The organism is Frigoribacterium sp. VKM Ac-2836 (assembly GCF_013248995.1).
Classification (GTDB): Bacteria; Actinomycetota; Actinomycetes; order Actinomycetales; family Microbacteriaceae; genus Frigoribacterium.
On record NZ_JABRPK010000001.1, the window covers coordinates 111,639 to 167,258 of the forward strand.

Sequence of the window (55,620 nt, forward strand, 5' to 3'; positions counted from 1 at the left end):
GACGGGCAGGCTCGACGTCGCGCCGGTCAGTTCGGACGTGTAGGTGTCGTCGCCGACGGCCACCACCCGGTAGTGGAAGTGGACGCTTCCCTTGGGCGAGGCGACGTCGCCCTCGGCGACCACCGTCCCGGCCGCGACCGGCGTGATGAACGGTGCCGGCACGGCGGCGTCCTGCGGTGGAGGGGTCGCCGCCCGGGGCGACGGCGACGGGGTGGTCGTCGGCGTGGGCGACGGGGTCGCGCTCGGGGTGGGCGTCGCGGTGCGGGCGACCGTCGTCGGGCGCGCCGACTCGGTCGGGGCACCGGCCGCGAACGGGGCCGAGCCGCCCGTGACGAGGACGGCGCCCACGACGACCGACACGAGTGCCACGCCCGCGACGACACCCCCGACGATCGCGAGACGGCGACGGCCGGACCGGGGTGCGGAGTCTGTGTCTGTGTCGCTGTCGGAGACGCGGGGTGCGAAGAGTTCGTGACCGGGCGTGACGTCGTCGTCCGCCCCCGGAGTGTGTCGTGCCATGGTGCCCCCTCGGCGATGATCCTAGGGGACGGGGTGGGCCGGGTCGAGACCGATCGCTCCGGTACCGGGTCGGGTACGAACCTGGAACAGCCTGTGAACCCCGGCGGCCGGTGGGCACCCGGCCTACGGTCACGGGAGTACCGGGTCAGTCCGGTCGACCGACAACCAGGAGGTACGTCATGTCCGTTGGCGACAAGGCAAAAGATTTCGTCCAGAAGACCGCCGGCAAGGCCGAAGAGGCCGTCGGCAAGCGCACGGACGACGAAGAGCTCACGAAGCAGGGCCACAAGGACCAGCACATGGGCGAAGAGCGTCTCGAGACCGAGAAGGCCAAGGACGACCTCGGCCAGAGCTGATCGTCCTGCCGGCCTCGGCCGGCTCCACGAAGGGCCCGACATCCACGGATGTCGGGCCCTTCGTTGTCGACCCGGGAAGCCCGGTCGCACGATCGACGATGCAGTGTGTGCACGAAAAGGCCGTCCGTGCTTCGGTGAGAGGATGAACCGTTCGTCGCGTGCCCTGATCCCCGCCGCCACCCTCGCGGCCTCCCTCGCCCTCGTTCTGTCGGCCTGCTCGTCGGGCGGCACGGAGACGACGGCGGCTCCCACCGTGACCGTCTCGGCCTCACCGTCGACCGGCACGTCGACGCCCACGTCGACGCCCACGTCGACTGCGACCGCGACGCCCGGCCCCGACGGCGCGTCCGGTGGCGGCGGGGACCTGGGTGACGGTGTCGGCGGGGACGCGTCCTCACGCTGCACGGTGGGCGAGCTCACCGCGGGGATCGCCGACGGAGGCGGGGGTGCGGCCGGCAGCTACGGCGTCGCCATCGTCCTGACGAACAGTGGTCAGCGCTCCTGCACGCTGCAGGGCTGGCCGGGCGTCTCGTTCGTGGGCGACGGGAACGGCACCCAGATAGGCGCCTCGGCCGTGCTCGACCGCTCGACCGCGCACGAGACCCACACCCTCGCCCCCGGCGGAGAGGTACAGACCATCGTGCGGATCACCCAGACGGGCAACTACGACGCGGACGAGTGCCGGCCCCAGGCCACCGACGGTTTCCGGATCTACCCGCCCGGCTCGCTCGAGTCGATCTTCGTGCCCGCGTCGGGGGCGAGCTACGAGGCGTGCGCGAACGCGCAGGTGCAGCAGTTGACGGTCGGCGCCCTCGCCACCTTCTGACGTTCTCCCGGCCCCTCCGGCATCCCCTCGGAGCAGAGCCGCCCGCGACCGTCGGGTGCTCTCCGCCGGCCTCGACTCCGACCCCGGTGTCGGCAATTCCGGGCTGCTGCTGCGGTGGGGTGACGGGATCGGCGTGGGACCGGCGCGCCGGCGCCCGGAGCCAGGACTTGCCGACAGGCGGTCGGGTGGGGGTGAGCTCGGGACCACCCGACGGGCCGGGGCCGTCCTGTCGACGCGACCCGTGCCTCCTGACGTCTAGAGACGGGCTTCGGTCCGCCTCGGCTTCAGCCGTGAAGGGGCGTCCGAGGCCGCGAGCCACTCGCAGGTGAACGTGCCGCGGTAGCCGAAGAGGAAGCCGAAGCGATGGTTGCGCACCTCGAGGTCGACGTGGAACGACCGGTCGTCCTCGGACCACCACTCGTGCAGCTCGGCCCGGCCGCTGAAGAGCAGCGGGAAGCGGAACGAGACCGGGCCCTCGTGGAAACGCTGTGCCCCGGACCGCAGAACGAGGCCACCACGGTCGTCGACCGCGAGGTCGAGGTCGACCGCGAGGTGCTGGTGGGTGCCGAGGTAGTCGAGCACCCGCCCCTCGTCGAGCACCATGGTCGCGTCGAAGCGGACCGGGCGACGATCGGCGCGGCGGCGCGGCACCGTGTACGAGCGGACGAACGTGACGGTCTCGCGACCGAGACCGTCGCGGTACGGGTAGTTCTCGATGACGAAGGGCACGTCACGGCCGACGTCGGGCACCAGGATGTTGCGCAACCTGCCGATCTGCAGGAACGGGACCGTCCACCACGGGCCCCTCCGGATCGACGACATGACGCCCCGGCCCACGCAGGCCTCGCCCGAGTCCAGGCCGACGCCGAAGCGGCGCTGCATCATCGGGTGCAGGCGGGCGAACTCGTCGCCCAGGGCCTGCTCGAAGATCGAGGTCATCGGGGTGACCGCCTCGCGGGGTCGGGCAGGGCGGCCAGGGTGACCGGCGCCTCCTTCAGATGGTCGCTCGTGCGTGAGCCGCCCGCGGGCGCACGACGGGTGCGGGAGGCGCGGGGTCGGTCCGGACGCCAGAACGCGACGGCGCTCGCGAGGGGCCATCTCTCGGGATCGCGACCGGTCTCGAGCCAGAGCCGCAGACGATCGAAGCTGAAGGCCGTGGCCCAGCCGAGCAGTGGGCGGACGACCAGGTCGAGCGGACCCCAACCCGACTCGTAGTCGTAACCGGTCACGAAGCGCGTCCGGCCGTCGGCCGTCGGCAGGTAGCGCCAGTACCCGCGCCCGGCACGGATCGGCGAGAGGACGTCGTCGGTCGCGAAGCGCAGGGCAGAGGTGCGTGAGCCGTCGGGACCGTGGCGCTCGCCGATGCTGACGCCCGTACCCGCGACGGTGTGGAAGGGCGTCCGGCGGACGTAGCGGAACGGGGTCGAGCCGTCGTCGTCCGGCGGCCCGGGGGTGATGCTCGAGAAGCGGACGTCCCAGCGGACGTGCTGTGCCGGGTCCTGCGTGGCCGCCCAGACCCGGTCGAGGTCGGCGTCGATCACGGTCTCGACATAGATCTGACGTTTCCCCACGATCGTGAGGGTAGGGCATGGTGACGGTCCGGGGAACGTCGCGGAACGCGGGTCGCGGCCGGTTCTAGGCTCGCCCCGTGGACGAGAGCTTCGAGACGGACCGCGTCGCGTTCGGGGCGGCGGCCCGATGGTTCGCCGAGACGGTGCACGAGCTCGACCGGGTACCGGCGCGGTGGGACGACCCCGCCCTCGGCGAGTGGAGCCGCAGGGACCTCGTCGGCCACACGTCCAGGGCCGTGCTCACGGTCGAGCAGTACGTGCGGCCGGGGTCGTCGGACTCCGACTCGCGCACCGTCCACTACTACCGGGCGGTCCGGGGCGGACGCGCCGATCCGGACGAGGTCGCGGACAGGGGACGGCGGGCGGGACGAGACCTCGGCGTCGACCTGCCCGCGAGCGTGGACGCCCTCGTGCGACGGGTGACCGGCATGGTGGCCGGACGGGCCGCGGACGCCCGGGTGGAGACCCCGGTGGGCGAGTGGCGGCTCGAGGCGTACCTGCCCACACGTGTCGTCGAGCTCGTCGTCCACACGGGCGACCTCCGGACGGCGGGCGGGCTCGGCGGACAGGCGCCCGAGGTCGCGAGTCGGCGGGCGCTGGTCGTGCTCGGCGCCCTCGTGGCCGATGCTCCGTCGGCTGACGCGCCGCGCCTCCTGGGGGCCCTGACGGGTCGCTCGGCGCTCTCCGCCGGCTACACGGTGCTGTGACGGGGACGCCTCGCCTGTCGTCGGGCGGCGGCCACGTGCCCGGGCCCGCGAGGCGTCGGGGTCGGCGTCGGCAATTCCGGGCTGGTGCTGCGCCGAGGTTCCAGGATCGTGCGGAACGGATGCAGCCGCAGCAGGAACCAGGATTTGCCGACGGCACGACGGCACGACGGCACGACGGCGGCTGCCGCGTAGGGCTCGACCGCGAGAGCAGGAGGCGCGACGACGAGAGACCGCGGAGCGGGTCGGGCCGGTGCCGCCTCAGGCCCGGGGCCGGTCGAAACGGGCGCCCGCGGGCTTGTTTCCGAGCAGCGACAGGATGAAGATGACGAATCCGCCGAGGTAGGGGACGATGTTCAGCAGTAACAACCACCCGCTGAGGTCGATGTCGTGGAGTCGGCGGGCGCCGAGGGACAAGAACGGCACGATCGTGCCGAAGAGCAGGATCGCGAAGACGAAACCGACGGGGATGAAACCCGGTCCGGGCTCCAGGGTGCCGTCGTAGTCCGTCGTGCTACCCGGGAGACCCGCGAGGAGGCCGACGACGCCGAACACGAGGTAGAGGACCGAGTTCGCGAGGACCACCCACCAGTACTCGCTGCGGCTGGCCCGCCCCGTGAAATCGGCGTACTTCTGGAAGAACCGCTTGACCGCCACGACCGGACCGGCACCGTACAGCGGTGCCCAGAGGGGGACGGCCCCACCGGGGCCGGAGGGCGGGCCCTGCGGCTGCCCGTAGGGCGGCTGCCCGTACGCGGGTTGTGCGTACCCGGCCTGCTGCTGCGGGTAACCAGCGGGGGGCTGCCCGTACGGAGGCTGCTGCCCGTATGGAGGCTGCTGCCCGTACGGCGGCACCGCCCCGCCCTGCTGGTCCGCTCCGTCGTTGCGATCGGTCATGAGATCCCCCTCATCCGTGCCGCCCACCGCGACCCCGCCACCCTATCGAGACGCAGCGCCCGCCCGCCCGTCCGCCTGGCGGGGGCGCGGGCGGGCGGGCCCGGGGTCAGCCCCAGCCGCCGAGGTAGGCCGCCACGCTCGGCTCGCCCGTGACGGGCGTCAGCCAGTCCACGGAGGCGCGGTGCGAGACGAACGCGACGCCCGCTCCCCAGCGCCGGGCGCGCAGGGCGGCGCGACGCGACTCGACGGTCGCCAGTACGCGACCCGACGGGTCCGTCAGCTCGATCGTGCCGAGTGCTCCCACGCCGACCGCGTCCGTCGCCGTCCGGAGGTCGCGCGCGACGTCCTCCCCGAGCCCGACGGCTGCGGCCACCGCCCGTGCCCGGGCATCGTCCGGCCCGTGAGCGTCGACGTCGGGCAGCACGCGCACGGGTCCGTCGAGGGTCACGACGACCCGGGCGCTGCCGAGTGCCGCCGCCGCCGCGTCCGACGATCGGCCCAGCACCCGCTGGTCCGCCTCGAACACCGGGGCCACGTCGTCCGGCACCACGACCGTCGCGTCCGGCATGGCCGCCAACACGCTGTCCACCGCCACGAACGCCGCCCCCGCCGAGGTCGGCATCCCGGCGGCGGCGACCAGCTCGACGCACACGTCGACGGTGCGACTGCGCACCCCGAACCCACGGGAGCCGCGCACCGCGATCAGGTCGGCGAGGCGCAGCGTCTCGCCGTTCTTCTCGGCCTGGCGCCGGGCCTGCTCGTCCTCGCGGGCCGCCCGCCCGGCCGCCGAGGTCGCCGAGCTCGCCGCGTCCGTGTCCGTGTCCGAACCCGACCCGCGCCCCGCCCAGTCCGGCCCGTCGTGCCAGGCCACCGCTTCCGGGACGTGCGCGAAGACGCCGCCGGCGAGCCACGCGCGGTGAGCCCACTCCCAGTCCTCGCCGCCGTAGCTCGTGAACGACTCGTCGAAGCCCCCGACCTGGTCGAAGAACCAGCGTGAGCAGCAGGTGACCGCGCCGATCAGGTGGCGGTACGAGCGGTCGTCGGCATGCAACAGGTCGGCCGACCAGCCGTACGCCTGTTGCAGCCACCGCGGCTGTTCGAGCTCGTGGGCCGGCCCGGCCAGCTCGACCGGCTTGGACACCGGCACGACGCCGTCTCCGTCTCCGCCGCCACCGCCGCCGCCGCCACCGCCGACACCGCCGCCGCTCAGCACCCCCGCGAAGTCCGCGTGTTTGCGCTGTCCGACCGTGACGGCCTCGGGTGCGAGCGCTGGCAACCGGGTCAGGCGCAGCACGTAGTCCGGTTCGGGCGACGTGTCGGCGTCGACGAAGCAGAGCACCGATCCCGACGACGCGGCGACCCCGACGTTGCGGGCGGCCGAGAGCCGGAACCCGCGGTCCTCCTGCACGATCAGCCGCACCCCGTCGGGCACCGAGGGGGCGGTGGGCGAGCCGTCGTCGACGACGATCACCTCGAGTCGTTCGGCCGGGTAGCTCTGCCGGGCGAGTGCCGCCAGCGTCCGGTCGAGCTCGGCCTGCTGCCGGTAGTGGACGACCACCACGGACACGAGCGGCGGCAGCTCGGGCCACACCCCGTCGAGGGCGTCCCACACGTTGCCCACGACGAACCGCCCGCCCGCAGGAGGCGCGGTGCCGGTCCCGACCGAGGCCGACGACCCGGCGTCGCGGCTCACCAGCGCACCCCCTCGGCCCACCACGCCGTGTAGGCGTCGGCGACCTCGTCGAGCCCGGGCAGGGTGCGGGCGTCGTCCTCGAGCCAGGTCGACGCCGGGTCGACCAGGGCCGTGGCGATCGCCGCCGCCAGTCCGCCCTCGGGGTAGAGCGTGAGCGTGCCGGGTCGCAGCGTCGCCATCTCGCGTGAGTAGCGCGTGTCGGGTACGAGCGGACGTCGGCCGGCCGCGATCCAGGTCGCGATCGACCCGGACGCCGACACGTGCTGGTGGGCTGCCACGGGCACCGACGCGCGTCGGGCCCGGTCCACCAGCGTCGCGTCGTCGAGGTAGCCGGTCGCGCCGAACGGCACGCCGAGCGCGGCGGCCTCGTCGACCAGCTGCTGCAGTTCGGCGTCGTGACCCGAGGAGGCGCGGCCCAGGGCCACGACGCCCGTCGCGTGCGCGTCCGGTCGTGTCGCCCCGCTGCCGTGCCGCGTGCCGTCGGTGCCGGGCCGGGCGGCCGCGAGTCCGGCCACGGCCGCCACGACCTCGGCGTGCCCCTTGCCCGGGTAGAAGAACCCGATGATTGCCACGTCGCCGTCCGGCTCGGGGCGTCGGTCGGGCAGCGGGTGCCGGTCGACGGGCAGGGGGATCACCGCGACCGGACCGTCGAAGGCGACCCACTCGCGCAAGAGGGAGCGCTCGTGCTCGCTGTTGACGACCACGCCCCGCGCGGCGGCGACCACGCGACCGTAGGCCTCGCCGCGCCTCCTGAGGTTGCGCTCGCCGTCCGAGGGCTGGGGCAGGTCGTGCAGGGTGATCGTGAGCGCCGTCGTGGCGGCCAGGTGTTCGACGACGTCGGCCGCGGCGGACGGCGAGGGGCCCCAGAGCCGGTCGGTGAACTGGAGGTGGGCCCGGGGCACGGTGACGTCGTCGGGTCCGTGGTCCGGGCGGGTGTCGCCGGAGCGGGCCGTGTCGTCCGGCGTGTCGAGGAGGTCGGCGACGTCGAGGGCGAGGCGGCGCCCGGTGCGGGCCTCGACCGTGGCGGAGATCTGGGCCGCGTAGGTCGCGACCCCGTGCTGGGGGTCGTGGTGCGTGACGACCACCGGCAGCTCGGCGAGGGCGGCCGTCGCCGCGGCTCCACCCGCGGCCGCCGACCGGGCCGCGTGGCGGGTCGTCACCGCGGCGACCGTGGCGTCGACCGCGTCCCGGCTCACGCGGCACCCCACAGGGCGAACGTGTCGGCGTGCCGGGCGAGTGCGGCCGTGACGGCGTCCGGGTGCTCGGCGTACCAGGCGAGGTGCGCACGACGGACCTCGTCGACGTCGACGCGCTCGCCGCCGACGACCCAGTGGTCGGTCGACTCGTCGTCGAGGCCCCAGGCGTCGACCACGGCCTGCTCGCGAGGGGCGTGCACGCTCGACAGCACCGGTCGGCCCGGGTCGACCACGTGCTCGCCCAGTCCGGCCCGCTCGCGGACGCGCGACGCGAGCGCCGTCCAGACCGGGTTGCCGGGGTGGTTCAGGGTGCGCATCTGGTCGAAGCGCGGGGTGCCCGACCCGTCCCCGGCCGTCCCGGCCTCGAACAGGTCGGAGGCGACGACGGTGTCGTGGGCGACCTCTCGCCTGCGCAACTCGGCCAGCGAGAGCTCGGCGACCGACCGCACGACGGCGGGCGTCAGGGCGTCGGCCGCGAGGGGACGTCCTGCGGCCTCGGCGATCAGCCGGACGTCGTGGTACTCGACCACGGGTGGCACGAGCGAGGCATCGCTCGGCGGGCGGACGATGACGTGTGCGGGGTAGAGGCCCGCGAACCGCACGACGGGCACCCGGACGACCTGCGCCTCCCGGGGGAGCATCGCGGCCAGCTGGGCCGTGCCGAGCGGCAGGTCGTGGTAGCCGTCGCGCACCGGCTGCGAGACGAGCAGGCGCGTCCGGCCGAGCCACCGCTCCAGCTGCGGCAGGTCGGCGGCCGTGAGCTCGTGCACCGGGGGCATCCGGACGGTCGTGAGGCCCGCACCGTCGAGGAAGATGCGCAACGACTCGGCCTGGCAGTTGCCCACGACGAGGGCTGTCGCGCCGTCGCCCTCGGGCTCGCTCAGGCCGTAGAAATCGCCGTAGTGACGAGTTCGACCGTCGGGTTCAGTTCGCTGTTCGGACATGCTTCCCTCCGGCCCGCACCCGGAACGGACAAAGGGGGGCGTGCGGGCCTATGTTGAGTCAACAGCGACTTCCCCGGTCGCGTCATCCTTTCCCGCCGCCTGCCCCGGCGCATCTCACCCGCATCGTCGCGGGTGCTCGTCGTCCCTCCGGTCCAGGCCTCGCGCGCCCGACCGGTCACGGCGGGCGATCCGATCACGCCGAGGAGGCTCCGATGACCCACGACGCCCCGAGTCCGCCGGCCCCCGCGTCCGCCGGCACCGCCGTCGACGACCTGCGGCGCGTCGACCCGATCCGCGTCGCGTCCGTGCCCGCCGGCCACCCGTACGTCCGTTCGCTGCTCGACCCGCTCGACCGTGCCGGTCGCGTCGTGCACCTCGCGGACCCGCTGCCCGACCCGGCCGAGCCGACGCGTTGGTGGCCCCCGGTGGTGCTCGACGCCGCCTGGTTGCGTGCCCACGTCGACGAGGTCGACGTGGTGCACGTGCACTTCGGCACCGAGTCGTACCCGACCGAGCACCTCGTGGCCGTGGTCGAGGCCCTGCGCGATCTGCGCCTCCCGCTCGTCTACACGGTGCACGACCTGACGAACCCGCAGCTCGTCGACCAGGCGCCCCACCTCGAGCACCTCGACGTGCTGATCCCGGCCGCCGACGAGCTGATCACCCTGACCGACGCGGCGGCCGACGAGGTCGAGACCCGGTGGGGTCGACGCCCGACCGTCATCGCGCACCCCGCCATCGCCGACGCCGACGCCGAGCTGCCCGTCGGCACGCCGGGCGACACGGTGGTCGTGGGGGTCCACCTGCGCGACCTGCGACCGAACGTCGCCGGCCTCGAGACCGTGCGCACCCTGCTCGCCGCGGTCGACGCCCTGCGCGCCGCGGGTGCCGCCGTGGAGGCGCGGGTCGACCTCAACGAGCGCGTGCGCGACCCCGAGCAGGCGGCGCGCATCCGCGAGCTGGTCCGTGCCGCCGGCCCGGGGGCGACCCTGGCCGAGCACCCTCGACTGACGGACGCCGACCTCGAGCGGTCGCTCGCCGACCTGGACGTCTCGGTTCTGCCCTACCGCCACGGCACGCACTCGGGATGGGTCGAGCTGTGCTGGGATCTCGCCGTTCCGGTCGCGGCACCCCGCGTCGGCCACGCGGCCGCGCAACACCCCGACGCCGGCTCGACCGCCTCGTTCGACCTCGACGACCCCGCGTCCCTGGCCGCGGCCCTGATCGCCCTCGTCAGCCCGCACGCGGTCGACGAGACCGCCGACGCCCACGACGACCCGGCCCGTGTGCCGGCCTCGCGGCGTGGCAGCCCCCAGCGCGCCACGCTGCAGCGGCAGCGTCGGTCCCTGCGTCGACGGCAGCGGAGCGACGTGGCCGCCGCGCACCTCGCCGTGTACGAGCGGGCCCTCGCGGCGGTGACGGCGTGACCCGCGCCTCCCGGCCCCTGCGCATCGTCGTGGTGGCGCCGCTGCGCTACCCGATCCGCGAGCCGTTCGCCGGTGGCCTCGAGTCGTCCGTGCACCACCAGGTGCGCACCCTGCGCGAACGCGGTCACCGTGTCTCGCTGATCGCGACCGAGGGGTCGGACCACCTCGACCAGAGCCCACCCGAGTTCGTGCTGCCCGCCGTCGTCTTCGACGACCCGGCCGAGGCCACCGACACGACCTACCCCGCCGGCTATCTCGAGCGGGCGTTGCCGGCGCTCGAACGCGCCCTGCGGTATGTCGCCGACCACTCGGACGACTACGACATCGTCGACAACCACAGCCTGCACGGCGTCCCGCTCGCCCGGGCGGACGACATCGGCGTCCCCATGGTCAGCACCCTGCACACGCCGACCCTGCCCGACATGCTCGCCGCGCATCGTTCGTCGGACGGGCCCCGCAGCCGATTCATCGCCGTCAGCGGTCACACCGCGGCCGCCTGGGCGGCCGAAGGCGTCGAGGCCACCGTGCTGCCGAACGGCGTCGACACCGAACGCTGGTGCTTCGGACCAGGAGGCGAGGACCTCGTCTGGTCCGGCCGCATCGTCCCCGAGAAGGGACTGCACCTCGCCCTCGAGGTTGCGCGTCGCGCCGGTCGTCGCCTCGTCATCGCCGGCCGCATCGGCGACGTCGACTACTTCGAGACCGAGATCGCCCCGCACCTCGGCGTCACCGCCCACTACGTCGGCGAACTGCGCCAGCCCGAGCTCGCCGCGCTCGTCGGCCACAGCGGCTGCGCCCTCGTCACGCCCGTGTGGGAGGAGCCCTTCGGCCTCGTCATCGCGGAGGCGCTGGTCACCGGCACGCCGGTCGTCTCGTTCGCCGTCGGGGGAGTCCCCGAGGTCGTGGCGGGTTCGGTCGGGGCCGCCCTGGTCCCCGCGGGCGACCTGGACGGCATGGCCCGGGCGGCGGAGGACCTGCTCCGTCGCGTCGGGACGAACGCCGACGCGCGCCGCACGGTGCGGGAGGACGCGGTCGACCGGTTCTCGCTGCGGGCCCGGGCCGCCGTGCTCGAGCGGTCCTACGCCGAGGTCGTGGCCTCGGACCGTCGCGGGGCGGTCACCGCGGCGGAGGCGATCGTCGTGGGGGGCCGGCAACGCGCCTCCTCGTCCCTCACCGGCGGCGTGTCCGCCGTCCGCCCGGCCGGCACGGGACGTCGGGTGGTGACGGCGTGAGCTCGTCGTCCGCACGCCCGCTCGTGGGCTGGTACGTGCACCACCACGGTGCCGGGCACCGCACCCGCTTCTCGGCCGTCCGGCCGCACCTCGACGCCGACGTCGTCGTGTTCAGCTCGCTCGCCGCCCCCGCCGACCTGCCGGCCGACACGACCTGGGTCGAGCTCGAGCGTGACGACGCCCCGACCACCGGTGCCGACGGCGTGGTCCGTCATCCCGCCGATGCCTCACCGACCGTGGGCGGCCTGTTGCACTGGGCTCCCGTCGGGCACCCCGGTCACACCGCTCGCCTCGGACGGATCGCCGCGACGATCGCCGGTGCCGCGGCCGAGGGCCGTCCCCTCGCCGCGATGGTCGTCGACGTGTCGGTCGAGGTGACCCTCTTCGCACGACTGCTCGGTGTCGAGGTCGTCGTCGTGTCGCAGCCCGGTGACCGCACCGACGAGCCCCACCGGCTCGCCTACGACGCCGCGTCGCGTGTCATCGCGCCCTGGCCCGCCGGGACGCACGACTCGTCGGCCCTCGACCGCGTCGCCGACACCGTGCGCTGGGTCGGTGGCATCTCACGGCAGGACGGACGCCGGGCGTCCACCCCGGACCCCGTGGTCGTGCCCGGCAGTGTGCTCTTCGTCGGTGGGGCCGGCGGCACCGACCACGACGACCTCTGGGTCTCGGTCGCCCGCGCCGCCCGGGCCACGCCCGGCACGACCTGGTCGACCCTCGGCCTCGACAGCTGGGTGGACGATCCCGGGGCCGCGATGGCCGCGGCCGAGGTCGTCGTGACCTGGGCCGGGCAGAACACGGTCGCCGACCTGGCCGCCCTCGGCGCACGGGCGGTGGTGGTGCCGCAGACCCGACCCTTCGACGAGCAGCTCACGACCGCCCGGGCCCTCGACCGTGCCGGTCTCGCCGTCGTGTCGTCGACCTGGCCCGCCGACGACGAGTGGCCGTCGCTGATCGAGCGGGCACGAGGTCTCCGACCCGACTGGTCCGCGTGGCAGGTCGAGGGGGGCGCTGCTCGCGCGGCGGCGGTGGTCGCCGAGGTGGCCGGTCGCGGCACGCAGGCCGTCGGCCCCCAAGGCGCCACCGCCGTCGTCCGCGACGACCCGGCCGGGGTGCTCTCGTGACCGTCGTCGTCGTGACCCTCGCGTCCGCCGTCCGCATGAAGCACGTCGCGAACCAGCTGCGATTCGTCCGGCAGGTCGCACCCGACGCCGGGCACGTGGTCGTCTGGCTCGACGAGACGCCGGCTCCCGACGTGCCCGCCCTGGCCGGTGTGACGACCCTGCACGTGCCGCCCGGGCCCGACGGTCTGCGCCTCGCCGCCGGACGTAACCGCGGAGCCGACGCGGCCCTCGGCCACGGTGCCACGCTGCTCGTGTTCCTCGACGCGGACTGCGTCCCGGGCACCGACCTGTTCCGGTTCTACGAGCAGGCGGCCCTCGAGCACCCGGGAGCCCTGCTGGGCGGGCCCGTCACCTACCTGCCCGAGGGGTTCGTCCTCGGCACGGGCGAGGGCCTCGACGACGCGACCGCCCCGCACGCGGCGCGACCCGCGCCTCCTGCGGGGTCGACGGTCGTGGCCGGCGCCGAGGACTACCCGCTGTTCTGGTCGCTCTCGTTCGCCGTGACGCCCGCGACCTGGGCCCGGCTCGGCGGTTTCGACGAACGGTTCGAGGGCTACGGCGGCGAGGACACCGACTTCGCCTTCACCGCCCGCTCGCTCGACGTGCCGCTGGTCTGGGTCGGCGGAGCCCACGCGTACCACCAGTACCACGCCACCTCGGCGCCCCCGTGGCGGCACCTGGGCGACGTCGTCCGCAACGGCGGGTTGTTCGCCGAGCGGTGGGGCGAGTGGCCGATGGGTGGTTGGCTCGACGCCTTCGAGCGGGCGGGCGCGGTGCGGCGCACCGCCGGCGGCGGCTGGGCGCTCGTCGAGGGCGCGGCCGTCCCGAGCTGACCTGCTCGCGTCGACGAGCCGTAATCGCACCGCCGACTGAGGGTCGAACCGTCGATGTGGGCGGTGCGATGTTCAGTCGGTGGTGCGACACCGACCCGAGGAAGCGGTCGGAGCCGACGGCTCAGTCGAGCGTGCCCTGGTCAGACGACTTCTTGTGGGCGATGGCGTCGCGTTCGGCGGCGAGCGACGCGACGGTGGCCGGGTCGAGGGCGTCGTAGTCGACGAACGGGTCGGGCTGGCCGGTCTTGCCGGCCACGACCGCCGAGTACGCCGAGACGGCGAGCCGCAGCTTGGCGGTGGCCCGCCCGGCGCGCTTGCTCGACAGCGGTTTCTCTTGCATGACCTTGCTGTGGTGGTCGAGCGCCTCGACGAGGTCGCGGTGGGCCGTCTTGAGCTTTTTCGCCATGTGATGATCATGCCCACCCGGGGCCGATCTGCCAACACGGCCGCGGCAACGGGGACCGGCCGGGGGACAGGCCGAAGCGGCGGGGGAGACGAGGCCCGGGTGCTTTCACAGCGGGCGGCCACACTGCCGTAACCTCCGGGGCGGACCATCAGGCATGATCTCGCTGACCGGAGTCATCCGCCCCACCGACGAGGTGGCCGTGCTGCACGTCGTCGAGCAGAAGCTGCGGCGGCAGTTCCCGTCGCTCAGCGCCGCGTCCGAGGTGCTGGTGCTGCAGGCCTGGGGCCTGCCCGTCCGTGTGACCGAGCAGTTGGCACGGCTGCGGCTGGACGTCGTCGTCGGCGACCGGGACGAGGCGGCGAGCTTCCGCGACACGGTCGGCGCCGAGCTGCGCGGCTGGTCGGGGTCCGGCTCGCTGCGGGTCGACTGGACCGAGGACGTCCTGCCCGTCGTCGCACCCGCCACGCTCGGCGAGGTCGGCTGAGCCGGGCGACCGGGGTCGCGGGCGACGCGACCACCGGGGTTTCCCGGCCCGCGCCTCCTATGCTTCCCCTCGACAGGGGCCGCCCGAGCCCCGCTCGCCGAGGGGGCGCTCATGACCGACGACGGACGCGCGGAGCGAGCACCCGACGGCCCGGACGGCCCGGACGGCACGCCGGGACGAGGAGGCGCGGTGCGCGAGGGCGGGATCGCCCGCCACGGCCGCCTCCGCCGGGGGCACCCCGTGGCGTTCGCCGCGAAGGTGACGGCGGCCGCGCTGGCCGTCCTGCTCGTCAGCACGACGTCGGTCGCGGCGATCGCCACCTGGCAGGTGCTGCAGGGCGCCGCGCCCACCGTCACGCTCTCGGGCCCGGGGGGATCGTCGGCGTCACCTGTGCCGCAGCTGACGGCGCAGGGCGGTGAGGTGAACCTGCTGTTGATCGGCACGGACACGCGCGAGGGGTTGGGGGCCGGGTACGACGACGTGGCCAACCAGCAGGCCAGCTCGGGGGCGGGCAAGAACGACTCGACCGTTCTCGTGCACATCTCCGAGGACCACACGAACATGGCGGTCGTCAGCTTCCCGCGCGACCTGATCGTGCCCATGCCCGCCTGCCCGAACGACGACGGGACGACGAGCCCGGCGACCTCGGGCGCGATGTTGAACACCGCGCTGGCTCGTGGCGGGCCTCAGAACGGGTTGTCGTGCGTGGCGCAGACCATCGGGCAGCTGACCGGGCTGCAGATCGACTACGCCGGGTCGATCACCTTCGAGGGGGTCGTGTCGATGGCCGACGCGATCGGCGGTGTCGAGGTGTGCCTGGCGACGCCGATCCGCGACACCGAGGTGCAGCCCGCTCTCGACCTGCCCGCCGGCACCCGGACGTTGTCGGGGGCCGAGGCCGGGGCGTTCCTCCGGTCGCGCTACGGGGTGGGCGACTCGAGCGACCTCGGTCGCATCAGCAACCAGCAGACGTTCCTCTCGGCGCTCGCCCGGCAGACGGTGTCGGCGGGCACGCTGACCGACCCGACCAAGGTGCTCGCGATCGCGCGGGTGGCCTTCGCGAACATGACCCTGAGCGAGAGCCTCGCCGACGCGTCGACTCTCGCGAAGCTCGGCCTGGCCGTGAACACCGTCGGACTGTCGAACATGGTGTTCGTGCAGTACCCGGCGGTGGACGATCCGGCCGATCGCAACCGGGTGCTGGTCGACGAGTCGTCGGCGGCGGTGCTGAACGACGCCTTGCAACGCAACGTGCCGCTGACCCTCTCGGCGGACAGCCTCGGGCGGTCGGCCGTGCTCGACCCGGACGCCTCGGCGGCTGCACCCACCGGGTCGGCGGCTCCGCCGGCCGAGGGGGGCGGCGACGCGACCGGCGGGCCCGGCGACGTGGCCCCGAGTGACCCAACGGCCGGCGTGCCGAGGCCCGCGCCCACCGCGGCCGCCCTTCCCGACGGCGTCTCGGGCCAGTCCGCCGATCAGGTCACCTGCGCCAAGCGCGACTGACCGTCGGGCACGGCTGCCGTCGCCCCGGTGGGGCCGAGCTCTCCGGTCGTCGCCGTCGGCGTCTACGCTCGGCGGCATGCTGTCGTTGACCCGCGTGCGGGAGTCGTTCTGGTTCCTGCCCGCCGTCTTCGGGCTCGCCGCGCTCGTGGTCGCCGAGGTGCTCGTGACGATCGACCGGGCACTGCCGACGACGGTGACCGAGGGGCTGCCCCTGCTGGGTGCCCTCAGCGCCTCCGGGGGGCGGTCGCTGCTGTCGGGCATCGGGACGTCCATGCTCACGGTGGCCGGGACGTCGTTCTCGATCACGATCTCGGTTCTCGCCACGACGTCGTCGACTTACGGCCCGCGTCTCGTGCGCAACTTCATGGCCGACCGAGCCAACCAGTTCGTGCTGGCGACCTTCACCTCGACGTTCCTGTACTGCATCGTCGTGATGCGCACCGTCCACACCGAGGTCGACGACACCAGCGCGTTCGTCCCGGTGATCGCGGTGCACGTGGCGGTCCTGCTGAGCGTGTTCGACGTGGGGGTGCTGGTCTTCTTCATCCACCACATCGCCGGTTCGGTGCAGATCACCTCGTTGCAGGCGAGGGTGCTCGACGACCTGCGGGCCGCGACCGACGACGTCTACCCGACGAGTCCGGCCGACGACGTCAGCCAGGAGGCGCGGGTGCGGTCGTCGACGGACGGCCGCCTTCCGACGGAGGCGGCCGTCGTCCGCGCCGACGCCGACGGTTACGTGCAGACCATCGCCTGGGAGGGGCTGCGTCGCGTCGCGGTGCACGAGGGCCTCGTGGTGGAGGTCGTCGCGATGCCGGGCCGGTACGTGATCGTGGGGGACCCGCTCGTCGTGACCAGTGCCTCCCCGGGGTCCGACACGGCTCGGGCGCTCCGCCGGACGGTCACCCTCGGGCCCGCCCGGACCCCCCATCAGGACGTCGGGTTCGCCTTGCAGCAGCTCGTCGAGATCGCCGTGCGCGGTCTGGCCTCGGGAAGCAACGACCCCTACACCGCGGTGAGCGCCCTCGACATGTCGGCCGGGGTGCTCGTCCCGCTCTGGCGACGGGGTGAGCGCGTCACGGCTCTGCTGGACGACCGGGGTGCCGAGGTCGTCCTCGTCTCGTGGCCGACCGTGGACGAGCTCGTCGACTCGCTCTTCGACACGGTCCGCACCTACGCCCAGGACCATCCGGCCGTGCTGGCGGCGGCCCTGCGCCTCGTCGCGCGGCTCGACGAGGTGGCGTCGCCGGCGCGGGTCGGCCGACTGGTCGACCACGAGACCGCCGTCCGAGGCGCCCTCGGCGGCTGAACCTCCCACTGCCGAGGCCCCCACGCGTCTGCAGGTAGTCGGGTGGATCGAGGTTCGGTGCTCGGCATGGCCGAGGTGCACGTCGCGTCGGGAACGTGCCGTGGCTGACTCCGACTCCGACTCCGACTCCGGCTCCTGCCCCGGCCCCGAGCTCATGGGCGCCGTGCGCTCGTGTCGGTAACTCCGGGCTGGTGTCGTAGCGCCAAATACCGGGCCCGGAAACCCGGGGCCCGCGCCGGTCGGTGGACCAGGAAACAGGAGTCACCCGCGCCGCGCCGCGCCGCGACGCGAAGCGCGGGGCGGGGTGGGGCGCGGCGGCCGAAGGTGCGGATGGGATCGGCTCTGGCCGGGACGCGCTTCGCCACGGTCCCCGTCTTCAACTCCGGACCGGTGCCGCAGCACCGATCCACGGCCCCGGGAGCTCAGGGCCGCCGTGGAACGACGCAGCACGGGGCAGGACTTGCCGACCAGGCGTCGGGGTGGGCGGTCAAGCATCGGGGTGGCCCGAGTTGCCGGGACGGGAGTCGTGCCGGAAGCGCGGGACGCGCGGGGGTGGGGGTGGCGGTCGGGCGACCGTCAGGGCATGGGGGCGAGGCGCGACCGGCGCTCGGAGATCTGCACCTGCGAGACGGGCCCGTCGCCGCCGCGATCGATTCGGGGCGGGTGGACGTCGACCCGCCAGGCGCGGGCGATTGACGACACGCCCCGCCAGGTGCTGCCCCGGCTCGGACCACGATGCCGGTCGCGCGGCACGCGAACGAATGGCGGAGCGCAGTGTCGGTGGCCTGACGTAGCGTCCTCGGTGGGAGGCGTGATGAGAGACCACCGACAGCCGTCCGCGCGGACCGGCGCGCGCCTCCTCGGCGACCCCCGGGCCGGGCGCGAGGGCGCACGGTGACCGCCGTCATCGGTCCCGTCGGTGGCGACGAACGGCCCGACCACCTGCTGCCGCAGCAGGCCGCCGAGGCGGTCCACGCCGGGTTCCCCTCGCCGGCGCAGGGGTACTACAACGGCCCGGTCGACCTCAACCGGCACCTGATGCGCGACCCGACGGCGACGTTCCTGGTGCGGGTGAGCGGCGACAGCATGACCGGTGCCGGCATCTTCGACGGCGACGAGCTCGTGGTCGACCGGGGGCTCGACGCGCACGACGGGAACGTGGTCGTCGCGGTCGTCAACGCCGAACTCACGGTCAAGCGCCTCTCGTACCGGCAGGGTCGGATGGTGCTCAGCCCCGAGAACCCGGCCTACCCCGAGATCGTCCTGTCCGAACTGGACGAGGCGACGATCTGGGGCGTCGTGACGAGGTGCCTGCACCGTGTCTAGGTCCGGGGCGTCCGAGCGCAGCGTCGCCATCGTCGACGCCAACAACTTCTACGTCTCGTGCGAACGCGTGTTCAACCCGGCGCTCGAGGGCCGGCCGGTCGTCGTGCTGTCGAACAACGACGGCTGCGTCATCGCCCGCTCGCAAGAGGCCAAGGCGCTCAACGTCGACATGGCCGCGCCGTGGCACAGCATCGCGCCGATCGCGGCCATGCAGGGCGTGGTGGCGGTGTCGAGCAACTACGAGCTCTACGGCGACATGTCGGCTCGGTCGGCCGAGATCCTCAGCCGCTACACGAGCGACCAAGAGGTGTACTCGATCGACGAGTCGTTCATCGAACTGACCGGCACGCTCGAGGACACCATCGCCCAGGCCCGCGAGATCCGCCGCGCCCTGCGCAAACTGATCGGGCTGCCCGTCAGCATCGGCATCGCGCCGACCAAGACCCTGGCCAAGCTCGCCAACCGCGGCTCCAAGCAGAACGCCGCGCTGGCCGGCGTCTGCCATCTGGGCAGTTACGCCCCCGAGCAGCAGACCGCCATCCTGGCGAGCGTCGACGTCGGCGACGTCTGGGGCATCGGCCGACGCACGGCGAAGAAGCTCGCGTCGCTCGGCATCCACACGGCGGCCGACCTGCGCGATGCCGACGCCGCCCGCATCCGCACGCGGTTCGGCGTCGTGCAGGCCCGCGTGGTGCACGAGCTGCGCGGGGTCGACTGCCTGCCGATCGAGCAGGTGCAGCCCGAGCGCGAGCAGATCTACCACTCGCGGTCGTTCGCGGTGCCCATCACGACCGTGACCGAGCTCGAAGAGGTGCTGTCGGTCTACACGCAGCGAGCTGCGGCCCGCTTGCGCAAGCAGGGCTCGCTGACGCGCCTGATGCGGTGCTTCACCGCGACCTCGCCGTTCTCCGACAGCGCCGCCCACACGAACCACTCGGTCTCGGTCGCGTTCCCCGAGCCCACCGACGACGCCGCCCTGCTCTACCGCTCGGCCATCGCCGCCCTCGGCCCGCAGCTCGAACCCGGCAAGCGCTACGTGCGGGCCGGCGTCACCCTGATGGAGCTCACCCCGCGCGACGAACACGCGAGCCTCGACGTCTTCGCCGAGGCCGACGCGGCACCGCCCGCCTACGGAGCCGTCATCGACCGCATCGCCGGCAAGTTCGGCGAAGACACCCTGGGGCTCGGCGTGGCAGGCCTGCGCCACCGCCGCGGCTGGTCGATGAAACGCGACATGGTCTCGCCCCGCGCGACCACCCACTGGGACGAGCTCGCGACGGTCACGGCCCGGTGACGCAGTCGGGTCGCCGGGTCGCGGAGTCACGGAGTCACGGGCCGAAGATCAGGGTGCCGAGCACGAAGTACGCCATGACGCCGATGAAACCCGCCACCGCCGAACCGACCGCCCACGCAGCTCGGTCCCGCTGGTCGAGCCGGCGATCGAGGAGCGCCGCCATAGCACCGACGAGCCCGAGAAGCGGCGGGACGACCACGAGCACCCCCGCCAACCGCAGGTACCCGGCGACGTACGGGTTGGGGATCGGCACGAAGACCAGGCCGAGCACGATCAGCAGGGCCGCGGACAAGCACACGACGGTCACGACAGGCACGCGGTGGAGGCACGGCGTGGGCTTCTCGGTGACGGCGGGTGCCTGTGGTGGTCGGGGTCGCATGGTTCGATCTTGTGGGGGTGACAAAAAGGTGCACATCATGGACATGTTCTGGTGGAACGTCGTCGGGATAGGAGCCCCGGTGGTCGTCATCGGTGCCATCACCGCGACCATTCTCGGTCTCCGCTCACGCAACAGGCGACACACGAACAAATCCGACGCGTAGCTCGAAGAGCCTCATCGTTCTTCCCCTCGATGGCCGGCGGTTCGGCGATCGAGGGGAAGGCAGGGGGCGGCTCCGACTCCAGGTCCGAGCTCTTCGCGCTGGACCTAGAACGCCCGCCGCGCCTCCTCGGTGGTCAACCCGCGGACGCCCCGCGTCGACACGGCCGCGAGCGTCGCCACGACGATGATCGCGGCGCAGGCGAGCAGCGTGGGTCGCGTGCCGAACTGCTGGGCCGCCGGGCCCGCGAAGATCTCGCCGAGAGGTACGGCGACGAACGAGCCGACCATGTCGTACGAGTAGACGCGAGCCAAGGAGGCGCGGGGCACGTTGCCCTGCAGCGACTGGTCCCACGAGATGGCGAAGATCTCGAGGGCGACGCCGCCCAGCAGGAACGCCACCACGAGGGCGGGCACAGCGGGTGCCAGTCCGAGCGTCGCCACCGGCACCGCCGTCACGGCCATCAGCCCCACGCCCACGGCGAGACCGTGTCGGGGGCGCCACCGCATCGCGACCACCGCGCCGAGGCCGAGGCCCACGGTCTGGGCCGCGACGACCAGCCCCCAGGCCGCCCGACCGAACGTGTCGTCGGCCACGACGGGGCCCAGCACCGTGGTCGCCCCCACGAAGGCGGCGTTCAGCACGGCGAACTGGGCGACGACGATCCACACCCACGAGCGTCGGGTGAACTCGCTCCACCCCTCGCGCAGGTCGGCGATCACGGACGAGCCGGAACCGACGCCCGCGACGCCAGCCGAGGCCTCGGCATCCTGCCGAGCCGGCAGCCGTAGTCGCGAGTACAGGACGCCCGCCAGCGCGAATCCGGCCGCGTCGACGGCGAGGCCCCATCCCGGCCCGACCACGGCCACGATCGCCGCCCCGGCGGACGCCCCGACGACGCTGCCCCCGTTCAGGCCCAGGCGCAGCAGGGCGTTCGCCGGTCGCAGCAGAGCGGCCGGGACCGTCTCGGGCACGAGGGCCGCCGCGGTCGGCAGGCTCACCGCGGCCACGGCGCCGTTCAGCACGCTCAGGACGACCAGCAGCGGGATCGTCGCCGACCCCGTGATCACGAGCGCGGCGACCACGCCCTGCGTCCCGGCCGCGGCGAGCGACGTCCCCACCAGCACGACGTCCCGTCTCAGTCGGTCGGCGATCACACCCCCGGCGAGCAGCACCGCCACGTTGGCGATCGACCGGGCCGCGACGACCAGGCCGAGGTCCGCCGCCGACCCGGTCAGGTCGAGCACGGCGAACGCGAGCGCGATCGGTGCGACGGCGTTGCCGAGGACGCCCGTCGTCCGAGCCGCGAGCAGCCAGCGGAACGTGGCGTGGCCGAGGGGGCCGCGGCGGTCGTCCGTCTCGTCGGGAACCGAGGAGGCGCCTCCCTGGCCCTCGGTCACGGTCGCCTCAGCGGGAACAACGCGGCCGTCATCGACACGGGGCTCGTGCCCGGTGTCCGGGGTCGCCGGGCGGCGGCGTGCAAGAGAGCGGAGGCGTGCCCCACGTGGCGGACGACGCGCTGCCAGGTCTCGGCGTCGACCCAGAGCTCGGCATCGGTCGAGACCTGGGGGCCCGCCACCCGCCGGGGGGAGCGCCGGCGCAGTTCGTCGACCAGGGCCTCGACGTACCGGGCGCGTTCCTCGTCGCCGTCGTCGTCGAGGGGAGCGGGCGCGAGCGGGAAGGGACGGGCCGACGACAGGTGGCGGTAGCGCTTGGCCTCACCGCCCCGGATCGTGACCAGCTCGACGACCTCGACGAGCCCGGCCCGCTCGAGCACCCGCAGGTGGTAGCTCGCCGTCGCCTGGGACAGTCCGAGCTCGCGACCCGCCTCGGCGGCGCTCATCGCGACGCCGGTCAGGAGCGACAGCAGTCGGAGGCGGATCGGGTGGGCCGTGGCGCGGAGTTCGTCGAGTGCGGGCATGACGTCATCGTGCGGCCCCTCGACCCTGACCGTCAAACGGGTCTTTGGGGGTCGGTCCTTGGCGCCACACGGATGATCGTATTTTGTCGTTAATGATTGCTTGGTTGCACTTTCGCGCATGTTCAGTCAAGATCTTGCGCATGACACGAATCGCGTTCATGGGTGCCGGCAGCGTCGTCTTCACCCGCCAGCTGATCGCCGACCTGCTCGGCTTCGACGACCTCGGCCCGATCGAGGTGGCCCTGCACGACATCGACCGTCAGCGCCTCGACGTGGCGGAGGGCACGGCGCACCAGCTCGCCGAGCGCTTCGGGCGACCGGTCACGGTGTCGGCCCACCTCGAGCGCCGCGAGGCCCTGGCCGGGGCGGACTTCGTCATCGACATGGTGCAGATCGGCGGGGTCGAGGCGACGCGTCGCGATCTCGAGATCCCGGCCCGGCACGGCCTGCTGCAGACCATCGGCGACACCACGGGCGTGGGCGGGGTGTTCCGCGCGCTGCGCACGTTCCCGTTCCTCTCGGCCCTCACGGCCGACATGCGCGAGCTCTGCCCCGACGCCGTCCTGCTGAACTACACGAACCCGATGGCCATGAACATCTGGTGGGCCTCCGTCGTCGCTCCCGACATCACCGCCCTCGGCCTGTGCCACAGCGTCTACTGGACGGCTCACGACCTCGCCGAGCTGGTCGGCGTCCCGGTCGAGCAGACCGTCCACCGCGCCGCCGGCGTCAACCACCAGAGCTGGTTGCTCGAATGGACCCACGAAGGGCGCGATCTCTACCCCCTGCTCGAGCAGAAGATCGCCGCCGACCCCGAGCTGCGGCGCCGCGTGCGCGTCGAGATGTTCCGTCGCGTCGGCTTCTACCCGACCGAGACCAGCGAGCACTCCTCCGAGTACCTCTCGTGGTTCCTCCGGTCGCCCGAGCAGGTCGAGCGGTTCCGCCTGCAGCCGCTCGAGTACCTCGGCATCAGCGACGACAACGTCTCCGAGTACCACCGCGCCCAGGAGGCGTTGCGCACCGGCAGCCCCTTGCCGCTCGAGGAGGGCGCCACCGAGTACGCCCCGCAGGTGATCCACTCGCTCGTGACGGGCACGCCGCGCGAGATCCATGCGAACGTCCCGAACCTCGGCCTGATCGACAACCTGCCGCAGGGCGCCGTGGTCGAGGTGCCGACGCTGGTGGGCGGGCACGGCATCCGGCCGGTGGCGATGGGTGCGCTGCCGGTCGCGTGCGCCGCGGTGAACCGTCCTTACGTGTCGGTGGCCGAGTTGACCGTCGAGGCGATGCGCACGGGTGACCCGCGCCTCCTGCGCCAGGCGGTGCTGGTCGATCCGAACGCCGGCTCGACCCTGACCCCCGAGCAGATCTGGCGACTCTGCGACGAGCTCGTCGAGGCGCACGGCGACCTGCTGCCCGAACCCTTGCGCGAACTCCTGCCCGCGAGCGCGCTGTGACGGCCGTCGCGACGGCCGAGCTGATCGCGACGGCCGTCGAGCGCGGGACGGCGGTACCGAGCTTCAACGTCATCGGGCTCGAGCACGCCGAAGGCATCGTCCTGGGCGCCGAGCGCGCCGGTGGCGACGTCCTGCTGCAGCTCAGCGAGAACGCCGTGCGCTATCACGGCGGGCTCCGGCCCCTGGTCGCGGCCTGCCGTGAGCTCGCGGCGGCGGCCTCGGTCGGCGTGTCCATCCATCTCGACCACGTCGAGGACTCCGACCTGATCGACGAGACCATCGCGCTCGGCCCGGTCGCCGGCATCGGCTCGGTCATGGTCGACGCGTCGACCCTGCCCTACGACGAGAACGTCGCCGTGACCGCGGACGCGGCTCGGCGGGCCCGGGCGGCCGGGCTCTGGGTCGAGGCCGAACTCGGTGCGATCGGCGGCAAGGACGGCGCGCACGCCCCGGGGGTGCGCACCGACCCGGCCGAGGCGTCGTCGTTCGTCTCGGCCACCGGCGTCGACGGCCTGGCGGTCGCGGTCGGATCGTCGCACGCGATGGCCGACCGGTCGGCCTCGATCGACCTCGACCTCGTGCGTCGACTGGCGGACGCCGTGCCGGTGCCGCTCGTGCTGCACGGGTCGTCGGGCGTGCCCGACGACATGATCCGCGCGGCGGTCGACGCCGGCATCCGCAAGATCAACGTCGGCACCGCCCTCAACATCGCGTGGACGGCGGCCGTGCGGGCCGCCCTCGCCGACGACGCCGCCCTCACCGATCCCCGCCGCTACGGCCGGCCCGGGCGCGAGGCGCTGGCCGCCTCGGTCGCCTCCTTCTGCTCCGTCATCTCACCGACCACCGCCTCCGTCACCGCCCCCGCCGGCCGGTAGGGCACCTCGAAAGGAACACCATGAGCCTCACCACCACCGAGATCCTGAGCCAGCCCGACACCTGGGCCCGGGCCATCGCCGAGGCACCCGCGGCCAGCACCTTCTTCGGGTTGCCCGGCGAGCGCGTGCTCTTCCTCGGCTGCGGCACCTCGGCGTTCGTCGCCGAGTCGTTGGCCCACCTCCGCGAACGCGCGGGGCTCGGCGAGACCGACGCCGCCTACGCCAGTGAATGGCGTCCCGGCCGCCGGTACGACCGCATCGTCGCGATCACCCGGTCGGGCACGACCACCGAGATCCTCGACGCCCTCGCCGCCGCCGACCCCGAGACCGTCAAGGTCGCGATCGTGGCGGTCTCCGGCAAGCCCGTCGACGCCCTGGTCTCGGACACCCTGGTGCTCGACTACGCGGACGAGCAGAGCGTCGTGCAGACCCGGTTCCCGACGACGCTGCTGGCCGCGGCCCGCGCCGTCTACGGCTACGACGTGAGCGGTCTGGTCGAACAGGGTCGCGCCTCCCTGTCCGTGCCCTTCGGTCTCGACGTGACGCGCTTCGACCACTTCGTCTATCTCGGCAGCGGCTGGACCCACGGCCTCGCACAAGAGGCGGCCCTCAAGGTGCGAGAGGCCGCGCAGGCCTGGTCGGAGTCGTACCCCCTGCTCGACTACCGTCACGGCCCCATCGCGGTCGCGGGCGAGAGGTCGCTCGTCTGGATCATGGGCCCGGTCGAGCCGCAGCTGGTCGCCGACATCGAGGCGGTGGGCGCGACGGTCGTCGTCGGCGACGACGACCCCCTCGTCCAGCTCGCCGAGGCACAGCGGCTCGCCGTCGCACTCGCCGAGAGCCGGGGGTTGAACCCCGACACGCCCCGACACCTGACCCGCTCGGTCATCCTCGGCTGACGACGAGCCCTCTCCCCACCCCCACCCGAACGGAGCACGACGATGTCCTTCTTCTCGCACACCACGACCGGCCGCAGCACGGCCGACGGCCGCAGGCACCCCGCCCGCGGCGCGACCGCCGGACGACTCCGGCGGGGGCTGGCGCTCGGCGCAGCCGTGGCCACGGCGGCGGGCCTCCTCGCCGGCTGCGCACCCTCGGGGTCCTCGACCCTCGACGAGTCGGCCGACGTCGAGATCACCATGTGGACGGGACAGGACGACGCGGCCGGCCAACTGCTCGACGACCTGGCGCAGGAGTTCATGGACGAGCACCCGAACGTCACGCTCAAGCTGTCGCCCGGGGCCTCGTCGACCGAGGAGCTGCTACAGAAGCTGTCGGCCTCGTTCGCCGGGGGCACCTACCCCGACATCTCGTACGCCTTCGGCTCGTGGGCGAGCCAGCTCGAGAAGTCGAAGCGCACCCTCGACATCACCGACCAGGTCGCCGAGCCCGACGTGAAGTGGGAGGAGTTCCCCCAGGCCGCCCGCAGCACGGTGCAACCGACCGGCGACCGCACCATCGGGTTCCCCGCCGTCGTCGACAACATCAGCCTCCTCTTCAACAAGACGGTGTTCGACGAGGCGGGCGTCGCGTACCCGACCGCCGACTGGACCTGGGACGACTTCCGTGCGGCGGCGAAGCAGCTGACCGACCCCGCCTCGAACACCTACGGCTACGGCTACTCGGTGTCGGGCAGCGAGGAGACCACGTGGCAGCTGTGGCCGCACCTCTGGCAGAACGGGGGCGAGATCCTCAGCGAGGACGGCACCGAGGCCGCCTTCGACGGCGATGCCGGGGTGGAGGCGTTGACCTTGCTGCGCGACATGGCCGTCGAGGACGAGAGCGTGTACCTCGACCAGACCGACACGAAGTTCGGACCGCTGTTCGCCAGCGACCGCATCGGCATGATCACCTCGGGCCCGTGGCAGCTGAACGACCTGAAGATCGCCGGCACCGAGTACGGGGTCGTCGAGCTCCCGGGCACCGACGGCGACCACCAGACGGTCTCCGGGCCCGACGTCTGGGCGCTGTTCGACCACCAGGACGCGAACCGGGCGTACTGGTCGTACGAGTTCACCGAGTGGCTGACCTCGGCCGAGCAGGACCTGCGCTTCAACGTCGAGTACGGCAACCTGCCCTTGCGCTCGAGCGAGTCCGACAGCCCCGAGTTCCAGGCGAAGGCGGCCGAACTGCCCGGGCTCGACGTGATGCAGGCCAACGCCGAGAACGCGAAGCACGCCCGACCCACCGTGCCCGGGTACGTCGACGTGTCGGCCGCCGTCGGGCAGGCGGTGTCGTCGGTGCTGCAGGGCCAGGGCGAACCCGCCGAGGCCCTGCGCAAGGCCGCGGACGAGGCCGACGAGTCGCTGGGCGACCAGTGACCGCGACCTCGGCGCCGACGCGACCGGGGCAGGCCGAGCCCCCGGGAGGCGCGGGGCGGCCCCCGGCGCCGGCTCGGCCCCGCGGGCGGCTCGGCTCCCGCCTCGGCGGATGGGGGTTCGTCGCGCCGGCCCTGGTGATCGTGCTGGGCCTGTCGATCTTCCCGGCGGTCTGGGCGCTGCTGTTGTCCCTGCAGGAGTGGGACGGGTTCAGTGCGCCCGAGTTCGTCGGGGTCGACAACTACGCCGAGCTGGTCGGCGACGCCGACCTCGGGGCGGCCGTGCTGCACACGGTGCTCTACACCGCGCTGTTCGTGCCCGCGGTCGTGCTGCTCGGCCTCTTCCTGGCCGTGTCCCTCAACCGGCGCATCCGATTCATCGGGCTCTACCGGACGGCCATCTTCGTCCCGTTCGTCGCCTCGGCCGCCGCGACGGGCATCCTGACGACGTACCTCTTCAACCCGCAGTTCGGTCTGATGAACAACGTGCTCCGGGTGCTCCACCTGCCCCAGCAGGGATGGCTCGAGGACCCGACCCAGTCGATGGTCGTCATCGCGATCATGTCGCTGTGGGGGCAGGCGGCCTTCACGACGGTGATCTACCTCGCGGCCCTGCAGGACGTGCCCGGCGACGTCGTCGAGGCGGCGCGCATCGACGGTGCCGGGCCGACGCAGATCTTCTGGAACGTCGTGTGGCCGCAGCTGCGGCCCGTCACGACCTTCGTCGCCATCTACATGACCCTCCAGGCCGTGCAGCTCTTCGACCTCGTCTACACGACCACCCGCGGTGGTCCGCTCAACGCGACCGAGACGATCGTCTACTACCTCTGGCAGACCGCCTTCCGCGAACTCGACTTCGGCTACGGCTCGGCCATCGCCTACGGCCTGTTCTTCGTCACCCTGATCGCCACCGTCATCGTCACCGTGCAGCAGCGCCGCGCTGCCGCCCGAGAACAGGAGACCCGATGAGCGTCGACGCCCCGGTGCTGCCGCGCCGTCCCCTCGACACGGCCGAGGCCGTCGTCTCGCCGCCGCGACCCGCGCGTGGTCGTCGTCGGCGCCTCCCCTTCAGCGCATGGCACCTGCTGCTGTTGCCCGTCGCGGTGGTCTTCCTGGTGCCGTTCGTCGAGATGTTCCTGACGTCGTTCACGCCGGCGGGCGAGATCAACAAGTTCCCGCCGGCGTTCTTCCCGTCGTCGCTCACGACGGCCGGGTACGAGAAGCTCTTCGCCGAGTCCGACATCCTGCTCTGGCTCGCGAACACGGTGATCGTCTCGATCGTCGCGATCGTGTCGCACCTCGTGCTCTGCTCGTTGGCCGGCTACGGGTTCGCGCGCCTGCGGTTCCCCGGGCGCGACATCGGCTTCCTCGCGGTGCTCGCGACGATCATGATCCCCACCCAGCTGCTGATGATCCCGACCTACGTGCTGTTCGCCCGGGTCGGGCTGATCGACACCCTGGGTGCGGCGATCGTGCCGTGGCTGGCCTCGGCCTTCGGCATCTTCCTGATGAGACAGTTCTTCCTCTCGCTGCCGGTCGAGCTCGAGGAGGCGGGCATGATCGACGGCTGCACGCGGGTTCAGGTCTTCTTCCGTATCGTCCTGCCGCTCGCGCGGCCCGCGCTGGCGACCCTGGCGATCTTCACGCTCCTCGGCTCGTGGAACGACCTGGTCTGGCCCCTCATCGCGATCAACGACGCCCAGGCGTTCACCCTGCAGCTCGGGCTGACGAACTTCCAGGGCAACCGACGAACCGACTGGAGCCTGTTGATGGCCGGCAACGTCGTGGCGACCCTCCCGCTCATCGTGTTCTTCCTGGTCGCGCAGAAGCAGTTCGTGGCCACCATGACGTTCTCGGGGTTGAAGGGATGAGCGCCGGGTCCACCCGGGTGCTCGTGGTCGGCGACGCGAACCTCGACCTGGTCCTCACGGGCGACGTCGTGCCGCGGTTCGGGCAAGAGGAGCAGCTGCTCGAGTCGAGCCGCCTGGTGCTCGGCAGCTCGGCAGGCATCGTGGCCCACGGCCTCGCGCGACTGGGGGTCGAGACGACCCTGGTCGCCTGCGTCGGCGACGACGACTTCGGCCGGGTCACGACGCAGCGGCTGCGAGAAGGCCACGTCGACACCTCGGGCGTGCGGATCGTCGACGGTGCGGCGACCGGACTGTCGGTCATCCTGTCCGCGCCGCACGACCGCTCGATCCTGACCGACACCGGAGCCATGACCTCCGTCCGCGGCGCCGACGTGAGGGCGGCCCTGGACGCCGCCCGGGCCGCCGGGCGGCCGTTCGGTCACCTGCACGTCGCGTCGTGGTTCCTGCTGCCCGGCCTCGCGGCCGAGTTGCCCGCCCTGTTCGCCGAGGCGCGCGCCGACGGGGTGACGATCAGCCTCGACACGAACTGGGACCCCGCGGGTCGCTGGCAGGGGCTCCGCGAGGCGCTGCCGCACGTCGACCTGTTCCTGCCGAACCGTGAGGAGCTGCGCGCCGTCGGCGCCGTGCTCGGCGCCCCGACCGGCGACGAGCGGGACGGTGGCGAGGGCCCCGCCGTCCAGGACGACCACGACCACGACCTCGCCGCGGCGGCCACGATCGCCGCCCTCGGCCCCGCCGTCGTCGTCAAGGCGGGCCGGGACGGGGGCTGGTCCCTCCGAGACGGCGGGCGACCCGTCCCGCACCCGGGCCTCGTGCTCGACGTGGTCGACACCACGGGCGCCGGCGACAGCTTCGACGCCGGCTACCTCGCGGCCTGGACGACCGGCGTCGACGACGAGGCGGAACGCCTGCGCTGGGCCACGACCGCGGGCTCGCTCTCGACCCGTGCCGCGGGCGGCACCGGTGCGCAGGCCGTCCGAGGCGACCTCGAGCGGGTACCCGCGTGATCGTCGTGGCCGCCTTCAGCCCCTCGCTCGACACCGCCTACGTCGTCGACGATCTCGTGCTCGGACACCCGCACCGACCGTCGTTCGTGCGCCGCGTCGCGGGCGGCAAGGCGCTCAACATGGCCCGGGCCGCGTCCGCCCTGGGGGCGGAGGTCACGGCCGTGCCCGTACTCGGCGGACACATCGGCGAGCTGGTGGCCGAACTGCTCCGGGCCGACGGCGTCGCCGCCGTCCCGGTGCCCGACGACGTGACGACCCGTGTCTGCGTGTCGATCGGCTCGGACGCCACCGGCGACCTGACCGAGGTCTACGAACACGCGGTCCCGGTCTCGGTCGTCGTCGTCGACGCCGTCCTCGCCGCCCTCCGGGCCGCGCTCGTGCCCGGTGCCTGGCTCTCCGTGTCGGGCAGCATGCCGCCCGGCGTGGGCGACGACCTCGTGCCCCGCCTCGCCGAGCTGGCCCGCGCCTCCTCGTCGCGATTCGCGCTCGACACGCACGGCGAACCGCTCCGACGCCTGCTCGCGGCGGGCACCGCCGTCGACCTGCTCAAGATCAACCGCGAGGAGGCGCGGGCCGCCCTCGGCGCACCGGCCGACGCCGCGCTCGGGTCGCTGGTCGACGGGCTGAGGGTGCGGACGCGCGGTGCCGTCGTGGTCACCGACGGAGCCGCGGGCTCGCTCGCCGCCGACGACACGGGCCGGTGGAGCGTCGCCCTGCCGACCACCGCGGGCGACCACCCCGTGGGCAGCGGCGACTCGTTCCTCGGGGCGCTCGTCGCGGGACTCGACGCCGGCCGACCGCTCGCTCAGGCGCTCGCCGCGGCCACGGGAGCGGGGGCCGCGAACGCCGAGGTGCCGGGGGCGGCCGTCTTCGACGCCGACCGGGCCCGCGAGATCGCCGACCTCGTGCGGGTCGAACCCGCCTGACGGCCGATCGCGCCACGCCCGCTCCACCCCAGGACCTTCCCCTCGACAGAGAGAGACATCGATGCAGTTCACCTTCGACTTCGACGACGCGACCTTCGCGGCCAACGTGACCGCGCCTCCCCGACGCACGGGCACCGGTTTCGTCGTCCCCGCCGGCCCCGTGGCCGTCCTGCACCCGTTCGGCGAGACGGAGTTCTACCGGCACGGCTGGAACTCGTGGAGCCCCAGCGGGTGGGCCCGCACGGACGGCGAGACGATCGGCATCAAGGACAGCCCCGAGCGACTGCTGACCGCGGACGACGCCGCCGTCGAGACGCCGCACGCGCACTCGGGCAGCGCCGTGGGTGCCGTCGCCGGCCCCGACGGGCGGGTGCTGCTGATCGGCAGCCTGGGCCTCGGTACACCCCGCGTCGGCGCGGACCGCGACGTGCTCTGGGCCCGGAACGAGGCGGACCTCGCCGAGTGGTTCGTCGCCTACGGGCCCGAACTCGAGGTGTTCGCCGACTACGCCCGCCTGGTCTCGGAGCGGCTCGGGCACCGCACCCGCACGGCCGGGACGGTGTGGAGCAGCTGGTACTCGTTCTTCGAGTCGATCGACGAGGGCCTGATCGCCAGCACGGTCGCCGACCTCGAGGGTCAGCCCGTCGACGTGTTCCAGATCGACGACGGCTGGGAGACGATCGTGGGCGACTGGGAGGCCGGCCGCGACTTCCCGTCGGGCATGCAGGCCACCGCCGAGGGCATCGCGGCCCGCGGGTTCCGGCCCGGCCTGTGGCTGGCACCCCTGATCGCCCTGCCCGGTTCGACGATCGCCCGCACCCGTCCCGACCTCATGGTGCAGGGCGAGGACGGTCGTCCGCTCGTCGCCGGTCACAACTGGGAGTCGCACTACTACGCCCTCGACACGACGCAGGACGAGGTGCGGGACCACCTCCGCGAGGTGTTCGAACGCGTCACGGGCTGGGGGTTCAGCTACCTCAAACTCGACTTCATGTACGCCGGGGCCGTCACGGGCGTCCGCAGCACCGACGTCCACCGGGAGGTCGCCTACCGCGACGCCCTGCAGCACATCCGCGACGTGGTGGGCGACGACACGTACCTGCTCGGCTGCGGCGTGCCGATGATCCCGTCGGTGGGCATCCTCGACGGAGCCCGGGTGGGGCCCGACACGGCCGCCGTGTGGGACAACGCGGAGCGGCCCCGCGACCCCTCGGGCGCGGGGGCGCTCAACTCGATCGTCTCGTCGGTGAACCGTGCCTGGATGAAGGGCCTCTACGAGGTCGACCCCGACTCGGTCTACTTCCGCAGCACGAGGAGCCTGCTTGGCGAACCCGAACGGCAGCTGCTGCGCGACACGGCGGCCGTGCTCGAGTTCCGGTCGACCTCGGACCCGATGGCGTGGCTCGACGAGACCGAACGCGGCCGGCTCGCCGACTGGCTGTCCGAGCGGCCGACGGTGGAGCACGTCGGCCGGCACCGGTTCGTGGTCGACGGACGCGAGGTCGACCTGACCGCCGTCGTCACGGGCCGGCACGAGCCCGATCCGACGGCCGTCGCCGGCTGACCCCTCGACTCGGCACCGACCCCGTCCGGCCTCAGAGCCAGCGCCCGTCCCGCAGGACCCGGTCGACCCTGTCGTGCTCGTCGAGCACGACGAGGTCGGCCCGGTCGCCGGGGTCGAGCCCCGCGCCGGTCAGCCCCAGGGCGGTCGCGGCGGTGGTGGAGGAGGCCCGCACCGCCTCGGGCAGGGCGACGCCGTGCTCGCGCACGAGCCGCGAGACGCCTTCTCCGACGGTGCCCGTGCTGCCGGCCAGCGAGGAGCCGTCCGCGAGCATCGCCACGCCGTGCTCGACGACGACCTCCGAGCCCGCGATCGTGTACCGGCCGTCCGACCAGCCGGTCGCGGCCATGGCGTCCGAGACGAGGACGAGACGACCCGAGGAGGCGCGGCGCGCGATCTCCACGGCGTCCCGCGAGACGTGCCGACCGTCCAGGATGAGCTCCACGGCGAGGCGGTCGTCGGTCAGCGCGGCGCCGGCCAGCCCCGGTTCTCGGTGGTGCAGCGGTCTCATGCCGTTGTAGACGTGGGTGACCACGGTCGCCCCGGCGTCGGCGGCCGCGTGGGCCTCGGCCGCCGTGCAGTCCGAGTGCCCGAGCGCGACCACCACGCCGCGGTCGACCAGCAGGCGGATCGCGTCGACCGCACCGGGCAGCTCGGGGGCGATGGTCACCAGGCGGACGGTGCCCCGGGCGGCGTCGAGCAGGGCCTCGACCTCGGCGGGCTCGGGCGATCGCAGCAGAGCGGGGTCGTGGGCACCCCGTCGTGTCGACGAGAGCCAGGGCCCCTCGAGGTGGACGCCGTCGAGCACCCCCTCGTCGACGAGCGGAGCGAGGACGCCGAGGGCTCGGAGGGTCGCCTGCGACGAGGCCGTGGCGACGGAGGCCACGAGTCGCGTCGAGCCCGCCCGGTGGTGGTGGGCCGCGGCACGGCGGGCCCCGGCTTCGTCGGCACCGCCGAAGTCGACGCCCAGCGCGCCGTGCACGTGCTGATCGACGAATCCGGGCACGACGACTCCCCGGAGCCGTTCGAGAGGCAGGTGCATCAGGTCGCCGGTCGGTGTCGGCCCGTCGCCGGCGTCGATCACGCGGCCCCCGCCCAGGGCGATCCAGCCGGGGCCGTCGGCACCCGTCGCCGTCACGATCCGATCGGCGACGACGACTCGGTCGGCCGTACCGTGTCGGTCGGTCGCGGCACCTCGACGACTCACGCCGCGCCTCCGGCCGATGGGGTCTCGAGCGCGCCCCGGTCGCGGAGGGCCTGCTCGGCCAGGAGGGCGGCACCGACCATCGCGGCCCCGTCGCCGTGTGCGGCGGGTACCAGGGCGGGTCGCCGTGAGTGCGCGAGGCGCTCGTCGAGCGCCGAACCGAGGGGGTCGAAGAGCACCGGACCGGCCCCCGCCAGTCCGCCGCCCAGGACGAGCATGGTGGGGGCCGCGACGGCCGCGATCCACCCGAGGCAGTCGGCGAGCACCTCGACCAGGTCGCGCCAGGCGGCGATCGCCTCGGGCTCACCGGCCCGGACGCGCGCCACCACGGCCAGGGCGTTCGCGGCGCCCGTGCGACGTGCGAGACCGCCGGCCGACGCCACCTCCTCGACGCGCAGTCCGGCGAGGTGCCCCGCGGTCAGCACGACCTGGCCGATCTCGCCGGCCCACCCGCCCGAGACCAGGGCCACGCCCCGGTCGACGACGGCGGCCGCGAGGCCGGTGCCGACGGGGACGAAGGCGAGACCGCCCGACGCGCCGGCCCCGGCGCCCGTGGTCGCCTCGGCGAGCGCCCCGGCGCGGACGTCCTGCCCGAAACCGACGGGCAGCGAGGAGGCGCGTTCGACGAGGGCGCGCAGGGGCACGTCGCGGAAGCCCACGTTGGTCGAGGCGACGGCCGTCCCGGCGTCGTCGTCCACGATCCCCGGAACGACGAGACCGACGGCGTCGACCCGGCCGAGACCGCGGGCGTCGTCGACGAGACGGGCGACGGCCGCCACGGTCCCGAGCCCGCGGACGTCGTCTCGAGGTGTCGGGACACGGCGTTCCCAGAGGGGGCGGTCGGACCGGCCGACCTCGACGAGCCGGGCCTTGACGGTCGTGCCACCGACGTCGACGCCGAGCACTCGGGGCCGGGCGTCGCCGGGGGGAGGGGTGGTCATGGGCTGTCCTCTCACGGGTCCTGATCATCGCAAGAGCGATCGCCTGAGCGATCACCTCCGATTCGATCATCTTCGATCATTCTGGTGGACGATCGCTAAGATCGGAGCGTCGTCACCCGGCACCGTTCGAGGAGAGCCCCATGACCCAGCAGCAGCGCCTGAACGCCCTCCTCGAGCTCATCAGCGAGCGGGGCAACGTCTCCATCGCCGAGATCGGCGAGGCCCTCGACATCTCGGCGGCCACGGCCCGCCGCGATCTCTCGACGCTGGCCGGCCAACGACTCGTCACGCGGACGCACGGTGGGGCGGCGGCGCTCGGCAGCGGCTACGAGCTGCCGCTGCAGTACAAGATCGCCCGCCAGGCCGAGGCGAAGGTCGCGATCGCGAAGGCGACGGCCGCCCTGATCCAGGTCAGCGACACGGTCGGGGTCAACGGGGGCACGACGACGAGCGAGGTCGCCCGTGAGCTCGGCCGCAGCGAACGGTTCGTCCGGGGCGACGGCGACGACGGCGTCACCATCGTGACGAACGCCCTCAACATCGCCTACGAGCTCTCGGTGCGCCCCCACGTCAAGATCGTGGTCACGGGCGGCGTCTCGCGTCGGCAGTCGTACGAGCTCGTCGGGCCGATGGTGACGGCGTCGTTGGCCGAGATGGCCCTCGACGTGGCGGTGCTCGGCGTCGACGGACTCACCGGTCGTTTCGGAGCGACCACGGTCCACGAGGGCGAGGCGGACGTCAGTCGCCAGTTCGCCTCCGTGGCCAAGAAGGTCGTGGTCGTCGCCGACAGCACCAAGCTCGGCCGCTCCACCTTCGCCCGCATCGCACCCCTGTCGGTGGTCGACGTCCTCGTGACCGACGTCGCCGTCGAGCCCGAGCTGCGCCGCGAGCTCGAGGCCGCCGGGGTCGAGGTGGTCGTCGCGTCCGCGACCGCCTGACCGCCGACGCGTGTGACGCCACGGCCCCCCACATCCTGGCGTTGTGGCGCGGCCTGAGCTGGATTTTGCCGGGTCTCGCCCCGTGACGCTGTCGCATGGGTCGCGCCTCCCTCGACCGCGTGACGTGTTTCGGGGGAGTTAAACCTGCGGCGGTGGCCTTTCGTCTCGTGCTCCGGCGTCTTATTGTCGTTTCATGATCGTTTCGGCTACGTTTGAATCATCTTCACGCAAAGGAGCGGTGACACGATGACCAACAATCCCTCGCATCAGCCGACGGACGCGACAGCCGTGCTGCGCGTCGGCGTGGTCGGAGTCGGGCAGCGCGCTTACATCGCGCACCACGTGGCCACCGCCGGAGAAGCCGCCGAGCTCGTCGCGGCCGCCGACACGACGTCCGAGGGCCGGGGCCGGGCGGCCGAGCAGTTCCCCGGCGTCGCCGTCGTGGCCTCGCACCACGATCTCGTCGGCCTCGTCGACGCGGCGATCGTGACGACCCCGGACGCGACCCACGCCGCCATCGCGATCGATCTGCTCCGGGCCGGGATCGCCGTGTACCTCGAGAAGCCGCTCGCGACGACCCTCGCCGACGCGGACGCGATCCTCACCGTCGCCGCCGAGACGGGGACTCCGCTCTACGTCGGGCACAACTTCCGGCACGCCGCCGTGGTGCGACTGATGCACGACGTCATCGCCCGCGGTGAGATCGGCGAGGTGAAGACCGTGTGGGTGCGGCACTTCGTCGGCAACGGCGGCGACTACTACTTCAAGGACTGGCACGCCGACCGCTCGCAGACGGGCACGCTGCTGTTGCAGAAGGCGAGCCACGACATCGACGTGGTGCACCTGCTCGCCGGTGCCTACACGCAGCGCGTGGTGGGCATGGGCGACCTCATGGTCTACGGCGAGGTCAAGGACCGCCACGAGCGGCCCGGCCAGACCGTGGAGGACTGGTTCTCGTTCGAGAACTGGCCACCGGCCTCGGCGACCGGTCTGAACCCGGTCGTCGACGTCGAGGACGTCTCGATGATGATGATGACGCTCGACAACGGCGTGACGGCGAGCTACCAGCAGTGCCACTTCACGCCCGACTACTGGCGCAACTACACCGTCATCGGCACCGAGGGGCGGCTGGAGAACGTCGGTGACACCGGGGGCGGCGTCGTCAAGGTCTGGAACCGCCGGCACGACTGGCAGGTGGCCGGCGACCTCGAGTACCCCATCGACGGCGTCGAGGCCGGGCACGCCGACGCGGACCTCGCCGCCGTGACCGAGTTCCTCGCCTTCGTCGCCCGGGGAGTGCCTCCGACGCTCTCCCCGGTCGCCGCCCGCGCCGCCGTCGCGGCCGGCGCCCTCGCCGCCGAGTCACTGCGCGACGGCTCGACGCCCCGGGACGTGCCCCGCCTTCCCGACGCCGTGCTCGACCACTTCGCCCGGCTCACCGCCGGCGGCTCTGCCCCCACCTCCTCGACCACTCCGTCGTCACCCGCCCCCGCGGCCTCCTGACGAACCGAAAGGACAGCACCATGTCTCGTTCCTCCATCCCTCGCCGCGGTGTCCGTCGCCGTCTCTCGATCGCGTCCGCCGCCCTCGGCATCTCGCTCGTCGCCGCCGGGTGCAGCTCGGCCGGTGGCCCGGCGGCCGCCGACGACTACGAGGCCGCGCCCGACGACCTCTCGGCCTCGATCACCTACGGCGTCTGGGACCAGGCTCAGGTCGCGGCCATCGACGCGAACCTCGAAGGCTTCAACGAGCTGTACCCGAACATCGACGTCAGCGTGAACGTCACCCCGTACGCCGACTACTTCACGAAGCTGCAGACGCAGGCCTCGAGCGACAGCCTTCCCGACCTGTTCTGGTTGAACGGCCCGAACTTCCAGCTCTACGCGAGCAACGGCAAGGTCGAGCCGATCACCGGCGCCGTCGAGGCCGGCGATCTCGACACGGAGGACTACCCCGAGGCGCTCGTCGACCTGTACTCGCTCGACGGTGTGCAGTACGGCGTCCCCAAGGACATGGACACGATCGGTGTCTGGGTGAACGAGGCCCTGTTCGAGCAGGCCGGCGTTCCCCTGCCCGAGGCGGACTGGACCTGGGACGACTTCCAACGGACCGCCGCGACTCTCTCGGAGGCCCTCTCGGCCCAGGGTGCCTATGGCGGCGCCGGGGGCATGGACGGTCAGACGACGTATTACGACACGATCGCCCAAGCCGGGGGAGAGGTCGTCGCCGACGACGGCGCGGCGTCGGGCTACGACACGGACGAGGCCAAGGCCGGCCTCCAGTTCTGGGCCGACCTCATCTCGTCGGGTGGCTCGCCGAGCATCCAGCAGCTGACCGACACCCCGGCCGACCAGTGGTTCACCTCGGGCAAGCTCGCCATGTACTGGGGAGGCAGCTGGCTCAACGCGGCGGTCTCCGACTCTCCCGTGTCGGCGACCACCGAGGTCCTGCCCCTCCCCGCCGGGGAGGAGAAGGCGACGGTCATCCACGGCGTCTCGAACGTGGTGGCCGCGGGCAGCGAGAACAAGCAGGCCGCCCAGGCGCTGCAGGTCTACCTGGCCGGTCAGGAGGCGCAGCAGCAGCAGGGCGACCTGGGAGCCGTCATCCCGGCCTTCACCGGCACGCAGCAGGGCTTCGTCGACAGTGCGCCCGATCGCGACCTGCAGGTGTTCCTCGACGCCGTCGACTACGCCGTGCCGCTGCCCGTGTCGAAGAACTCGGCGGCCTGGAACGCTCTCGAGGACGCCGAGCTGCCCGGTGCGTTCAGTGGCGACGAGTCCGTCGACGACGTCGCGACGAACCTCGGCGAGCAGATGACCGCTCTGCTGGCGAAGGAATAGGACCCGACCATGAGCGACGACACGATCACCCGGGCTAGGCCGTCCGCGACCCCCGGGACGACGCCACCATCCGTGCCCCGACGCCGGGCGCTGCACCGTGACGGTGCGTGGCCCTGGCTGTTCGTGACGCCGCTCGCGGCCGGCATCGGGGTCTTCTTCGTGTGGCCCGTGCTGCAGACCGCCTACTACTCGATGACGACATGGGGCGTGTTCGGCGGCTCGACCTTCACGGGCCTGGCGAACTACACGCGGCTGATCGTCGACCCGCAGCTCTGGACGGCCCTCGGCAACACGCTGCTCTACACCGGGATCGTCCTGCTCGGCGTGCCGCTCGCCGTCTGGCTCGCGAGCCTGCTGAACACGCCCGGCCTCCGTTTCGCGTCGTTCTACCGCGTGCTGTTCTTCTTGCCGTACGTGGCCATGCCGACCGCCATCGCGATGGTGTGGCGCATCATCTTCAACGGCGACTTCGGTCTGCTGAACTACCTGCTCTCGCTGGTCGGAATCGAGGGCCCGTACTGGATCTCGACGCCCGGCGCCGCGACGGTGGCGGTCGCCATCGTCGGCCTCTGGTCGTCGGTCGGGTTCGCCATGATCATCCTCGGTGCCGGTCTCAAGGCCATCCCGCCCGAGCTCTACGAGGCGGCCGAGCTCGACGGCGCGACGCCATGGCGTCAGTTCCGCTCGGTCACGGTGCCCCTGCTCACCCCGAGCATCTTCTTCGTGCTGATCATCACGATCATCTCGAGCTTCCAGCTGTTCGACCTGCAGTTCGCGATCCTCGGCAGCACCAACCCCGTCCTGCCGAGGAGCCTGTCGCTCGTCTACTTCTTCTACCAGCAGGGCTTCATCGCCAACGACAAGGGCTACGCGGCGGCGATCGCGATGTTCATCTTCGTGTTGATCGGCCTCGTCACGCTCGTCCAGTTCCGTCTCCAGAAGAAGTGGGTGCAGTCATGACCGACCGAGCCGAACCGGTCCGCTCGGCGGCCGTGCTCAGTGATCCTCAGACCCTGTCGGCGACGCCGGCGGCGCTCGTCGCGGCCCCGTCCGAGCGGCAGGAGGCGCGCGAGGGGACGCCCACCGGTGGCCGTCCCGAGCGCGCCCGCCGCGCCTCCTCGGGTCGCCCCGGGCGTCGTGGCCGCTCGCACGCGGGCATCCACGTCGTGCTCGGGTTCGGCGGGTTCCTCATGGCGTTCCCGTTCCTGTGGCAGATCATCATGTCGCTGTCGACGAACGCCGAGGTGCAGAGCGTCACGCCGAACCTCTGGCCGGCCGAGCTGCAGTGGCAGAACTTCGCGGCGGTCTTCGATCGGCTGCCGTTCCTCGACCAGCTGCGGACGAGCGTCGTCGTGACCGTCGCCAGGACGGTCGCCCAGATCGTGCTCTGCACGATGGCCGGCTACGCGTTCGCCCGGATGCGGTTCCGCGGCAGCGGCGTGATGCTGGCGGTGATCCTGTCGATCCTCATGGTGCCGTCGCAGGTGTACCTGATCTCGCAGTACCAGATCGTCCAGAGCCTCGGCTGGCTCGACACCATCGCCGGCATCGTCGCCCCGGGGCTGTTCAGCGCCTTCGGCACGTTCCTGATGCGCACCGCCTTCTTGGCGATGCCCACCGAACTCGAGGAGGCGGCGCGCCTCGACGGAGCGAACCCGTTCCAGGTGTTCGCCCGGGTCATGCTGCCGCTGGCGGTCCCGTCGATCAGCGTGCTCGCCATCACGACGGTGCTCTGGTCGTGGAACGAGCTGCTCTGGCCCCTGGTCGTCTCGACCTACTCGGACCGCATGCCGCTGTCGGCGGGCCTCGCGACCCTGATCGGCGACAAGACGACCGACTACCCCGTCGTCATGGCCGCGAGCCTGCTGGCCATGGCACCGGTGCTGATCGCCTTCATCGTGCTGCAGCGTCGGGTCATCGACGGACTCGCGCACTCGGGCCTGAAGTAGGCGGCTACTTCGAGGTGGCGAGCCCCACGAAGGCGGCCGTGATCAGGCCGGCGCCGACCACGGTGATGGCGATGATGAGGACGTGGAAGAACAGGACCATGGGGGCGTCGGTCTCTCTGTGAGCGGGTGCGTCGGGGTCGGGGCGGAACAGGCGTCCATCGTACCGAGCGTCGCTGGGCGAGCACGTCCGGCCGGTGTCGCGGGTGCGGCCTACGCTCGGACGATGACGACCCACCGCCTCGACCCCGGCACCGACACCGCCCATGAGGTCTTCTCGCGCGACCACGCACCCGTGCTGACGATCGACCCCGGCGACACCGTCGTCGTCCGCTCGCTCGACGCCTCGGGCCACCTCGAACGCCAGACCGTGCCCGGCGAGGTCACCCCGTACCTCTTCCCGACCCGGCGCGGCCACGCACTGACCGGGCCGATCGCCGTCCGCGGGGCCCGCCCGGGCGACATGCTGCAGCTCGACCTGCTCTCGCTCACCCCGGACGACTGGGGTTTCACGATCGCCGCGGCCGCCGACACCCCGATCACCCGCCACCTCGGCCTGGTCGACGCCGAGGCCGCCTGGCTGCTCTGGAGCATCGACCGCGAAGCCGGCACGGCCACCGAGAGCCGGGGCCTCCGTCGGCCCGTCGCGCCCTTCCTCGGCGTCATGGGACTCGCCCCCGCCGAGCACGGGGAGCACTCGACCATTCCTCCCCGCGCCTCCGTGGGCGGCAACATCGACTGCCGCGACCTCGTCGCGGGCACGACCCTCTGGCTGCCCGTGGCGGTGGACGACGCCCTGCTCTACCTCGGTGACGGGCACGCGGCCCAGGGCGACGGCGAGGTGGGCGGCACCGCGATCGAGACCGGCATGACGACGGAGGCGCGGGTCGGCCTCGCGACGGACCGCCCGCTCGCGACGATCCACGCCGAGACCCCCGAGGCCCGCATCACCTTCGGCTTCGACGCCGACCTCAACGTCGCGAGCGGCGACGCGCTCGCCGCGATGGTCGAGTGGATGCGCCGGCTGTACTCGCTCGACGCCGCCACCGCGCTGGCCTTCGCGAGCACGGTCGTCGACCTGCGGGTCACGCAGGTCGCCAACCGCACCTGGGGCGTCCACGCCGTGCTGCCCCGCGACCTGCTCGTCCCCGCCTGAGCCGCACCGCGCCTCCTGCTTGCCGTGCTCGGGTGGGTCGTTCGGGTCGCGGCGCCCCGCACGACGGTCCGCCGACACCCCTATTTCGGCATCCCGAATACCTCTGACCAGCACTTTTCTGGTCGAGGAGGCGCGGGGGGGCATGGCAGGATCGTCAGGTTCCGAGACGCCGGCGTCTCCACCCGACCGTCTCGAAAGGCGCTGCCCCCATGTCGTTCTGGGCCCTCTTCCTCATCGCCCTCGGCGTCTCCGCCGACGCCTTCGCCGTCGCCCTCGGCAAGGGCCTGCACATGACGCGCTTCAACCTCCGGCACGCGCTCGTCATCGCCGTCACGTTCGGTGCGTTCCAGGCGCTGATGCCGCTGCTCGGCTGGCTGCTCGGCTCGACCTTCGCGCAGTACATCGCGCCGTTCGACCACTGGGTGGCCTTCGGGCTGCTCGCCCTGATCGGCGGCAAGATGCTCTACGAGGCGTTCTCGGCGGGTGAGGACGTCGAGAAGGACACCGACCGGCTGAACCTCCGCGAGCTCGCCGTGCTCGCGATCGCCACGAGCATCGACGCCCTCGCGGTCGGCGTGACCCTGGCGTTCCTGCCCGTGTCGATCGGCTGGGCGATCCTCGTGATCGGCGTGACGACGGCCGTGCTGACCTTCGTCGGGGTGCTGGTCGGACGCCGGGTGGGTGCGGCGTTCGGCAAGCCGGCCGAGATCGCCGGTGGCGTGATCCTCATCCTGATCGGCCTGAACATCGTGCTCGAGCACACGGGCGTGCTCGGCTGAGTCCGCGCCGCATCGCGCCTGGCCGCGCCGCATCGCGCCGTATCGCGCCGCGTCAGTGGCGCGGCATGCGCAGGTGCGCCACCGCGGGCGCGTGCAACGGGTGGGTCTCCCACAGGGCGGTGAAGGTCGCGTCCGACTCGTCGAGGGTGAGGTGCAGGCGGTGCGGCGTCTCGACGAACACGAGGTCGACGTGCAGCAGGTCGGCCGAGCGGGTGGCGCTCGCGGCGATCGGAACGACGGAACCACGGGCATCTGCGCCGTCGCCGTCGTCGGAGCCGTCGGTGACCACCCAGTCCTCGGCCTCGATCCGGACCGCGAGGCGGGCGTCGCCCTCGACCAGGGTGAGCGTGGTCGTGGCGTCGGCCGAGGCGCGCAGTTCGACCACGGTCAGGCCGGGCTGGTCGTTGCCCTCGGCCGCGGTGAACGACACGAGCCGGTCGGTACCGGGGGAGTGCTGGTCGCCGGTCCGCGCCTCCTCGGCCGCCGGGCGGACGGGTGCGGCGTCGTGCTCGGTCGGACCGGCCACCCCGGGCAGCGTCAGATCGGCGAGGCGGGTCGCCAGGGCGGCGTCGGCCGAGGCGTCGCCGACCGGCGCCGCGTCCGTGCCGACGGCGGGCAGGAGGTGCGCCCACGCCGCGTCGAGCACCGCCTGCATGTCGAGCGACTGACCGGTCAGCGCGAGCACGACGTCGTGCTCGGGCAGCACGACGGAGAACTGCCCGTAGGCGCCGTCGCCGCGGTAGCCGTGACGAGCCATCCAGAACTGGAAGCCGTAGCCCTGGCTCCAGTCGGGGTTGGACTCACCCGCGTTGGACACGTGCGAGCGCGTGGCCTCGGCCACCCACTCGCGCGGCAGCAGCTGCGTGCCGTCCCATTCGCCCTGCTGCAGGTACAGCTGACCGAGGGCGGCGATCGCGTGGGTCGTGGCGTGCAGTCCGCTGAAGCCGAGCTCGCGACCGGACTCGTCCCGCTGCCAGCCGACGTCGCCGATGCCGAGCGGGTCGAGCAGACGGGGACGCAGGTACTCGGTCAGGGACTGCCCGGTGACCCGCTGCACGATCGCGCCGGCGGTGAAGGTGCAGGGCTGGTTGTAGGCGAACACGCTGCCGGGCTCGTCGTCCGGCGGGGTGAGCAGGAAGCCCCGGACCACGTCGACCGGGTCGATCGCGAGCGCCCGGTCGAGGGTCTCGGCTCGGTGGCCGCTGGCCATCGCGAGCACGTGTCGGACGCGCATCGACCGGCTGCGCGGATCGGTGATCTCGGCGTCGAGTTCGGGGAAGTGGCCGAGCACGGTGTCGTCGAGGCCCAGGAGCCCCTCGGCGACCGCGAAACCGACGGCCGACGAGGTGAAGCTCTTGCTCAGCGAGTAGAGCAGGTGCGCGCGGTCGGCGGAGTACGGAGCCCACCAGCCTTCGGCGACCACCTGCCCGTGGCGCAGCAGCATGATGCTGTGCGGCTCGACGCCGGCGGTGGTCTCGAGGGCGTCGACGAAGGCGGAGATCCCCGCGGCGTCAACGTTCTGGGCGGAGGGCGTGCTGCGCGGCAGCGTCGTCGGAGTCACCCCCCGACCCTATGCCCGGCCCCGGCTCCGCCCCCCGTGTGCACATCGCGACACCCGAGCGCGCAGGCCCACCGATCCGAGGAGGCGAGCGGCGTGTCGCGCGCGTTCTGTCGGGTTCGGTACGCCGGCAGCGGTCTGGAAGGTCGGGTTCGGCCCGCCGACCCGGGCTCGGCAGGTCGAGCCCGACGCGCGGCCGGGCTGGGGTGCCCCGGCGTGGGGGAGGTGAGCCGAGGAGGCGCGGGTCAGGTCGCGAGGGACGTCAACCGCCGGTCGACCAGCGGCACGAGATCCCGCGGCAGCACCACGAGGACGATCGTGTCGTCGATCTCGGCGCCCCAGCCGACCAGGTCGGGATCGGTGTCGATCAGCACGGCTTCGCGTTCGACCCCGTCGACGACGAGCACCGCGCCCGACTGCGCGTGCCGGGCGGTCACGGGGGCGTCCAGCACGGGCACGGCGCCGTCGGGTCGGGTGCTCCGCCCCTCGGCGGTGTTGATCAGCACGTGGTTGAGGTGCCGGGCGACATGCTCGGCCACGGCGAAGGGTTCGGCAGGCGGCGCCGGGTCGTCGGGCGCGACCATGGTGACCACCGCCTCCCACAGCATCGGGTACCGGAACGCCCGCAGCCCGGCCACGAACCAGTCGGGCTGCCCCGCAGCGAGGGCGTCGGCCAGGTGGCCGTCGATCTCGGCGACGTTCTCGACCAGGTTCGACGGGGCATCCGGGTCGGACGGGTCGGCGACGAACACGTAGTTCAGGGCGACGGTGTCGAGCACGTCGTCGTGGCCGACCGTGCTGGGTTGCGTCAGGTCGAGTCGGGGCTGCTCGACGAAGGTGCGGACCGGGCGACCGAAGGTCGCGGCGACCTCGCGGGCGGTCCGTGGCCGGGGCAGGGCGTGCAGGTCGGGGTTCTCGACGAAGTCCATCACCCCATGGTCGCACTCCGGTCGTCGGCGACAACGGGGACCACGGCGACGGGGGTGTCGACGACCGCATCGTGGACCACCGCGTCGGCCACGACCTCGGCCTCGCGGGTGCGCTCCGCCCGGACGAAGCCGATGCCGACCACGATCAGCAGCCCGCCGCCGAGCTGCAGCGGGGTGAGTGCCTCGCCGAGCAGCAGCCAGGCGTAGAACGCGGCGGCCGCGACCTCGAGCAGGCCGACGAACGACGCCAGGCGTGAGCCGAGCATGCTGCTGGCCGTGATGCTCGTGGCGTACGACACGGCCGTGGCGACGACGCCTACCACGAGCATGGGCACCCACCACGGCACGACCGCATCGAACAAGGGGACGTCGGCCGACGACGTCGTGAAAGGCACGAGGCCGGTCAGGCCCAGCAGGCCGAGCAGGGCGGCTCCGGCGAGCAGGCCCGACGCCGCGAGCGCGACCGGGGGCAGGTCGCCGCTCGGGCGGGCGGCGATCACGAAGTAGGCGGCGCAGCAGACCATCGCGGCCCCGGCGAGGGCGAGCCCGACGGGGTCGAGGGCCACGCCGCCACTCGGAGCGACGACCAGCAGGAGGCCCGCGAAGGCGATCACGGAGCCCACGAGCACGACGGCCTGCGGCACACGCCGCGACGTGACCCAGGCCGCACCGACGAGCAGCAGCGGGGCGAGGTACTCGACGAGGATCGCCGTGCCGACCGGGATGTGCACGACGGCGGCGAAGTAGAAGACCTGGGTGCCGGCGACGCCGACCACGGCCATGGCGAGCACGCGCCATCGGGCCCGCCAGACGGGGCCGAGCCGGCCGCGGATGGCGACGAGGGCGACGGGTGCGAGCACGATCCCGCCGATCGACGCCCGGACGGTGACGGCGGCCACCGGGCTCCAGCCCGACTCGAGGAGGGGCTTGACGAAGGGGCCCGAGAAGCCGAACGATGCGGCGGCGATCAGGGCGACGAGCAGGCCGGCGGTGGTCGAGGCCGGTCGTCCGGCGGCCGAGGCGGTCGTCGTGGACGGGGTCGTGGTCGCGCCGGTGCTCACGAGTACTCCTTCTGTCAGGGCCGTCATGCACAATGGGTGGTGACGCGCCGTTCCTGTCGCGAGCGTAAGACTGCGCCTTATAAGGAGTCAACTTGCATTTCGCCCCTGACACCGAAGACGTTCTCGAGTTCAATGTCGCCCTGGTCAACACCGGGGCGGGCGCGAGTCGTTCCGGCGACGACGAGCTCTCGTCCCGGGCCGAGCTGCAGGCCCTGCTCGACTCGTTCGCCTTCTCCGGTCGCTTCGACCGCGACGACGCCGAGCTGGCTTCGGTTCAGGGGGTCCGGGCCGAGCTGCGGCGCATCTGGACCCTCGAGCGCGACCCTCTGGCCGCCGAGGTCAACCGCATGCTGGCCGACAGTGTCTCGTCACCCCGGCTCGTGCGTCACGACTCCCTCGACTGGCACCTGCACGCGACGAGCGACGACGCGCCCCTGGCGGATCGCATCCGCGTGGAGTCGGCCCTGGCCCTGGTCGACGTGATCCGCACCGACGAGACCGGCCGACTGCGGGCCTGTGCCGCGGACGACTGCGCGGGGGTCTTCGTCGACCTGTCCCGCAACGGGTCGAAGCGGTTCTGCAGCGTCCGGTGCGGCAACCGCGTCAACATGATCGCCTTCCGCGAGCGCCGGTCCGACGCCGACGCCGACGCCGACGCCGACTGACGCGTCTGCCACTCGTTCCGACCACCTCGCCTCGTCCCCCGAGAAAAGTTGTGCACAACTAAATCGTGCACGACGTGCTACGGTCGCAGACATGACCGCCGCAGCCGACACGACGACCCCGGGCCCGACGCCCGTGCTCGACGAGCAGATCTGCTTCGCGCTCTACAACGCGTCCCGGGCCGTCACGGCCCGCTACCGCGACCTGCTCACGCCGCTCGGGCTCACCTATCCGCAGTACCTCGTGCTCCTCGTCCTGTGGCAGGGCGGCCCGACCACGGTCTCCGAGCTCGGCCAGCAGCTCCAGCTCGAGTCGGGCACGTTGTCGCCCCTGCTCAAGCGGCTCGAGGCCCACGGGCTGCTGACGCGCACGCGGTCCGTCGCCGATGAGCGAACGGTCGACGTCGCCCTGACCGACGCCGGGGCAGCCCTCCGCGAGCAGGCCGCGGGCTTCGCCGACCAGATCTGCGGAGCCACCGGCCTCGAACTCACCGACCTCCAGGCCCTCCGGGCCGACATCGCCGCGCTCGCCGCCTCCGTCCGGGCGGACACCGCCGCGGCCGTCGTCGCCGCGACCGTCACCACCCCGGCCCTCGCAGACCAGCCACGCTGACCCACCCGATTCCCCTACCCCGTCCGGCGTCATCGCGACGCCGCCCACACGAAAGAGAGCACCACATGCCCACTCGCACCTCACGTACCGCCTGGAACGGCAGCCTGGAGACCGGCGAAGGCCAGGTCGAACTGTCGAGCTCGAAGCTCGGCACCTACGACGTGTCGTTCCCCAAGCGCGCCGCCGACGACGCCAACGGCGCCACCAGCCCCGAAGAGCTGCTCGCCGCGGCCCACTCGGCCTGCTACGCCATGCAGTTCTCGGCCGTCCTCGGCGAAGCCGGCGGCACCGTCGAGGCCCTCGACGTCAAGGCCGACGTCTCGCTCGGCCCGGACTCGGCCGGCGGCTTCAAGCTCACCGGCATCGCCCTCACCGTCCGTGGCGAGGTCTCCGGCATCGACGAGGCCGGCTTCCTCGAGGCCGCCCGGAACGCCAAGGAGACCTGCCCGGTCTCGAAGGCCCTGACCGGCGTCGAGATCACCCTCGACGCCGCTCTCGAGGCGTAGGCCCGAGCCGCAGCACCGCACCGCCCGAGGACGCAGGAGGCGCGGGTCACCCGACCCGCGCCTCCTGCGTCCTCTGCGTCCGGGCCCTGTCGGACCGTGACGTCAGAGCCACTTCTTCCACTTGAAGACACCCCAGATGCTGGCGCCCACGGCGACCATCGCGGCGACCGCCATCGGGTAGCCGAACTGCCAATGCAGTTCGGGCATGTTGTCGAAGTTCATGCCGTAGACGCCGCCGACGAGGGTCGGTGCGAAGAGGATGGCCGCCCAGCCCGAGATCTTCTTGACCTCGTCGTTCTGCTGCAGGCCGACCTCGGACAGACGTCGGGTCTCCTCGTTCTGGGCGAGCCCGGCCTCGGACAACCGTCGCATCTCGTCGTTCTGCGCCTGGGTGACGAGCGTCGAGTGCACCGTCAGGGCGTTCTCGAGCAGGGCCCGGAACGTGTCGGCGCGCTCGCCGATCCGCAGGACGTGGTCGAGCACGTCGCGCAGCGAACGTTGCAGCTCGACGTCGACGCCGTACTTGTCCGAGCCGCGCAGCAGGTTCTCGAGCATGCCGCGCAGCGGGCTCGTCGCGCGCTGGAAGCTGATCACCTCGCGGAGCAGCTCGTAGATGCGTCGCGACACCTCGGGGTCGCCGCCGAAGAGCTCGTCCTCGATCTCGTCGATGTCCTTCTCGATGCCGGCGACGACCGGGCCGTAGCCGTCCACCACCTGGTCGAGCACGGCGTAGAGCACCGCCTCGGGGCCGAGGGCGAGCAGCTCGGGGTTCGACTCGAGACGGCGGCGCACGCGGCCGAGGTCGGGGTTCTCGGCGTGCCGGATCGTGATGACGAAGCCCGGTCCGACGAACACGTGCACCTCGCCGAACTCGACCGTCTCCTCGGCGTCGAGGTAGCGGGCCGAGCGGAGCACGACGAAGAGCGTCTCGCCGAAGCGCTCGAGCTTGGCCCGCTGGTGACCCTTCAGCGCGTCCTCGACGGCGAGCGGGTGCAGGTCGAACTCCTGCGCGATGGAGCGCACCTCGTCGGGGTCGGCGCGGTAGAGGCCGATCCAGGCCATGCCCTGGTGCTCGTGCAGCAGCTCGAACGTCTCGTCGAGGTTCGCCGGGCTGTCGGTGCGGTGCCCTGCGACGTAGATGCCGTTGTCGATGAGTGCCATGGTCTGCGCTCCTGTCGTTCGTGGTGCGACGGCCGTCCGTCGAAGGACGGTGTCGTGGCGGTGGTGGTCACGACAGCCGTGCGGGCGACGGGTGCGCGGTGGGGGCCGGGGGCGACGCACACGGGCGACGACACGACACCGGGGGTGCTGAGTCGTCGACGACGCGCGTCGACGGGAGACGTCGGTGCCCGTGGGCATCGCTCGTGGTCGGTCGGGGACGCCGCTCAGACGAGCGATGTGGACGGCGCGACCACGGAGGGATGCCGCGGGGCGCCAGTACTGTCACCAGCCATCGCCGCTCACCTGCCTTCCGTCGTGCTGCCGCCGGGCCCGGACGGGCCGTGGGCCCTCGTGGGCCGTGGGACAGCGTACCCCCGTGGGCAGCGGTGGTCGACCGGGTGGGCGAGACCTCGGGGAAGGAGGCGCGTGTCGCCGTTGACCCGTGCCTCCCCGTGTCCACGATCGGGTTTCGCGACCGGCAGACGGCGCCACTCTGCCACCGGGGAGGGCAAGACACGAGCCTGAGTCGTGTTCGTGACCGGATCGATACGGTGGACGGATGAGCACCGTCGCCGTCTCCGTCCTGCCCGTCGCCTCCGCCACCGCCGACTCCGAGGGGGCCTCGGGCGACACCTGGGGTGTCGCGCCCGCGAAGCGGGCGGTGGACGCGACCGACGCCCGCCTGGTCGAGCTCGGTGACGAGACCGAGGTGATCGTCGTCGGCGGCCGCGTCGACCAGGACGAGCTGCGCACGGCGATCGAGCGGAACCCGGGCGTGCGCCTCGTCCAGCTGCCGAGCGCCGGCGTCGACGCGTACGTCGAGACCATGGAGGCCACCGCCCGCGAGGGGCTCGTCTTCACCAGTGCGAAGGGTGCCTACAGCGCACCCGTGGCCGAGCACGCCCTGGCCCTGACGCTGGCCACGCTGCGCTCCCTGCAGATCAGGGCCCGCGCCTCCTCGTGGGAGCGTGAGCAGCGCGGCATCTCGTTGAACGGGGCGACCGTCACCATCGTCGGGGCCGGCGGCATCGGCACCGAGCTGCTGCGCCTGCTGCGGCCGTTCGACGTCGAGGTCACGATGGTGCGCCGGACCGACGAGGCCGTGCCCGGAGCCCACCGCACGGTCACCGTCGACCGTCTCGCCGAGGTGCTGCCGACGAGCGACGTGGTCGTCGTCGCGGCGGCCCTGACCGGTGGCACCCGCAGCCTGCTGGGCGCCGACGAGTTCGCCGCCATGAAGCGCACCGCCGTGCTGGTCAACATCGCCCGGGGCCCGCTCGTCGACACCGACGCGCTCGTCACGGCGCTCGCCGAGGGGCGGATCGGTGCCGCCGGCCTCGACGTGGTCGACCCCGAGCCGTTGCCCGACGGCCACCCGCTCTGGGCCGAGCCGCGTGCCCTGATCACCCCGCACCAGGCCAACACCAACGCGATGACCGAGCCGTTGTTCCAGGCCCGGGTCGAAGCGAACATCGTGGCGCTCGCCGAGGGTGGCGACCCCGAGGGCGTCGTCGACGTCGAGCAGGGCTACTGACCCGGCCCGGGGTGCCGACCTGGGAACGAAGTCGCACCCGACGCGTTAGACCTGGGTAGTCGCCGCGCCGACCCGACGCGACGTTCGCGAAAGGAACCCCCGCATGCCCCTCATCGGAACATCCGACCTCGACGTCTTTCCCCTCGCCCTCGGCGGCAACACCTTCGGCTGGACCAGCGACGAGGCCGAGTCGCACTCGGTGCTCGACGCCTTCGTCGCCGGCGGCGGCAACTTCGTCGACACGGCCGACGTGTACTCGGCCTGGGCCGAGGGCAACTCCGGCGGCGAGTCCGAGACCGTGATCGGCACCTGGCTCGCCCAGGGAGGCGCCTCCCGTCGTGACGAGGTCGTGATCGGCACCAAGGTCAGTCAGCACCCCGAGTTCCCCGGGCTCGGCGCCGCCAACGTCGCCGCCGCGGCCGACGCCTCGCTGACCCGCCTGCAGACCGACCACATCGACCTCTACTGGGCGCACTTCGACACCGGGGACGACCTCGCCGAGACCCTCGGCGCCTTCGACGCCCTGCAGAAGGCCGGCAAGGTGCGGCACGTCGGCATCTCGAACTTCTCGCCCGAGCGCATCACCGAGTGGATCGAGATCGCCCGCCGCGAGGGGTTCGCCGCCCCGGTCGCGCTGCAGCCGCACTACAACCTCGTCACCCGCGAGGTATACGAGCGTGACCTGGCACCGCTCGCCGCCCTGAACCAGCTCGGGGTCACCCCGTACTTATCGCTCGCCGCGGGCTTCCTGACGGGCAAGTACCAGACCCGCGACGACATCGCCGGAGCCCGCAGCGGCAACGTCGAGGGCTACTTCAGCGACGAGGGGCTCGAGGTCGTGGCCGCCCTGCGCGACATCGCGAGCTCGCACCAGGTCGAGATCGCCACGATCGCCCTCGCCTGGCTGCAGGCCCAGCCCCGCGTCGTCGCCCCGATCGCCAGCGCCCGCACCCTCGAGCAGCTGCCCGCCTTGCTCGCGAGTGCGAGCGTGGCCCTCAGCGCCGCCGAACTCGCCGCCCTCGAGACCGTCTCGGCCCGCGTCCCGGCCTAGGGCCTCCCGCGCAGCACCGTCGGCGTACGGTCGAGCGATGAGCAGCGCGACCCCCGACCAGCGGTTTCACGGACGCATCGCCGGCTTCGGCACGACCTCCGGGACGCGTGTCGTCGTGGGGCTGTGGAACCATTCGCCGCTCGGCCGCTTCGTCGACGTGATGGTCGAGGACGCCGACGGTCATCGCACGTTGTTGGCCCCGTCGCAGGCCGTCGCCGACTACGTGTCCTCGACCTACTCGTTCGACGAGGTGCGGGTGCAGCCCGTGTCGTGGTGGGGCGTCGACCGGACGTTGCGGGTCTCGGCCGGCCCCGACGCGGCCGGTGGCGACGTGCTCGACCTGTCGCTCGAGATCGGGCCCGTGTCGCCGCTCGGGTGGCTGCTGCGACTCGTGCCCCGGGCGTTCGCGACCCGACCCGGCTGGCTCACGGTGATCGACCCGGTCGCCCGGCTGCTCGTCCCCGGGGCCCGCACCGCGGGCACGGCGGGTGGCGGCCGTCGTGAGTACTACGGCGTGACGCTCGCCCGCCGCGTCGTCGCGGTCGACGCGCGTCTCGACGGCCGACCCCTCGGGTCGCTGGCCCCGCTCGACCCGCCCGTCCGCTTCGGCTTCGGCTCGGCGCCCGCCGACCCCAGCCTCGTCGACGTCACGACGACGATCCGCGAGCGCTGACCCCGCCGCCGTGCAACACGGCGTCACCGCCCGGGTGACGAGGAGGCGCGGTGCGGCACAGTAGGACGGTGAGCACCGCAGACACCCCCGCGCCCGTGACGTCCGCCGCCGTTCCCACCACGAAGAAGAGGCTGATCCTCAACCTCTTCGAGATGAACTGCGTCGGGCACATCACGCACGGACTCTGGCGGTTGCCGCACAACCACCGCAGCGAGTACAAGGACCTCGCCTACTGGCTCGAACTGGCCCGCCTGGCCGAACGGGGTGGTTTCGACGCGATCTTCATCGCCGACGTGCTCGGTGCCTACGACGTGTTCGGCGACAGCCCGGCGCCTGCCCTGCTCGAGGGCATCCAGGCGCCGAACAACGACCCGATGATGGTCGTGCCCGCCATGGCCGCGGTGACCGAGCACCTCGGCTTCGGCATCACGTTCTCGACGAGCTACGAGCCGCCCTTCGCCTTCGCGCGGCGCATGTCGACGCTCGACCACCTCACGAAGGGGCGCGTCGGCTGGAACGTCGTCACGTCGTACCTCCCCAACGCCGCGCGGAACTTCGGCCTCGACGCCGAGATCCCCAAGGCCGAGCGCTACGCCCGCGCCGCCGAGTACCTCGACGTGCTCTACAAGCTGTGGGAGGGCTCGTGGGAGGACGACGCCGTCGTCGCCGACCCCACGGCCGACGGCCTCGAGCCCGGTTCGGGCGTCTACACCGACCCGGCCAAGGTCCACGCGATCGTCCACGTCGGCGAGCACTTCCGGGTCGCCGGGCCGCACCTCAGCGAGCCGTCGCCGCAGCGCACGCCCGTGCTCTTCCTGGCCACCGCGTCGCCGAAGGGCGTCGAGCAGGCGGCTCGCAACGCCGAGGTCGTCTTCACCGGCGGGCCCGCCGTCCGGGCGGTCGGCGCCGCCACGCGCGAGGCGGCCGTCGCGGCCGGACGCTCTGCGGACGACGTGTCGTTCATCGTCCAGGCCGGCATCATCACGGGAGAGACCGACGAGGTCGTCACCGAGAAGCTCGCGCTCTACCGTTCCTTCGCCAGCGAGCAGGGCAAGCTGGTCCACCGCAGCATCCCGTTCGACGCCCCGTCGCACCCCCGCGACCGGACGGTTCGCGAGGCGCTCGAGGCCGAGGGTCGGCTCGACCACCCGGGAGCCGCGGCGCTCCCGCTCGACATCACGGTGGGGCAGCTGATCGACTCGGTCGACGAGGCCTGGGGCGGGACGTTCTTCGTCGCGGGTACGCCCACGGTCGTGGCCGACGCCATCGAGCGCTGGCTCGACGACGAGGGAATCGACGGCATCAACCTGCGTCAGTACCACTCGTTCGACACGCTGGCCGACTTCGTCGAGCTGATCGTGCCCGAACTGCGTCGTCGCGGTCGGCTGCGCGAGGCGTACGTGCCCGGCGAGACGTTGCGGGAGCGGTTGACCGGCGGTGGGCCCCGGTTGCCCGGGACGCATCCGGCGGCCGCCTACCGACGCTGAGCCCAGGAGGCGCGGCGCGGCCGGGCTCTCGGCTCCCGTCGAGCCGCGGGGCGTCTCAGTGCGCGGCGGGGCTGCGGTACCGCGCGGGGACCGGCGGGATGCGCAGCCACGTGGTCCGGCTGACGCCGTGGGCGTCGGACCACTCCACGAAGACGGTGCCGAGGGCGGTCAGCGCGTCGAGCTCGACCGGTGTCGCGATGCCCAGCGGGGCCCCGGGGCGCAGCTTGTCGCGGCCCCGGACCGGCCCGCCGGGCAGGTCGACGAGCACGTCACGCACCGGTCGTCCGACCGCGCGGAGCACCAGGCAGGTGCCGAGGGGCAGGGTCGGGTCGCTGCCGTCGTTGGGCAGCTCGAGCCACGACAGCACGAAGGCGGCGGGCCGACTCAGCCGGGTGGTGCGCTCGCGGCGCACGCGGCGCACGCGGGTCGCCGTCGCCGGGGCGGGCAGGGCGGTCGCGGTGGGGTCGAGCGTGGTCGCGGCATCCGAGGGGTCGGTCGTGCCGGGGCGTCCGGTGTCGGGCTCTGCGGTGTCCATCGTGTGCTGTTCCCCTGAAGTCAGTCGTGGTGTCGTTCGCGATCGTGTCGTCGTCGACGTGGTCCTCGAACGGCTCCGTCCAGCGAACCGCACCCGGGCGTGGGGGACAACCGGGCTCGGTCACCCAGTACGGGGGGTGGAGCGGTCCCCAGTCCGGGGGACGCGGCTCGGGGGACGAGGCCGAGGATCGACCTCGGCCTCGCCGGGCTCGCGCACGTGGTGACGACGCCACCTGAGCCGAGATGTCACGACCTGCCGCTCACCTACTTTCCTGAGCGGCACGTCGTGACATCTCGCTCGGGCTGCGCGCCGAGTGAGCGCTCACTCCTGGCCGCGAGGCTCGCCTAGACTCGACGGAGCACCCCGAGCCGAAGGAGTCTCCATGCAGAACTGGGCCGCCAACGTCGAGTACTCGACCACCGACCTGCGTCGCCCCACGAGCCTCGACGAACTGCGTGACGTCGTCACCGGCAGTCGTCGCGTCAAGGCCCTGGGCTCGCGTCACTCGTTCAACCGGGTGGCCGACACGGACGGCACCCTCGTCTCGCTCGACGCGCTCGGCACCCCCGTCGAGATCGACTCGGCCGCTGGCACGGTCCGTGTCGGCGCCGGCACGACTCACGCGGCCCTCGCCGGCGAGCTGCAGCATCGCGGTCTCGCGCTCCACAACCTCGCCTCGCTACCGCACATCTCGGTGGCCGGTGCGGTCCAGACCGGCACGCACGGCTCCGGCGTCGGCAACCCCGCCCTGTCGGCCGGCGTCCGCGCCGTCGAGCTGGTCCGTGCCGACGGCAGCCTCGAGACCGTCCGTCGCGGTGACGACGCGTTCGGCGCCTCCGTCGTCTCGCTCGGCGCCGTGGGCGTCGTCACGACCCTCGAACTCGACACGGTGCCCACCTTCGACGTCGAGCAGACCATCCACGAGCACCTGCCGTGGGCAGCCGCCCTCGAGCACCTCGACGCCGTGCTCGCCAGCGCCTACAGCCTGAGCTTCTTCACGCGCTACGACGGCGACGGGGTGGACCAGGTCTGGTCGAAGCACCGGGTCGGCGACGAGGCCGGCCTCGACCTGCGCGAGCTCGGCGCGGTCCGGGCCGACGCGACCACGCACATGATCCCCGGTGCCGAGACCGCGGCCGTGACCCGGCAGGGTGGCGTGGCCGGCCCGTGGCTGGAGCGTCTGCCGCACTTCCGGTTCGACTTCACGCCGAGTGCCGGAGAAGAGATCCAGAGCGAGTTCCTGATCCCCGCCGAGCACGCCGCGGCCGCGATCGAGGGGCTGCGGGGCATCGCGCACACCTTCGCCGATGTGCTGATGGTCAGCGAGATCCGCACGATCGCCCCCGACGACGCCTGGATCAGCCCGAGCGGCGGACGGCAGAGCGTGGCCTTCCACTTCACCTGGCACCGCCGACCGGACGAGGTGCTCGCCGTCCTGCCCGAGATCGAGCGGGTGCTCGGCGCCTTCGACGCCCGCCCGCACTGGGGCAAGGTCTCGACCGCCACGCACGCCGAACTGCGCCGGGTGTACCCGCGTCTCGGCGACTTCGCCGCCCACGTCGAGGCGGTCGACCCCGAGGGGCGCTTCCGCAACCCCTTCCTGTCCGCTTCCGTCCTCGGAGAGCCTGCCCATGTCTGAGCCCACCCCCGTCGCGTCGGTGCCGACGCCCGGCAGCACGCCCCCCGTCGTTACGCCCGCACCGGGCGCGCCGCCGACCGTCCGGCTCGTGACCTCGCCGCTGCCCGTGTCGGGTGCGCAGGTCGTGCTCGAGCGGGGCGGCTACCGCGCCGAGATCGCCGGTGTGGGTGCCACGCTGCGCACACTCACCTTCGAGGGCCGCGACCTGGTCGTGCCGTTCGCCGCCGATGAGGTGCGCCCCGGCTTCCGTGGTGCCCTGCTCGCCCCGTGGCCCAACCGCGTGACC

The 55,620-nt window shown here is 72.8% G+C and carries 56 protein-coding genes (2 of these 56 running past the window's edge); 38 read left to right on the forward strand and 18 right to left on the reverse strand.

Features of this window, described 5'->3' with window-relative positions; all coding sequences use genetic code 11:
- Positions 1 to 519: the 5' portion of a LysM peptidoglycan-binding domain-containing protein gene (locus HRF36_RS00555; RefSeq protein WP_217270841.1), read on the reverse strand. Its footprint begins 507 nt before the window's first position; only the first 519 of its 1,026 coding nucleotides appear in the window; the start codon lies at positions 517 to 519; its stop codon lies beyond the left edge, outside the window.
- A 179-nt stretch (positions 520 to 698) separates the two neighbouring features.
- Between HRF36_RS00555 and HRF36_RS00560 the strand changes: the two genes are divergently transcribed.
- Positions 699 to 875: a CsbD family protein gene (locus HRF36_RS00560; protein ID WP_173204698.1), complete on the forward strand. Its 177-nt coding sequence runs from the start codon at positions 699 to 701 to the stop codon at positions 873 to 875.
- Between the two features lie 142 nt (positions 876 to 1,017).
- Complete coding sequence (locus tag HRF36_RS00565; protein ID WP_173204701.1) at positions 1,018 to 1,701, forward strand: DUF4232 domain-containing protein; 684 nt, start codon at positions 1,018 to 1,020, stop codon at positions 1,699 to 1,701.
- 255 nt (positions 1,702 to 1,956) lie between these two features.
- On the opposite strand, the gene HRF36_RS00570 is transcribed toward HRF36_RS00565, so the two are convergent.
- A complete protein-coding gene (locus tag HRF36_RS00570; protein WP_173204704.1) occupies positions 1,957 to 2,640 on the reverse strand; it encodes a DUF4166 domain-containing protein in 684 nt (227 codons plus the stop codon).
- Positions 2,637 to 3,272 carry an SRPBCC family protein gene (locus HRF36_RS00575; protein ID WP_217270842.1) on the reverse strand — a complete coding sequence of 212 codons (636 nt, stop codon included), beginning with the start codon at positions 3,270 to 3,272 and terminating at the stop codon, positions 2,637 to 2,639. Before HRF36_RS00575 ends, HRF36_RS00570 begins: the two co-directional genes overlap by 4 nt.
- Positions 3,273 to 3,349: 77 nt before the next feature.
- Here HRF36_RS00575 and HRF36_RS00580 point away from each other — a divergent pair, with 77 nt between their 5' ends.
- On the forward strand, positions 3,350 to 3,979 hold the full coding sequence (locus tag HRF36_RS00580; RefSeq protein WP_173204706.1) for a maleylpyruvate isomerase N-terminal domain-containing protein: 630 nt from the start codon (positions 3,350 to 3,352) through the stop codon (positions 3,977 to 3,979).
- A 258-nt stretch (positions 3,980 to 4,237) separates the two neighbouring features.
- Here HRF36_RS00580 and HRF36_RS00585 read toward each other — a convergent pair whose 3' ends face one another.
- The 4 genes from HRF36_RS00585 to HRF36_RS00600 all read right to left on the reverse strand — a co-directional run bounded on the left by HRF36_RS00585 (position 4,238) and on the right by HRF36_RS00600 (position 8,706).
- Positions 4,238 to 4,873: a DUF805 domain-containing protein gene (locus HRF36_RS00585; RefSeq protein WP_173204708.1), complete on the reverse strand. Its 636-nt coding sequence runs from the start codon at positions 4,871 to 4,873 to the stop codon at positions 4,238 to 4,240.
- A gap of 106 nt (positions 4,874 to 4,979) precedes the next feature.
- Positions 4,980 to 6,566 (reverse strand): glycosyltransferase, encoded by a 1,587-nt coding sequence (locus HRF36_RS00590; RefSeq protein ID WP_173204711.1) that lies wholly within the window; start codon positions 6,564 to 6,566, stop codon positions 4,980 to 4,982.
- Complete coding sequence (locus tag HRF36_RS00595) at positions 6,563 to 7,762, reverse strand: hypothetical protein (RefSeq protein WP_173204714.1); 1,200 nt, start codon at positions 7,760 to 7,762, stop codon at positions 6,563 to 6,565. Before HRF36_RS00595 ends, HRF36_RS00590 begins: the two co-directional genes overlap by 4 nt.
- A complete protein-coding gene (locus HRF36_RS00600) occupies positions 7,759 to 8,706 on the reverse strand; it encodes a WcbI family polysaccharide biosynthesis putative acetyltransferase (RefSeq protein ID WP_173204717.1) in 948 nt (315 codons plus the stop codon). The genes HRF36_RS00595 and HRF36_RS00600 overlap by 4 nt, the downstream gene beginning before the upstream one ends.
- 212 nt (positions 8,707 to 8,918) lie before the next feature.
- On the opposite strand from HRF36_RS00600, the gene HRF36_RS15630 reads away from it, so the two are divergent.
- From HRF36_RS15630 to HRF36_RS00615, 4 genes are read left to right on the forward strand one after another with little or no spacing between them, the layout of a single operon-like run.
- Positions 8,919 to 10,133, forward strand: coding sequence for a glycosyltransferase (locus tag HRF36_RS15630; RefSeq protein WP_254280980.1), 1,215 nt, complete (start codon positions 8,919 to 8,921; stop codon positions 10,131 to 10,133).
- On the forward strand, positions 10,130 to 11,365 hold the full coding sequence (locus tag HRF36_RS00605; protein WP_371739938.1) for a glycosyltransferase: 1,236 nt from the start codon (positions 10,130 to 10,132) through the stop codon (positions 11,363 to 11,365). The genes HRF36_RS15630 and HRF36_RS00605 overlap by 4 nt, the downstream gene beginning before the upstream one ends.
- Positions 11,362 to 12,492: a glycosyltransferase gene (locus tag HRF36_RS15980; RefSeq protein ID WP_173204722.1), complete on the forward strand. Its 1,131-nt coding sequence runs from the start codon at positions 11,362 to 11,364 to the stop codon at positions 12,490 to 12,492. The genes HRF36_RS00605 and HRF36_RS15980 overlap by 4 nt, the downstream gene beginning before the upstream one ends.
- Positions 12,493 to 12,503: 11 nt before the next feature.
- Positions 12,504 to 13,325 (forward strand): glycosyltransferase family 2 protein, encoded by an 822-nt coding sequence (locus HRF36_RS00615; RefSeq protein WP_371739939.1) that lies wholly within the window; start codon positions 12,504 to 12,506, stop codon positions 13,323 to 13,325.
- A gap of 121 nt (positions 13,326 to 13,446) precedes the next feature.
- Here the strand turns inward: HRF36_RS00615 and HRF36_RS00620 are convergent, their stop codons facing one another.
- Positions 13,447 to 13,731, reverse strand: a complete 285-nt coding sequence (locus tag HRF36_RS00620; protein ID WP_173204727.1) for a hypothetical protein — start codon at positions 13,729 to 13,731, stop codon at positions 13,447 to 13,449.
- A gap of 154 nt (positions 13,732 to 13,885) precedes the next feature.
- On the opposite strand from HRF36_RS00620, the gene HRF36_RS00625 reads away from it, so the two are divergent.
- The 5 genes from HRF36_RS00625 (at position 13,886) to HRF36_RS00645 (ending at position 19,647) form a co-directional block, all read left to right on the forward strand.
- On the forward strand, positions 13,886 to 14,215 hold the full coding sequence (locus HRF36_RS00625; RefSeq protein ID WP_173204730.1) for a hypothetical protein: 330 nt from the start codon (positions 13,886 to 13,888) through the stop codon (positions 14,213 to 14,215).
- 111 nt (positions 14,216 to 14,326) lie between these two features.
- A complete protein-coding gene (locus tag HRF36_RS00630) occupies positions 14,327 to 15,718 on the forward strand; it encodes an LCP family protein (protein WP_173204732.1) in 1,392 nt (463 codons plus the stop codon).
- Positions 15,719 to 15,794: 76 nt separating this feature from the next.
- On the forward strand, positions 15,795 to 17,027 hold the full coding sequence (locus HRF36_RS00635) for a DUF2254 domain-containing protein (RefSeq protein WP_173204735.1): 1,233 nt from the start codon (positions 15,795 to 15,797) through the stop codon (positions 17,025 to 17,027).
- A gap of 894 nt (positions 17,028 to 17,921) precedes the next feature.
- Entirely contained in the window at positions 17,922 to 18,353 is a 432-nt protein-coding gene (locus HRF36_RS00640; protein WP_173204738.1) for a translesion error-prone DNA polymerase V autoproteolytic subunit, read from the forward strand.
- Positions 18,346 to 19,647, forward strand: coding sequence for a Y-family DNA polymerase (locus HRF36_RS00645; protein WP_173204741.1), 1,302 nt, complete (start codon positions 18,346 to 18,348; stop codon positions 19,645 to 19,647). The genes HRF36_RS00640 and HRF36_RS00645 overlap by 8 nt, the downstream gene beginning before the upstream one ends.
- A gap of 34 nt (positions 19,648 to 19,681) precedes the next feature.
- Here the strand turns inward: HRF36_RS00645 and HRF36_RS00650 are convergent, their stop codons facing one another.
- A complete protein-coding gene (locus HRF36_RS00650) occupies positions 19,682 to 19,963 on the reverse strand; it encodes a hypothetical protein (RefSeq protein WP_217270843.1) in 282 nt (93 codons plus the stop codon).
- Positions 19,964 to 20,063: 100 nt separating this feature from the next.
- On the opposite strand from HRF36_RS00650, the gene HRF36_RS15985 reads away from it, so the two are divergent.
- Complete coding sequence (locus tag HRF36_RS15985) at positions 20,064 to 20,189, forward strand: hypothetical protein (RefSeq protein WP_256428704.1); 126 nt, start codon at positions 20,064 to 20,066, stop codon at positions 20,187 to 20,189.
- A gap of 104 nt (positions 20,190 to 20,293) precedes the next feature.
- On the opposite strand, the gene HRF36_RS00655 is transcribed toward HRF36_RS15985, so the two are convergent.
- Both HRF36_RS00655 and HRF36_RS00660 read right to left on the reverse strand, forming a co-directional pair.
- Entirely contained in the window at positions 20,294 to 21,586 is a 1,293-nt protein-coding gene (locus tag HRF36_RS00655) for an MFS transporter (protein WP_173204747.1), read from the reverse strand.
- Complete coding sequence (locus HRF36_RS00660) at positions 21,583 to 22,107, reverse strand: helix-turn-helix domain-containing protein (RefSeq protein WP_173204750.1); 525 nt, start codon at positions 22,105 to 22,107, stop codon at positions 21,583 to 21,585. The genes HRF36_RS00655 and HRF36_RS00660 overlap by 4 nt, the downstream gene beginning before the upstream one ends.
- Positions 22,108 to 22,247: 140 nt before the next feature.
- On the opposite strand from HRF36_RS00660, the gene melA reads away from it, so the two are divergent.
- The 9 genes from melA to HRF36_RS00705 all read left to right on the forward strand — a co-directional run bounded on the left by melA (position 22,248) and on the right by HRF36_RS00705 (position 32,124).
- Positions 22,248 to 23,564, forward strand: a complete 1,317-nt coding sequence (gene melA / locus HRF36_RS00665; RefSeq protein WP_173204753.1) for an alpha-galactosidase — start codon at positions 22,248 to 22,250, stop codon at positions 23,562 to 23,564.
- Entirely contained in the window at positions 23,561 to 24,439 is an 879-nt protein-coding gene (locus HRF36_RS00670; protein ID WP_173204756.1) for a class II fructose-bisphosphate aldolase, read from the forward strand. The genes melA and HRF36_RS00670 overlap by 4 nt, the downstream gene beginning before the upstream one ends.
- A 20-nt stretch (positions 24,440 to 24,459) precedes the next feature.
- Complete coding sequence (locus HRF36_RS00675) at positions 24,460 to 25,338, forward strand: SIS domain-containing protein (RefSeq protein ID WP_173204759.1); 879 nt, start codon at positions 24,460 to 24,462, stop codon at positions 25,336 to 25,338.
- Positions 25,339 to 25,380: 42 nt separating this feature from the next.
- Positions 25,381 to 26,760 carry an ABC transporter substrate-binding protein gene (locus tag HRF36_RS00680; RefSeq protein ID WP_173204762.1) on the forward strand — a complete coding sequence of 460 codons (1,380 nt, stop codon included), beginning with the start codon at positions 25,381 to 25,383 and terminating at the stop codon, positions 26,758 to 26,760.
- A complete protein-coding gene (locus tag HRF36_RS00685) occupies positions 26,757 to 27,725 on the forward strand; it encodes a carbohydrate ABC transporter permease (RefSeq protein WP_173204765.1) in 969 nt (322 codons plus the stop codon). The genes HRF36_RS00680 and HRF36_RS00685 overlap by 4 nt, the downstream gene beginning before the upstream one ends.
- Positions 27,722 to 28,627 carry a carbohydrate ABC transporter permease gene (locus tag HRF36_RS00690; protein ID WP_173204768.1) on the forward strand — a complete coding sequence of 302 codons (906 nt, stop codon included), beginning with the start codon at positions 27,722 to 27,724 and terminating at the stop codon, positions 28,625 to 28,627. The genes HRF36_RS00685 and HRF36_RS00690 overlap by 4 nt, the downstream gene beginning before the upstream one ends.
- Positions 28,624 to 29,634, forward strand: coding sequence for a carbohydrate kinase family protein (locus HRF36_RS00695; protein ID WP_173204771.1), 1,011 nt, complete (start codon positions 28,624 to 28,626; stop codon positions 29,632 to 29,634). The genes HRF36_RS00690 and HRF36_RS00695 overlap by 4 nt, the downstream gene beginning before the upstream one ends.
- Positions 29,631 to 30,560, forward strand: coding sequence for a PfkB family carbohydrate kinase (locus HRF36_RS00700; protein WP_173204774.1), 930 nt, complete (start codon positions 29,631 to 29,633; stop codon positions 30,558 to 30,560). Before HRF36_RS00695 ends, HRF36_RS00700 begins: the two co-directional genes overlap by 4 nt.
- A 61-nt stretch (positions 30,561 to 30,621) precedes the next feature.
- Positions 30,622 to 32,124, forward strand: a complete 1,503-nt coding sequence (locus HRF36_RS00705; RefSeq protein WP_173204777.1) for a glycoside hydrolase family 36 protein — start codon at positions 30,622 to 30,624, stop codon at positions 32,122 to 32,124.
- Positions 32,125 to 32,155: 31 nt separating this feature from the next.
- Here HRF36_RS00705 and nagA read toward each other — a convergent pair whose 3' ends face one another.
- Together nagA and HRF36_RS00715 are read right to left on the reverse strand one after the other, a co-directional pair.
- Entirely contained in the window at positions 32,156 to 33,328 is a 1,173-nt protein-coding gene (gene nagA, locus HRF36_RS00710; RefSeq protein WP_371739942.1) for an N-acetylglucosamine-6-phosphate deacetylase, read from the reverse strand.
- A complete protein-coding gene (locus HRF36_RS00715) occupies positions 33,325 to 34,266 on the reverse strand; it encodes an ROK family protein (protein ID WP_173204780.1) in 942 nt (313 codons plus the stop codon). The genes nagA and HRF36_RS00715 overlap by 4 nt, the downstream gene beginning before the upstream one ends.
- Before the next feature lie 140 nt (positions 34,267 to 34,406).
- Here HRF36_RS00715 and HRF36_RS00720 point away from each other — a divergent pair, with 140 nt between their 5' ends.
- The 7 genes from HRF36_RS00720 (at position 34,407) to HRF36_RS00750 (ending at position 41,925) form a co-directional block, all read left to right on the forward strand.
- Entirely contained in the window at positions 34,407 to 35,204 is a 798-nt protein-coding gene (locus HRF36_RS00720) for a DeoR/GlpR family DNA-binding transcription regulator (protein ID WP_173204783.1), read from the forward strand.
- Positions 35,205 to 35,450: 246 nt separating this feature from the next.
- Entirely contained in the window at positions 35,451 to 36,707 is a 1,257-nt protein-coding gene (locus tag HRF36_RS00725) for a Gfo/Idh/MocA family protein (RefSeq protein ID WP_173204786.1), read from the forward strand.
- A 20-nt stretch (positions 36,708 to 36,727) separates the two neighbouring features.
- The gene (locus HRF36_RS00730) at positions 36,728 to 38,044 is read left to right on the forward strand and encodes a sugar ABC transporter substrate-binding protein (RefSeq protein WP_173204788.1); all 1,317 of its coding nucleotides are present in this window, start codon (positions 36,728 to 36,730) and stop codon (positions 38,042 to 38,044) included.
- Between the two features lie 9 nt (positions 38,045 to 38,053).
- A complete protein-coding gene (locus HRF36_RS00735; protein WP_173204790.1) occupies positions 38,054 to 39,004 on the forward strand; it encodes a carbohydrate ABC transporter permease in 951 nt (316 codons plus the stop codon).
- On the forward strand, positions 39,001 to 39,993 hold the full coding sequence (locus HRF36_RS00740) for a carbohydrate ABC transporter permease (RefSeq protein WP_254280981.1): 993 nt from the start codon (positions 39,001 to 39,003) through the stop codon (positions 39,991 to 39,993). Before HRF36_RS00735 ends, HRF36_RS00740 begins: the two co-directional genes overlap by 4 nt.
- Before the next feature lie 223 nt (positions 39,994 to 40,216).
- Positions 40,217 to 41,146, forward strand: coding sequence for an acetamidase/formamidase family protein (locus HRF36_RS00745; RefSeq protein WP_173204793.1), 930 nt, complete (start codon positions 40,217 to 40,219; stop codon positions 41,144 to 41,146).
- 209 nt (positions 41,147 to 41,355) lie between these two features.
- Positions 41,356 to 41,925: a manganese efflux pump MntP family protein gene (locus HRF36_RS00750; RefSeq protein ID WP_173204796.1), complete on the forward strand. Its 570-nt coding sequence runs from the start codon at positions 41,356 to 41,358 to the stop codon at positions 41,923 to 41,925.
- 52 nt (positions 41,926 to 41,977) lie between these two features.
- On the opposite strand, the gene HRF36_RS00755 is transcribed toward HRF36_RS00750, so the two are convergent.
- The 3 genes from HRF36_RS00755 to HRF36_RS00765 all read right to left on the reverse strand — a co-directional run bounded on the left by HRF36_RS00755 (position 41,978) and on the right by HRF36_RS00765 (position 45,473).
- Positions 41,978 to 43,486 (reverse strand): serine hydrolase domain-containing protein, encoded by a 1,509-nt coding sequence (locus HRF36_RS00755; protein WP_173204799.1) that lies wholly within the window; start codon positions 43,484 to 43,486, stop codon positions 41,978 to 41,980.
- Between the two features lie 242 nt (positions 43,487 to 43,728).
- Positions 43,729 to 44,412: a hypothetical protein gene (locus tag HRF36_RS00760; RefSeq protein ID WP_173204802.1), complete on the reverse strand. Its 684-nt coding sequence runs from the start codon at positions 44,410 to 44,412 to the stop codon at positions 43,729 to 43,731.
- Positions 44,412 to 45,473 (reverse strand): DMT family transporter, encoded by a 1,062-nt coding sequence (locus HRF36_RS00765; protein ID WP_371739943.1) that lies wholly within the window; start codon positions 45,471 to 45,473, stop codon positions 44,412 to 44,414. The genes HRF36_RS00760 and HRF36_RS00765 overlap by 1 nt, the downstream gene beginning before the upstream one ends.
- 92 nt (positions 45,474 to 45,565) lie before the next feature.
- Here HRF36_RS00765 and HRF36_RS00770 point away from each other — a divergent pair, with 92 nt between their 5' ends.
- The 3 genes from HRF36_RS00770 (at position 45,566) to HRF36_RS00780 (ending at position 47,254) form a co-directional block, all read left to right on the forward strand.
- A complete protein-coding gene (locus HRF36_RS00770; RefSeq protein ID WP_173204808.1) occupies positions 45,566 to 46,138 on the forward strand; it encodes a CGNR zinc finger domain-containing protein in 573 nt (190 codons plus the stop codon).
- A 91-nt stretch (positions 46,139 to 46,229) separates the two neighbouring features.
- Positions 46,230 to 46,748: a MarR family winged helix-turn-helix transcriptional regulator gene (locus tag HRF36_RS00775; RefSeq protein ID WP_173204811.1), complete on the forward strand. Its 519-nt coding sequence runs from the start codon at positions 46,230 to 46,232 to the stop codon at positions 46,746 to 46,748.
- Between the two features lie 65 nt (positions 46,749 to 46,813).
- Positions 46,814 to 47,254: an OsmC family peroxiredoxin gene (locus HRF36_RS00780; protein WP_173204814.1), complete on the forward strand. Its 441-nt coding sequence runs from the start codon at positions 46,814 to 46,816 to the stop codon at positions 47,252 to 47,254.
- A 102-nt stretch (positions 47,255 to 47,356) separates the two neighbouring features.
- On the opposite strand, the gene HRF36_RS00785 is transcribed toward HRF36_RS00780, so the two are convergent.
- A complete protein-coding gene (locus tag HRF36_RS00785; protein WP_173204817.1) occupies positions 47,357 to 48,415 on the reverse strand; it encodes a magnesium and cobalt transport protein CorA in 1,059 nt (352 codons plus the stop codon).
- Positions 48,416 to 48,974: 559 nt separating this feature from the next.
- On the opposite strand from HRF36_RS00785, the gene HRF36_RS00790 reads away from it, so the two are divergent.
- The 4 genes from HRF36_RS00790 (at position 48,975) to HRF36_RS00805 (ending at position 53,160) form a co-directional block, all read left to right on the forward strand.
- Positions 48,975 to 49,949, forward strand: coding sequence for a D-isomer specific 2-hydroxyacid dehydrogenase family protein (locus HRF36_RS00790; RefSeq protein ID WP_173204820.1), 975 nt, complete (start codon positions 48,975 to 48,977; stop codon positions 49,947 to 49,949).
- A gap of 103 nt (positions 49,950 to 50,052) precedes the next feature.
- The gene (locus HRF36_RS00795; RefSeq protein WP_173204822.1) at positions 50,053 to 51,000 is read left to right on the forward strand and encodes an aldo/keto reductase; all 948 of its coding nucleotides are present in this window, start codon (positions 50,053 to 50,055) and stop codon (positions 50,998 to 51,000) included.
- A 37-nt stretch (positions 51,001 to 51,037) separates the two neighbouring features.
- Positions 51,038 to 51,673, forward strand: coding sequence for a hypothetical protein (locus HRF36_RS00800; protein ID WP_173204824.1), 636 nt, complete (start codon positions 51,038 to 51,040; stop codon positions 51,671 to 51,673).
- 68 nt (positions 51,674 to 51,741) lie between these two features.
- Entirely contained in the window at positions 51,742 to 53,160 is a 1,419-nt protein-coding gene (locus HRF36_RS00805) for an NtaA/DmoA family FMN-dependent monooxygenase (protein WP_371739944.1), read from the forward strand.
- 55 nt (positions 53,161 to 53,215) lie between these two features.
- Here the strand turns inward: HRF36_RS00805 and HRF36_RS00810 are convergent, their stop codons facing one another.
- The gene (locus HRF36_RS00810; RefSeq protein WP_173204826.1) at positions 53,216 to 53,695 is read right to left on the reverse strand and encodes a hypothetical protein; all 480 of its coding nucleotides are present in this window, start codon (positions 53,693 to 53,695) and stop codon (positions 53,216 to 53,218) included.
- Between the two features lie 382 nt (positions 53,696 to 54,077).
- Between HRF36_RS00810 and HRF36_RS00815 the strand changes: the two genes are divergently transcribed.
- Positions 54,078 to 55,334 carry an FAD-binding protein gene (locus tag HRF36_RS00815; protein ID WP_173204836.1) on the forward strand — a complete coding sequence of 419 codons (1,257 nt, stop codon included), beginning with the start codon at positions 54,078 to 54,080 and terminating at the stop codon, positions 55,332 to 55,334.
- On the forward strand, positions 55,327 to 55,620 hold the 5' end (the start) of the coding sequence (locus HRF36_RS00820; protein WP_173204839.1) for an aldose 1-epimerase family protein. It continues 762 nt past the right edge of the window; only the first 294 of its 1,056 coding nucleotides appear in the window; its start codon is at positions 55,327 to 55,329; the stop codon falls past the right edge of the window. Before HRF36_RS00815 ends, HRF36_RS00820 begins: the two co-directional genes overlap by 8 nt.

What these genes read in the sequence shown, in the direction of transcription:
- HRF36_RS00675 (WP_173204759.1), top strand. Translation starts at nt 24,460, where the DNA reads ATGAGCCTCACCACCACCGAGATCCTGAGCCAGCCCGACACCTGGGCC.
- HRF36_RS15985 (WP_256428704.1), top strand. Translation starts at nt 20,064, where the DNA reads ATGGACATGTTCTGGTGGAACGTCGTCGGGATAGGAGCCCCGGTGGTC.
- HRF36_RS00620 (WP_173204727.1), bottom strand. Translation starts at nt 13,731, where the DNA reads ATGGCGAAAAAGCTCAAGACGGCCCACCGCGACCTCGTCGAGGCGCTC.
- HRF36_RS00800 (WP_173204824.1), top strand. Translation starts at nt 51,038, where the DNA reads ATGAGCAGCGCGACCCCCGACCAGCGGTTTCACGGACGCATCGCCGGC.
- HRF36_RS00680 (WP_173204762.1), top strand. Translation starts at nt 25,381, where the DNA reads ATGTCCTTCTTCTCGCACACCACGACCGGCCGCAGCACGGCCGACGGC.
- HRF36_RS00570 (WP_173204704.1), bottom strand. Translation starts at nt 2,640, where the DNA reads ATGACCTCGATCTTCGAGCAGGCCCTGGGCGACGAGTTCGCCCGCCTG.
- HRF36_RS00565 (WP_173204701.1), top strand. Translation starts at nt 1,018, where the DNA reads ATGAACCGTTCGTCGCGTGCCCTGATCCCCGCCGCCACCCTCGCGGCC.
- HRF36_RS00635 (WP_173204735.1), top strand. Translation starts at nt 15,795, where the DNA reads ATGCTGTCGTTGACCCGCGTGCGGGAGTCGTTCTGGTTCCTGCCCGCC.
- HRF36_RS00625 (WP_173204730.1), top strand. Translation starts at nt 13,886, where the DNA reads ATGATCTCGCTGACCGGAGTCATCCGCCCCACCGACGAGGTGGCCGTG.
- HRF36_RS00715 (WP_173204780.1), bottom strand. Translation starts at nt 34,266, where the DNA reads ATGACCACCCCTCCCCCCGGCGACGCCCGGCCCCGAGTGCTCGGCGTC.
- HRF36_RS00725 (WP_173204786.1), top strand. Translation starts at nt 35,451, where the DNA reads ATGACCAACAATCCCTCGCATCAGCCGACGGACGCGACAGCCGTGCTG.
- HRF36_RS00720 (WP_173204783.1), top strand. Translation starts at nt 34,407, where the DNA reads ATGACCCAGCAGCAGCGCCTGAACGCCCTCCTCGAGCTCATCAGCGAG.
- HRF36_RS00775 (WP_173204811.1), top strand. Translation starts at nt 46,230, where the DNA reads ATGACCGCCGCAGCCGACACGACGACCCCGGGCCCGACGCCCGTGCTC.
- HRF36_RS00585 (WP_173204708.1), bottom strand. Translation starts at nt 4,873, where the DNA reads ATGACCGATCGCAACGACGGAGCGGACCAGCAGGGCGGGGCGGTGCCG.
- HRF36_RS00815 (WP_173204836.1), top strand. Translation starts at nt 54,078, where the DNA reads ATGCAGAACTGGGCCGCCAACGTCGAGTACTCGACCACCGACCTGCGT.
- HRF36_RS00780 (WP_173204814.1), top strand. Translation starts at nt 46,814, where the DNA reads ATGCCCACTCGCACCTCACGTACCGCCTGGAACGGCAGCCTGGAGACC.
- HRF36_RS00785 (WP_173204817.1), bottom strand. Translation starts at nt 48,415, where the DNA reads ATGGCACTCATCGACAACGGCATCTACGTCGCAGGGCACCGCACCGAC.
- HRF36_RS00810 (WP_173204826.1), bottom strand. Translation starts at nt 53,695, where the DNA reads ATGGACACCGCAGAGCCCGACACCGGACGCCCCGGCACGACCGACCCC.
- HRF36_RS00750 (WP_173204796.1), top strand. Translation starts at nt 41,356, where the DNA reads ATGTCGTTCTGGGCCCTCTTCCTCATCGCCCTCGGCGTCTCCGCCGAC.
- HRF36_RS15630 (WP_254280980.1), top strand. Translation starts at nt 8,919, where the DNA reads ATGACCCACGACGCCCCGAGTCCGCCGGCCCCCGCGTCCGCCGGCACC.
- HRF36_RS00600 (WP_173204717.1), bottom strand. Translation starts at nt 8,706, where the DNA reads ATGTCCGAACAGCGAACTGAACCCGACGGTCGAACTCGTCACTACGGC.
- HRF36_RS00660 (WP_173204750.1), bottom strand. Translation starts at nt 22,107, where the DNA reads ATGCCCGCACTCGACGAACTCCGCGCCACGGCCCACCCGATCCGCCTC.
- HRF36_RS00695 (WP_173204771.1), top strand. Translation starts at nt 28,624, where the DNA reads ATGAGCGCCGGGTCCACCCGGGTGCTCGTGGTCGGCGACGCGAACCTC.
- HRF36_RS00790 (WP_173204820.1), top strand. Translation starts at nt 48,975, where the DNA reads ATGAGCACCGTCGCCGTCTCCGTCCTGCCCGTCGCCTCCGCCACCGCC.
- HRF36_RS00745 (WP_173204793.1), top strand. Translation starts at nt 40,217, where the DNA reads ATGACGACCCACCGCCTCGACCCCGGCACCGACACCGCCCATGAGGTC.
- HRF36_RS00560 (WP_173204698.1), top strand. Translation starts at nt 699, where the DNA reads ATGTCCGTTGGCGACAAGGCAAAAGATTTCGTCCAGAAGACCGCCGGC.
- HRF36_RS00740 (WP_254280981.1), top strand. Translation starts at nt 39,001, where the DNA reads ATGACCGACCGAGCCGAACCGGTCCGCTCGGCGGCCGTGCTCAGTGAT.
- melA (WP_173204753.1), top strand. Translation starts at nt 22,248, where the DNA reads ATGACACGAATCGCGTTCATGGGTGCCGGCAGCGTCGTCTTCACCCGC.
- HRF36_RS00795 (WP_173204822.1), top strand. Translation starts at nt 50,053, where the DNA reads ATGCCCCTCATCGGAACATCCGACCTCGACGTCTTTCCCCTCGCCCTC.
- HRF36_RS00760 (WP_173204802.1), bottom strand. Translation starts at nt 44,412, where the DNA reads ATGGACTTCGTCGAGAACCCCGACCTGCACGCCCTGCCCCGGCCACGG.
- HRF36_RS00630 (WP_173204732.1), top strand. Translation starts at nt 14,327, where the DNA reads ATGACCGACGACGGACGCGCGGAGCGAGCACCCGACGGCCCGGACGGC.
- HRF36_RS00690 (WP_173204768.1), top strand. Translation starts at nt 27,722, where the DNA reads ATGAGCGTCGACGCCCCGGTGCTGCCGCGCCGTCCCCTCGACACGGCC.
- HRF36_RS00735 (WP_173204790.1), top strand. Translation starts at nt 38,054, where the DNA reads ATGAGCGACGACACGATCACCCGGGCTAGGCCGTCCGCGACCCCCGGG.
- HRF36_RS00705 (WP_173204777.1), top strand. Translation starts at nt 30,622, where the DNA reads ATGCAGTTCACCTTCGACTTCGACGACGCGACCTTCGCGGCCAACGTG.
- HRF36_RS00730 (WP_173204788.1), top strand. Translation starts at nt 36,728, where the DNA reads ATGTCTCGTTCCTCCATCCCTCGCCGCGGTGTCCGTCGCCGTCTCTCG.